The sequence below is a fragment of the Streptoalloteichus hindustanus genome (assembly GCF_900129375.1).
GTDB lineage: Bacteria > Actinomycetota > Actinomycetes > Mycobacteriales > Pseudonocardiaceae > Streptoalloteichus > Streptoalloteichus hindustanus.
Genome location: NZ_FQVN01000002.1, coordinates 111644 through 169314, shown reverse-complemented (window position 1 = coordinate 169314; position 57671 = coordinate 111644). Strand labels below are relative to the sequence as shown.

The 57671-nt window shown below is 71.9% G+C and carries 54 protein-coding genes and 1 tRNA gene (2 of these 55 running past the window's edge); 25 read left to right on the top strand and 30 right to left on the bottom strand.

Annotation, left to right across the window (positions count from 1 at the left end):
* The 15 genes from ggt to pyrR form a co-directional block, all read right to left on the bottom strand.
* Positions 1-868, bottom strand: partial view of a gamma-glutamyltransferase gene (gene ggt, locus BUE43_RS06340; protein ID WP_073480463.1) — the 5' end (the start) only. It extends 929 nt beyond the left edge of the window; 868 of the gene's 1797 nt are visible here — the first part of the coding sequence; it begins with the start codon at positions 866-868; its stop codon lies off the left edge, out of view.
* A 640-nt stretch (positions 869-1508) separates the two neighbouring features.
* Complete coding sequence (locus BUE43_RS06335; protein WP_159447699.1) at positions 1509-3542, bottom strand: primosomal protein N'; 2034 nt, start codon at positions 3540-3542, stop codon at positions 1509-1511.
* Positions 3543-3734: 192 nt separating this feature from the next.
* Entirely contained in the window at positions 3735-4493 is a 759-nt protein-coding gene (locus BUE43_RS06330; protein ID WP_073480461.1) for a class I SAM-dependent methyltransferase, read from the bottom strand.
* A 3-nt stretch (positions 4494-4496) separates the two neighbouring features.
* Positions 4497-5699: a methionine adenosyltransferase gene (gene metK / locus BUE43_RS06325; RefSeq protein ID WP_073480460.1), complete on the bottom strand. Its 1203-nt coding sequence runs from the start codon at positions 5697-5699 to the stop codon at positions 4497-4499.
* Between the two features lie 66 nt (positions 5700-5765).
* Positions 5766-7001, bottom strand: a complete 1236-nt coding sequence (gene coaBC / locus BUE43_RS06320) for a bifunctional phosphopantothenoylcysteine decarboxylase/phosphopantothenate--cysteine ligase CoaBC (RefSeq protein WP_073480459.1) — start codon at positions 6999-7001, stop codon at positions 5766-5768.
* Positions 6998-7288, bottom strand: coding sequence for a DNA-directed RNA polymerase subunit omega (gene rpoZ, locus BUE43_RS06315; RefSeq protein WP_200797396.1), 291 nt, complete (start codon positions 7286-7288; stop codon positions 6998-7000). The genes coaBC and rpoZ overlap by 4 nt, the downstream gene beginning before the upstream one ends.
* 83 nt (positions 7289-7371) lie before the next feature.
* The gene (gene gmk / locus BUE43_RS06310; RefSeq protein ID WP_073480457.1) at positions 7372-7986 is read right to left on the bottom strand and encodes a guanylate kinase; all 615 of its coding nucleotides are present in this window, start codon (positions 7984-7986) and stop codon (positions 7372-7374) included.
* On the bottom strand, positions 7983-8300 hold the full coding sequence (gene mihF, locus BUE43_RS06305; RefSeq protein WP_073480456.1) for an integration host factor, actinobacterial type: 318 nt from the start codon (positions 8298-8300) through the stop codon (positions 7983-7985). Before mihF ends, gmk begins: the two co-directional genes overlap by 4 nt.
* 563 nt (positions 8301-8863) lie before the next feature.
* Positions 8864-9715 (bottom strand): orotidine-5'-phosphate decarboxylase, encoded by an 852-nt coding sequence (gene pyrF, locus BUE43_RS06300; protein ID WP_143173991.1) that lies wholly within the window; start codon positions 9713-9715, stop codon positions 8864-8866.
* On the bottom strand, positions 9709-13014 hold the full coding sequence (carB, locus tag BUE43_RS06295) for a carbamoyl-phosphate synthase large subunit (protein WP_073480455.1): 3306 nt from the start codon (positions 13012-13014) through the stop codon (positions 9709-9711). The genes pyrF and carB overlap by 7 nt, the downstream gene beginning before the upstream one ends.
* Positions 13014-14162: a glutamine-hydrolyzing carbamoyl-phosphate synthase small subunit gene (carA, locus tag BUE43_RS06290; protein ID WP_073480454.1), complete on the bottom strand. Its 1149-nt coding sequence runs from the start codon at positions 14160-14162 to the stop codon at positions 13014-13016. The genes carB and carA overlap by 1 nt, the downstream gene beginning before the upstream one ends.
* Positions 14159-14674 (bottom strand): PH-like domain-containing protein, encoded by a 516-nt coding sequence (locus BUE43_RS06285; RefSeq protein ID WP_073480453.1) that lies wholly within the window; start codon positions 14672-14674, stop codon positions 14159-14161. The genes carA and BUE43_RS06285 overlap by 4 nt, the downstream gene beginning before the upstream one ends.
* Positions 14674-16005 carry a dihydroorotase gene (locus BUE43_RS06280; protein ID WP_073480452.1) on the bottom strand — a complete coding sequence of 444 codons (1332 nt, stop codon included), beginning with the start codon at positions 16003-16005 and terminating at the stop codon, positions 14674-14676. The genes BUE43_RS06285 and BUE43_RS06280 overlap by 1 nt, the downstream gene beginning before the upstream one ends.
* The gene (locus BUE43_RS06275) at positions 16002-16952 is read right to left on the bottom strand and encodes an aspartate carbamoyltransferase catalytic subunit (protein WP_073480451.1); all 951 of its coding nucleotides are present in this window, start codon (positions 16950-16952) and stop codon (positions 16002-16004) included. Before BUE43_RS06275 ends, BUE43_RS06280 begins: the two co-directional genes overlap by 4 nt.
* Positions 16949-17548 (bottom strand): bifunctional pyr operon transcriptional regulator/uracil phosphoribosyltransferase PyrR, encoded by a 600-nt coding sequence (gene pyrR, locus BUE43_RS06270; protein WP_073480450.1) that lies wholly within the window; start codon positions 17546-17548, stop codon positions 16949-16951. The genes BUE43_RS06275 and pyrR overlap by 4 nt, the downstream gene beginning before the upstream one ends.
* Before the next feature lie 259 nt (positions 17549-17807).
* Here pyrR and bldD point away from each other — a divergent pair, with 259 nt between their 5' ends.
* Positions 17808-18296, top strand: a complete 489-nt coding sequence (bldD, locus tag BUE43_RS06265) for a transcriptional regulator BldD (RefSeq protein ID WP_073480449.1) — start codon at positions 17808-17810, stop codon at positions 18294-18296.
* A gap of 395 nt (positions 18297-18691) precedes the next feature.
* On the opposite strand, the gene nusB is transcribed toward bldD, so the two are convergent.
* From nusB to BUE43_RS06240, 5 genes are all read right to left on the bottom strand, one after another.
* Complete coding sequence (nusB, locus tag BUE43_RS06260) at positions 18692-19120, bottom strand: transcription antitermination factor NusB (RefSeq protein ID WP_073480448.1); 429 nt, start codon at positions 19118-19120, stop codon at positions 18692-18694.
* Between the two features lies 1 nt (position 19121).
* Positions 19122-19685 carry an elongation factor P gene (efp, locus tag BUE43_RS06255; protein WP_073480447.1) on the bottom strand — a complete coding sequence of 188 codons (564 nt, stop codon included), beginning with the start codon at positions 19683-19685 and terminating at the stop codon, positions 19122-19124.
* Between the two features lie 198 nt (positions 19686-19883).
* Positions 19884-20993, bottom strand: coding sequence for a M24 family metallopeptidase (locus BUE43_RS06250; protein ID WP_073480446.1), 1110 nt, complete (start codon positions 20991-20993; stop codon positions 19884-19886).
* Between the two features lie 252 nt (positions 20994-21245).
* A complete protein-coding gene (gene uvrB / locus BUE43_RS06245) occupies positions 21246-23399 on the bottom strand; it encodes an excinuclease ABC subunit UvrB (protein WP_327083422.1) in 2154 nt (717 codons plus the stop codon).
* A gap of 68 nt (positions 23400-23467) precedes the next feature.
* The gene (locus BUE43_RS06240) at positions 23468-24751 is read right to left on the bottom strand and encodes a DUF5685 family protein (RefSeq protein ID WP_073480445.1); all 1284 of its coding nucleotides are present in this window, start codon (positions 24749-24751) and stop codon (positions 23468-23470) included.
* Between the two features lie 167 nt (positions 24752-24918).
* Here BUE43_RS06240 and BUE43_RS06235 point away from each other — a divergent pair, with 167 nt between their 5' ends.
* Both BUE43_RS06235 and BUE43_RS06230 read left to right on the top strand, forming a co-directional pair.
* Positions 24919-25449: a ribonuclease FAU-1 family protein gene (locus BUE43_RS06235; protein WP_073480931.1), complete on the top strand. Its 531-nt coding sequence runs from the start codon at positions 24919-24921 to the stop codon at positions 25447-25449.
* Between the two features lie 254 nt (positions 25450-25703).
* Entirely contained in the window at positions 25704-26222 is a 519-nt protein-coding gene (locus tag BUE43_RS06230; protein ID WP_073480444.1) for a ribonuclease FAU-1 family protein, read from the top strand.
* A gap of 51 nt (positions 26223-26273) precedes the next feature.
* On the opposite strand, the gene coaE is transcribed toward BUE43_RS06230, so the two are convergent.
* Positions 26274-27476 (bottom strand): dephospho-CoA kinase, encoded by a 1203-nt coding sequence (coaE, locus tag BUE43_RS06225; RefSeq protein WP_073480443.1) that lies wholly within the window; start codon positions 27474-27476, stop codon positions 26274-26276.
* A 173-nt stretch (positions 27477-27649) separates the two neighbouring features.
* On the opposite strand from coaE, the gene BUE43_RS06220 reads away from it, so the two are divergent.
* Positions 27650-27856, top strand: a complete 207-nt coding sequence (locus tag BUE43_RS06220) for a hypothetical protein (protein ID WP_073480442.1) — start codon at positions 27650-27652, stop codon at positions 27854-27856.
* A gap of 493 nt (positions 27857-28349) precedes the next feature.
* Here BUE43_RS06220 and rpsA read toward each other — a convergent pair whose 3' ends face one another.
* Positions 28350-29804, bottom strand: a complete 1455-nt coding sequence (rpsA, locus tag BUE43_RS06215; protein ID WP_073480441.1) for a 30S ribosomal protein S1 — start codon at positions 29802-29804, stop codon at positions 28350-28352.
* A 514-nt stretch (positions 29805-30318) separates the two neighbouring features.
* Here rpsA and BUE43_RS06210 point away from each other — a divergent pair.
* Both BUE43_RS06210 and BUE43_RS06205 read left to right on the top strand, forming a co-directional pair.
* On the top strand, positions 30319-31098 hold the full coding sequence (locus tag BUE43_RS06210; protein WP_327083421.1) for a class I SAM-dependent methyltransferase: 780 nt from the start codon (positions 30319-30321) through the stop codon (positions 31096-31098).
* Positions 31099-31174: 76 nt separating this feature from the next.
* The gene (locus tag BUE43_RS06205) at positions 31175-32101 is read left to right on the top strand and encodes a GNAT family N-acetyltransferase (protein WP_143173990.1); all 927 of its coding nucleotides are present in this window, start codon (positions 31175-31177) and stop codon (positions 32099-32101) included.
* A gap of 60 nt (positions 32102-32161) precedes the next feature.
* Here the strand turns inward: BUE43_RS06205 and BUE43_RS06200 are convergent, their stop codons facing one another.
* Complete coding sequence (locus BUE43_RS06200; RefSeq protein WP_073480440.1) at positions 32162-33241, bottom strand: hypothetical protein; 1080 nt, start codon at positions 33239-33241, stop codon at positions 32162-32164.
* Between the two features lie 222 nt (positions 33242-33463).
* On the opposite strand from BUE43_RS06200, the gene BUE43_RS06195 reads away from it, so the two are divergent.
* From BUE43_RS06195 to BUE43_RS06185, 3 genes are read left to right on the top strand one after another with little or no spacing between them, the layout of a single operon-like run.
* Positions 33464-34177 carry an ATP-binding cassette domain-containing protein gene (locus BUE43_RS06195; protein ID WP_073480439.1) on the top strand — a complete coding sequence of 238 codons (714 nt, stop codon included), beginning with the start codon at positions 33464-33466 and terminating at the stop codon, positions 34175-34177.
* Positions 34174-36273 (top strand): YhgE/Pip domain-containing protein, encoded by a 2100-nt coding sequence (locus BUE43_RS06190; RefSeq protein WP_073480438.1) that lies wholly within the window; start codon positions 34174-34176, stop codon positions 36271-36273. The genes BUE43_RS06195 and BUE43_RS06190 overlap by 4 nt, the downstream gene beginning before the upstream one ends.
* Complete coding sequence (locus BUE43_RS06185; protein WP_073480437.1) at positions 36270-36896, top strand: TetR/AcrR family transcriptional regulator; 627 nt, start codon at positions 36270-36272, stop codon at positions 36894-36896. Before BUE43_RS06190 ends, BUE43_RS06185 begins: the two co-directional genes overlap by 4 nt.
* 202 nt (positions 36897-37098) lie before the next feature.
* On the opposite strand, the gene BUE43_RS06180 is transcribed toward BUE43_RS06185, so the two are convergent.
* The 3 genes from BUE43_RS06180 to polA form a co-directional block, all read right to left on the bottom strand.
* Positions 37099-37731 (bottom strand): Rossmann-fold NAD(P)-binding domain-containing protein, encoded by a 633-nt coding sequence (locus BUE43_RS06180; RefSeq protein ID WP_073480436.1) that lies wholly within the window; start codon positions 37729-37731, stop codon positions 37099-37101.
* Complete coding sequence (locus tag BUE43_RS06175) at positions 37728-38345, bottom strand: AAA family ATPase (RefSeq protein WP_073480435.1); 618 nt, start codon at positions 38343-38345, stop codon at positions 37728-37730. The genes BUE43_RS06180 and BUE43_RS06175 overlap by 4 nt, the downstream gene beginning before the upstream one ends.
* Before the next feature lie 470 nt (positions 38346-38815).
* Complete coding sequence (polA, locus tag BUE43_RS06170) at positions 38816-41548, bottom strand: DNA polymerase I (RefSeq protein WP_407697094.1); 2733 nt, start codon at positions 41546-41548, stop codon at positions 38816-38818.
* Positions 41549-41841: 293 nt separating this feature from the next.
* Here polA and BUE43_RS06165 point away from each other — a divergent pair, with 293 nt between their 5' ends.
* Entirely contained in the window at positions 41842-42267 is a 426-nt protein-coding gene (locus BUE43_RS06165; RefSeq protein WP_407697093.1) for a PaaI family thioesterase, read from the top strand.
* A gap of 160 nt (positions 42268-42427) precedes the next feature.
* Here BUE43_RS06165 and BUE43_RS06160 read toward each other — a convergent pair whose 3' ends face one another.
* Together BUE43_RS06160 and BUE43_RS06155 are read right to left on the bottom strand one after the other, a co-directional pair.
* Positions 42428-43021, bottom strand: a complete 594-nt coding sequence (locus BUE43_RS06160) for an ANTAR domain-containing response regulator (protein ID WP_073480434.1) — start codon at positions 43019-43021, stop codon at positions 42428-42430.
* A 111-nt stretch (positions 43022-43132) separates the two neighbouring features.
* Positions 43133-44104: an NADPH:quinone reductase gene (locus BUE43_RS06155; protein WP_200797395.1), complete on the bottom strand. Its 972-nt coding sequence runs from the start codon at positions 44102-44104 to the stop codon at positions 43133-43135.
* Between the two features lie 31 nt (positions 44105-44135).
* On the opposite strand from BUE43_RS06155, the gene BUE43_RS06150 reads away from it, so the two are divergent.
* The 8 genes from BUE43_RS06150 to BUE43_RS06115 all read left to right on the top strand — a co-directional run bounded on the left by BUE43_RS06150 (position 44136) and on the right by BUE43_RS06115 (position 51855).
* Positions 44136-44209 (top strand) — tRNA-Leu (locus tag BUE43_RS06150).
* Between the two features lie 356 nt (positions 44210-44565).
* On the top strand, positions 44566-45132 hold the full coding sequence (locus tag BUE43_RS06145) for an excalibur calcium-binding domain-containing protein (protein ID WP_073480433.1): 567 nt from the start codon (positions 44566-44568) through the stop codon (positions 45130-45132).
* Positions 45133-45203: 71 nt separating this feature from the next.
* Positions 45204-45845, top strand: a complete 642-nt coding sequence (locus tag BUE43_RS06140; RefSeq protein ID WP_073480432.1) for a response regulator — start codon at positions 45204-45206, stop codon at positions 45843-45845.
* 165 nt (positions 45846-46010) lie between these two features.
* Complete coding sequence (locus BUE43_RS06135) at positions 46011-47180, top strand: acyltransferase family protein (RefSeq protein WP_073480431.1); 1170 nt, start codon at positions 46011-46013, stop codon at positions 47178-47180.
* 109 nt (positions 47181-47289) lie between these two features.
* Positions 47290-48468 carry a sensor histidine kinase gene (locus tag BUE43_RS06130; protein WP_073480430.1) on the top strand — a complete coding sequence of 393 codons (1179 nt, stop codon included), beginning with the start codon at positions 47290-47292 and terminating at the stop codon, positions 48466-48468.
* 90 nt (positions 48469-48558) lie between these two features.
* Positions 48559-49305, top strand: a complete 747-nt coding sequence (locus BUE43_RS06125) for a hypothetical protein (RefSeq protein WP_143173989.1) — start codon at positions 48559-48561, stop codon at positions 49303-49305.
* 13 nt (positions 49306-49318) lie between these two features.
* Entirely contained in the window at positions 49319-50206 is an 888-nt protein-coding gene (locus tag BUE43_RS06120; RefSeq protein WP_073480428.1) for an ABC transporter ATP-binding protein, read from the top strand.
* On the top strand, positions 50203-51855 hold the full coding sequence (locus BUE43_RS06115; protein ID WP_200797394.1) for a hypothetical protein: 1653 nt from the start codon (positions 50203-50205) through the stop codon (positions 51853-51855). Before BUE43_RS06120 ends, BUE43_RS06115 begins: the two co-directional genes overlap by 4 nt.
* Here the strand turns inward: BUE43_RS06115 and BUE43_RS06110 are convergent.
* Complete coding sequence (locus BUE43_RS06110; protein WP_083959491.1) at positions 51766-52851, bottom strand: helix-turn-helix transcriptional regulator; 1086 nt, start codon at positions 52849-52851, stop codon at positions 51766-51768. The genes BUE43_RS06115 and BUE43_RS06110 overlap by 90 nt on opposite strands.
* Positions 52852-53046: 195 nt before the next feature.
* Here BUE43_RS06110 and BUE43_RS06105 point away from each other — a divergent pair, with 195 nt between their 5' ends.
* From BUE43_RS06105 to BUE43_RS06090, 5 genes are all read left to right on the top strand, one after another.
* Positions 53047-53403, top strand: a complete 357-nt coding sequence (locus tag BUE43_RS06105) for a hypothetical protein (RefSeq protein WP_073480427.1) — start codon at positions 53047-53049, stop codon at positions 53401-53403.
* Positions 53404-53608: 205 nt separating this feature from the next.
* On the top strand, positions 53609-53770 hold the full coding sequence (locus tag BUE43_RS34075) for a hypothetical protein (protein WP_159447698.1): 162 nt from the start codon (positions 53609-53611) through the stop codon (positions 53768-53770).
* Between the two features lie 278 nt (positions 53771-54048).
* Positions 54049-54552 (top strand): hypothetical protein, encoded by a 504-nt coding sequence (locus tag BUE43_RS06100; RefSeq protein WP_073480426.1) that lies wholly within the window; start codon positions 54049-54051, stop codon positions 54550-54552.
* Positions 54553-54564: 12 nt separating this feature from the next.
* On the top strand, positions 54565-55317 hold the full coding sequence (locus BUE43_RS06095; RefSeq protein WP_073480425.1) for an Imm52 family immunity protein: 753 nt from the start codon (positions 54565-54567) through the stop codon (positions 55315-55317).
* Positions 55318-55515: 198 nt separating this feature from the next.
* On the top strand, positions 55516-55971 hold the full coding sequence (locus BUE43_RS06090) for a protein-tyrosine phosphatase family protein (RefSeq protein WP_234995621.1): 456 nt from the start codon (positions 55516-55518) through the stop codon (positions 55969-55971).
* Between the two features lie 19 nt (positions 55972-55990).
* On the opposite strand, the gene BUE43_RS06085 is transcribed toward BUE43_RS06090, so the two are convergent.
* Positions 55991-56413, bottom strand: coding sequence for a YybH family protein (locus tag BUE43_RS06085; RefSeq protein ID WP_073480923.1), 423 nt, complete (start codon positions 56411-56413; stop codon positions 55991-55993).
* A 3-nt stretch (positions 56414-56416) separates the two neighbouring features.
* On the opposite strand from BUE43_RS06085, the gene BUE43_RS06080 reads away from it, so the two are divergent.
* Complete coding sequence (locus BUE43_RS06080; protein WP_073480424.1) at positions 56417-56827, top strand: winged helix-turn-helix transcriptional regulator; 411 nt, start codon at positions 56417-56419, stop codon at positions 56825-56827.
* 264 nt (positions 56828-57091) lie between these two features.
* Positions 57092-57671: the 5' end (the start) of a M20/M25/M40 family metallo-hydrolase gene (locus tag BUE43_RS06075; protein WP_073480423.1), read on the top strand. 788 nt of this gene lie beyond the right edge of the window; 580 of the gene's 1368 nt are visible here — the first part of the coding sequence; its start codon is at positions 57092-57094; the stop codon falls past the right edge of the window.

Below are 57671 nucleotides of genomic sequence, written 5' to 3'. Positions count from 1 at the left end.
CCAGCCCGCGGTAGCTCACCCTGCTCGGCGCCCGCGTCAGCACGGAGTAGGAGTGCAGGTCGGCCTCGGTCATCCGCCCCGGGCGCACGGTGCGGCCGGACGCGGGGTCGACCGGCGGGTGCTGCACGGTGCGCACCACGTCGCGGCCGATCTCCCCGTGGTAGAGCACGTCCGGTCCGCGCTCGGCGAGCAACCGGTAGGTGCGGGCGAGGTCGGGGTTGCGCAGCACGGTGCCCACCTCCGGCGGCTTGCCGCCGGGCAGGAACAGGTCGCGGGTGGCCGGGAACGCGGCGAACCGCGCGGCGTTCTCCCGCACCAGCGACTGGAAGTACTCGTCGACGACGAACCCGCGCTCGGCGATCCGCACCGCGGGGCGGAGCACGTCCGGCAGCCGGCGGGTGCCGAACCGCTCCAGCGCGGTCCGCCAGGTCATCGGGGTTCCCGGAACACCGACGGACAACCCGCTGGTGACCGCCTCCTCGAAGGGGATCGGCCGCCCGTTCTCCAGGAACAGGTCCTGGTCCACCGCCGCCGGCGCGGTCTCCCGTCCGTCCAATGTGGACACTCTGCCGGTGCGCGCGTCGTAGTAGACGAGGAACCCGCCGCCGCCGAAGCCGCTGGAGAAGGGTTCGGTGACGCCCAGCGCGGCGGCGACGGCCACCGCGGCGTCGGCCGCGTTGCCCCCCTGCCGGAGGACCTCGATGCCGGCGGCGGTCGCGTCCGCGTCCACACTGGACACCGCGCCACCGTAGCCGACCGCCTCGGCCCGCTTGGCCAGCGTCTCGGGGGTGGCGCCCAACGCCGGCACCACGGCCGGAACGGTGGCGACGAGCAACGCCGCGAGCAGGGGAGCCCACTTCCGCAGCATCGGAACCTCCGGTGAACGATCGAACACGTTCCGCCACTCTGCCGGCACACGTCCGTCGCAGACAACCCGGAAGTCCACAAGGTGTGACTGCGGAAAACCGCAGTCACCTCGAACCACCCCGGATGCCCTGGGCGCCAAAGGCCTCCGGAACGCCCACCCACCTCGGAGAGATCTCGGAAGGAGTTGCCGCGCCTGCCCGACTGGGACCACACGAGCAGTGCTCGGCGGAACGTGCTCTCGGAGCGACCATCTCCCACCAAGTGAGACACCGAAGAACGAGCCCCAGAACGGAGGCTCCTCGGCCGATCACCTGCCCTGCGCCCAGAAACCGCGCAGATCCCCCGCCGCCGCTGGACAGCCCCCACCCGTCCCGGGGGGCGAGCCCCGCTCCAGCCTATCCGCCGAGCGAAGCGCCGCGAAAGCCCGCGCCCCCGGCCTGTGGACAACTCGACCAGCCCTCACCCGCCTGTCGGGTCTTCTCACTCCATGGCACAGCGGCCACCACGAGGCTGTGGACAACTGTTTGCCTCAGCACGACTTCGGTGCTATGCCGCAAAACCATCCCTGCGCACAAAGCGACGAGCACAACCCCAGACCACGCGAGGCAGTCAGTTCCCCGCAGTACTCGGAGCATGAGCACTCAGAGCATGTCGAGCGGGTCGAGACGCACCCGGACCGCCTCGGCCTCCTTGCGCGCGGTGCGCACCGCCTGCGCCTCGGCCAGCGCAGCGGCCAACGCACGCCCGTCCGGCCGCGGCACCCGCACCAACACGCGCTCGCGCTCCGCGACCCCCTCCTCGTCGACCTCACCGAGCGGCACCGGCCCGAGGATCTCGGCGGACTCGGGCAGCCGCGCCCCATCCACCAGGTCGGCGACCGCGGCCGGGGAACCGTCGACCGTGGCCATCCGCACCGCCGGCGGGAAGCCGAGCTCGGTCCGCCCCGCCAGCTCGGCGGCGGCGTGCCACGCCGGGTCCCAGCGCACGAGGGCCTGCACCGGCGTGAGCCCGGACTCCGCGACCACCACGACCCGACCGCCCCGCCCCGCCGGCCGGACCAGCGCGGCGGCGGTGAGCCAGCGGCGCAGCGCCTCCTCCGCCGCCCGCAGGTCGGGACGGGCCAGCAACACCCGACCGTCGAGCAGCAGCGCGGCGCCGTAGCCGTCCTCGGCGACCGGTTCCGCGCCCGGCGTGGCGACGACCAGCGCGGGCTGGGCCGGCACGGTGGCCAACACCTCTCCCGCGCCGGACGTGCGCACCGCGACGCCCGGGAACGCCCGGCCCAGCTCCTCCGCCGTGCGCCGCGCCCCGATCGCCGTGGCCCGCAACCGCCGCGAACCGCAGGACGGACAGCGGAACGCCGCCTCGGTCGCGCCGCACCACCGGCAAGCCGCGGGGCGCGCCGCCTCCCCCCGCCCACCGGCCGGGCCGGGCAGCGCCAGCGGCCCCGCGCAGCGACGACAGCGCGCCGGCTCCCGGCAGGAGGCGCAGGCCAGCCCGGGCACGTAGCCCCGCCGCGGCACCTGGACCAGCACCGGAGCGCCGGCGGACAACGCCCCCCGCGCCGCCTCGAAGGCCACCGACGGCAACCGCGCCGCGCGCGCGGCGGGATCCCTCGCGAGCTGGGTGTCGTCCTCCCCGATGGCGGTCACCCGGGGCGCGGCCGCCCGCACCGCGTCCCTCGGGGCGACGATCTCGTGCGCCCAGTGGGAGTCGACCAGCAGTTGCGCCTCCGCCGTCCTGGCGAAGCCCGCCACGAGCAGCGCCGCTCCGCTCAGGTGCGCGCGCTGCGCGAGCACGTCGCGCGCGTGCGCGTAGGGCGAACGCTGCTCCGCGTGCAGGTCGTCGCCGTCGTCCCAGACCACCAGCAGCCCGGGGTCGGCGACCGGGGCGAACGCCGTCGCCCGGGTTCCGACCACGACCCGCGCGGACCCCCGCAGCACCGCCAACCAGCGCCGGTACCGCTCGGCGGGGCCGAGATCCGCGGACAGCGCGACCACGTCGTCCGCGCCCACCAGCTCGACGCACGCGGCGTGCACCCTGGCGAGGTCGCGGTGGTCGGGCACGACGACCACCGCGCCCCGACCGGCCGCGGCGGCCGTGGCCGCGGCCTCGGCGAGCCGGCGGGGCCAGTCCTCCCCCGGCAGCGCCTGCCACACCGCGTGCGCCGGGCGGCCGGCGTGCACGGCGTCCAGGAAGATCCGCCCACGGGGGTAGCGGTCCCAGCCAAGCGCCGCCGGCCGCTCCGGGACCGGCGCGGGGTCCCTCGGCGGCTCGGCCTCGGCCCGCGCGTGCCGGGGCGGGATCGCCAGCCGCAGGACGTCGACGAGCATGCCCGCGTAGCGGTCGGCGACCGCCCTGGCCAACGCGGCCGTCGCGGGCGGTAGCACTGGTTCCGACGAGACCACGCGGTCCAGGTACGCCAGCCGGCCGGGGTGCGCGGACTCCTCGACGCGCTCCAGCACGTACCCGTCCACGACCTTGCCGGCGAACCGCACCCGCACCCGGCAGCCGGGCGTCACGTCGTCGTCGAGCCGGTCGGGCACCAGGTAGTCGAAGGGCCGGTCCAGGTGGGCCAGCGGCACGTCGACGACCACCCGCGCGACCGGCGACCGGGCTGCGGGCTGCGACTCCCCCCGCCGGGCACGCCCCCCTGACTTCCCCGCTCGTGTCATCACCGCTGGTCTACCAGACCCCACCGACCTCGACGCCCGCCTGCGACCACTGCGCCGTCAGTGTGACGAAACCCCGCCGCCACCATCACCCTCAGAGACCTCCGAACCAGCCCGAGACGCCGAACCAGAAGACATTTCCCCGGGCCACCCCACCGCAGGTCAGCTTCCAGTTCACCCAAGCGCTGAGTGCGGTCAGCGTTCGCGGCGGTAGACGCGGTAGCTGACGGTGCGTACCTGGGGAATCGGCTGGTCCGCATCCAGCCCGCTCCCAGCGAGCACCGCCGCGCCGATGTCCGGCAAAGCCCCGAGATCCTGGCCGGGAAGCCAGCGATGGGTGGTGTGCACGGCGTCGGCCACCGCCTGCCGTGGCGTCACCGCAACCGCTCCGCTCACCTCGACGAGCTCGGGCGAGCCCAGCCCGAGGCGCAGGAACGCGCTGTCGAGCTCCTCGGGACCGTCCAGGTCGGCCCGAACCGGCTCCAGACGCAACCCACGCGCCTCGGCCGCGTCGTGGACCGCGCCGACGAGCTCCCGGAGCGGGCCGTCGTAGAGCCGCCAACCCAACGACAGTGCCAGCACGCCGGCCGGCCGCAGCACCCGGACGCACTCGGCCGCGGCGGCGCGCCAGTCGGCGAGGTGGAGCAACACCCGCGCGAGGTGGACGCCGGAGCAGGAGCCGGACCGGACCGGCAGACGGCTGGCGTCACCACGGAGGAAGGGAGCGTTGGGAGCACCGGCCTGCCGGGCGTCGGTCAGGTCGAGCAGCAGCAGCGGCACCCCGCGCCGGGCCAGCTCGGCCGCGAGGCGGCCGCTGCCCGCCCCGACGTCCAGAACCGGACCGAGGACCGAGTTGGGAACCGGACCGCCGCCGCGGAACAGCCCGGCCAACGTGCCGTAGAGCTGTTCCGCGGCGGCGGAGGAGAGGTCTGGCGCCGGCTCGCCCAGCGTCACCGGTCAGAGCCCGGCGGCGGCCTTGAGGGCGTCGACGCGGTCGGTCCGCTCCCACGGCAGGTCCAGGTCCGGCCGGCCGAAGTGGCCGTACGCGGCCGTCTGCGCGTAGATCGGCCGGAGCAGGTCCAGGTCCCGGATGATCGCCGCCGGACGCAGGTCGAACACCTCCGAGACGGCCGCCTGGATCTTCGCCGGGTCCACGGTCTCGGTCCCGAACGTCTCCACGAACAACCCCACCGGCGCGGCCTTGCCGATCGCGTACGCGACCTGCACCTCCAGCCGCGACGCCAGGCCGGCGGCCACGGCGTTCTTCGCCACCCACCGCATGGCGTAGGCGGCCGAGCGGTCCACCTTCGACGGGTCCTTGCCGGAGAACGCGCCACCGCCGTGCCGGGCCATGCCGCCGTAGGTGTCCACAATGATCTTGCGGCCGGTCAGGCCGGCGTCACCCATCGGACCACCGATCACGAACCGGCCCGTCGGGTTCACCAGCAGGCGCACGTCCTCGGTGTCCAACCCCAGCTCGGCGACCTCCGGGGCCACCACGTGCTCCCGGATGTCCACCCCGAGCATCTTCTCCAGGTCGATGTCCGCCGCGTGCTGCGTCGACACCACCACCGTGTCCAGCCGCACCGGCTGGTCCCCGGCGTACTCGATCGTCACCTGCGTCTTGCCGTCCGGGCGCAGGTACGGCAGCACGCCGTCCTTCCGCACCCGGGTCAACCGACGCGACAACCGGTGCGACAACGCGATCGGCAACGGCATCAGCTCGGGGGTGTCGGTGCACGCGTAGCCGAACATCAGGCCCTGGTCGCCGGCACCCTGCTTGGCGATCTCGTCCTCGGACTCGCCCACCCGGCTCTCGTAGGCGGTGTCCACGCCCTGGGCGATGTCCGGCGACTGCGCGCCGATCGCCACATTCACACCACAGGAGTTCCCGTCGAAACCCTTGGCCGAGGAGTCGTAACCAATACCGAGGATGACTTCACGCACGATCGAGGGAATGTCGGCGTACGCCTCAGTGGTCACCTCGCCGACCACGTGCACCTGGCCCGTGGTCACCAGCGTCTCCACCGCCACCCGCGAGCGGGGGTCCTTGCGCAGGAGCTCGTCCAGCACCGAGTCACTGATCGCGTCACAGATCTTGTCCGGGTGACCCTCGGTCACGGACTCACTGGTGAACAGCCTACGGCTCTGCTTGGTCACGGTTCTCCCCACACCTGCGGGCTTCGGAAACTACGGCCAGACTACTGGTGGGATACCACCACTGGCTCATTCGGACAGTATGTGGACGATTTCGTCCCAGACGTGCGAAGCGAAGTGCGCCTTGGAGCCGTGCGGGATCGTCCGCTCGGATCCACCCGCGGCGAGCAGCCATCCGGCGTTGTCCTCGACCTCGAAGGCCCGGCCGTCCCCCACGGCGTTGAGAACCAGCAGGTCACACCCCTTGCGGGCGAGTTTGGCCCTGCCGTGGGCGAGCACGTCGCCACCCGCGTCGCCGGTCTCGGCGGCGAAGCCGACGACGAGCTGGCCCGGCCGCCGGTCCCGCACCAGTTCGACGAGCACGTCGGGGTTGCGGGTCAGCGCGACCGGCTCCGGGTCGCCGTCCGTTTTCTTGATCTTGTGTTCGACCGTCTCGCGCGGCCGGAAGTCGGCCACCGCGGCGGCCATCACCACGATGTCGGCGTCCTTGGCCGCGGCGTGCACGGCGTCCCGCAGCTCCAGCGCCGTGCCCACGCGCACGACCTCCACGCCGGCGGGCTCGGCCAGGCCGGTCGTGTTCGCGCCGACCAGCGTCACCTCGGCGCCCCGCTGGGCGGCGACGCTGGCCAGGGCGTAGCCCTGCCGGCCGGAGGAGCGGTTGCCCAGGAAGCGGACCGGGTCCAGCGGCTCCCTGGTCCCGCCCGCGGACACCACGACCCGGCGGCCGGCGAGGTCGCGCGGCAGCGCGTCGGGCCGGGCCAGCAGCAGCCGGGCGAGCTCGACGATCTCGGCGGGCTCCGGCAGCCGGCCCCTGCCGGTGTCGGCGCCGGTCAGCCGGCCGCTGGCCGGCTCGGCCACCACGACACCCCGGCTCCGCAGCAGCGCCACGTTGTCCCTCGTGGCCGGGTGCTCCCACATCTCGGTGTGCATGGCCGGCACGAGCAGCACCGGGCACCGGGCGGTGAGCAGGGTGTTCGTCAGCAGGTCGTCGGCGAGGCCGTGCGCGGCCTTCGCGAGCAGGTCCGCGGTGGTGGGCACGACGAGCACGAGGTCGGCGGTCTGGCCCAGGCGCACGTGCGGCACCTCGGGAACGTCCGCGAACACGCCGGTGCGCACCGGCTGACCGGACAGCGCCTCGAAGGTGGCGGCGCCGACGAACCGCAGGGCGGCCTCGGTGGGCGCGACACGCACCTCGTGGCCGGACTCGGTGAGCCGGCGGAGCACCTCGCACGCCTTGTACGCGGCGATGCCGCCGCCCACGCCCAGTACGACGCGTGGACGGCGGCCGTCGACCTGGTGTGTCACTCGCCCTCGGTGTGCTCGAGCAGGCCGGTGTGGATCTCGCGCAGCGCGATCGACAGCGGCTTCTCCCTCGGCCCCGGCTCCACCAGCGGGCCGACGTACTCCAGCAGGCCCTCACCGAGCTGCGCGTAGTAGTCGTTGATCTGGCGTGCCCGCTTGGCGGCGTAGATGACCAGCGCGTACTTCGAGCTGACCTTCTCCAGAAGGTCGTCGATCGGCGGGTTGGTGATGCCCTCCGGCGCGGTCAGCGCCGGCGCGGCCAGGGCGCTCAGCTCGGTGGGGGTGGTCACTCGCATGCTCCTGCGGTCAGGGGTTGGGTTGGTGCGGCCGGGCTCACCAGCAGCGTGCCGCCGAGGCTACCCGGCTGTCGGCGTCACGAACGCGAGTGGGGACTGAGCCCCGGGCCAACTACCAAGGTTAGCAACTCGGCGGCGGCGTTCCGCACGTCGGTGTTGACCACGGTGGCGTCGAACTCCCCGACGGCGTCCAACTCCTCCCTGGCCGCGGCCAGTCGGCGGCGCACCACCTCGGGGTCCTCGGTGCCCCGGCCGGTCAGCCGGTCCACCAGCACGTCCCACGACGGCGGCAGCAGCATCACGAGCTGGGCGTCGGGCATGGTCGCGCGCACCTGGCGGGCGCCCTGCACCTCGATCTCCAACAGGGCCGGGCGGCCCTCGGCCAGCGCGCGCTCCACCGGACCGCGCGGGGTGCCGTAGCGGTTGCCCGCGTACTCCGCGTGCTCCAGCAGCTCGCCGGCGCCGGCCATGCGGTGGAACTCCGCGTGGTCGGTGAAGTGGTAGTGCACGCCGTCGACCTCGCCGGGTCGGGGCGTCCGCGTGGTCACCGAGACGCTGAAGAAGATCTCGGGGCGCAGCCGGCGCAGCTCGGCGAGCACGCTCGACTTGCCGACGCCGGAGGGTCCGGAAACCACGGTGAGCCGAGGTCGACCGACGGTCGACCCCGGCTCACCGCTGGGCGTGGTGCTCACTCGCCGCCGAACTCGGCGAGCAGGGCCTTGCGCTGGCGGTCGCCCAGACCGCGCAGGCGGCGGCTCGGGGCGATCTCCAGACGCTCCATGATCTGCGCGGCGCGGACCTTGCCGACGCCGGGCAGAGCCTCCAGCAGCGCGGAGACCTTCATCTTGCCCAGAACCTCGTCGCTGTCCGCGGCAGCCAGCACCTCCTTCAGGTTGGTGCCGCCGCGCTTGAGGCGCTCCTTGAGCTCGGCGCGGGCGCGACGGGCTGCAGCCGCCTTCTCCAACGCTGCGGCCCGCTGCTCCTCGGTCAGCTGGGGAAGGGCCACGATCTCCTCCGTGGTGTGGGTTCTTCTAGATCGGTGCCGCGACCGTACCGACCGCTTCTGACCGGGCACAACGTGGGGCGGGTGTGTCAACGCGACGCTTGCGGTGACCTTTGCCGCACCCACGCCGACCGCGTGGTCTCGGCGGTGGACGGCGCTCGGCCCTCGGTGGGCCGACCGCAATTACTACCAACTCCGACCGACGGCCGCACACACGAGGGCCAGTGTCGTCACCAGCGGCGATGTGCTAAAAGCCGCGCCACACAAGGGTTTTCGCGCGAGCCGAGGGCGACCCGCGCGGGTTGGTGAACGGTTTGTGAATCGATTAAGCCCAGGGTCGGAGGGGTGCCGAAACATGATCAACAACACGTTTTGCCGCCCTCACCGCCGCCGACGGCGAGGGGCCGCCCCGCACCAGCGGGGCGGCCCCGGGAACCGCGAATGTGACCTTTGTTCCGCTCCGAACAAGCAACTCCGAGCACTCACGGGCAATCACGAGCGGGTAAAGCGCCGCCAGGGCGGTTGATCGTGAGTGGACAAGGACGCGAAATCCGCGGGCTCCGCGCTCAGGACAGCGCGGCGGCCAACTCCTCGGCCAGGCGTCGCGCCTGATCCCGCAGCTGGCCCACCTCCGGCCCGTGCCGCAGCACGTCCCGCGACGTCGTGGGCAGGACCTGCGACAACACCGGGCCGAACACCCGGCGCAGGTCCTCGGCCGTGCCGCCCTGCGCGCCCAGCCCGGGCGCCAGGACCGGCCCCCGCAGCCGCGACAGGTCCAGCCCGGCGGCGGGGTCGACGGTCGCGCCGACCACCACCCCCACCGAGCCCAGCTCCCCGCCGACCTCCGCCAGCTCGGCCGCGTTGCGCTCACCGGCCGCGTCGACCACGGCCTGCGCCACGGTGCGCCCGTCCGCGCCCACCGCCCGCTGCACCGAGCCGCCCTCCGGGTTGGAGGTCATCGCCAGCACGAACACCCCGCGCCCGTTGGCCGCTGCCGCGGACAGAGCGGGGTCGAGCGCCCCGAAGCCGAGGTAGGGCGAGACGGTGACCGCGTCGGCGGCCAGCGGCGAACCCTCGGTGAGGTAGGCCGCCGCGTAGGCGTCCATGGTCGAGCCGATGTCGCCGCGCTTGGCGTCGAGCAGCACCAGCGCTCCCGCCTCGCGGGACTCCGCCACGACCCGCTCCAGCACCGCGACCCCGGCCGAGCCGTGCGCCTCGAAGAACGCCGACTGCGGCTTGAGCACCGCCACGTCCCCGGCCAGCGCCTCGACCGCGGTCATGGCGAAGCGCGTCAGGCCGGCGACGTCCTCGGTCAACCCCCACGCCCGCAACAGGCCGGGGTGCGGGTCGATCCCCGCGCACAGCGGACCGCGCTCGGCGACGGCCGCGGCCAGCCGCGCGCCGAACGGGGTCACCACGCGGACTCCCGCAGGGCCTGCTGGAGCGCCTGCAGCGGACGCACGTCGATGTCGTCGCGGATCATGGCTTCGATGCCCTGGACCGCGGCCGCGGCGCCCTGGACGGTGGTGATGCAGGGGATGTCCCTGGCCACCGCCGCGGTGCGGATCTCGTAGCCGTCCACCCTCGGGCCGCTGTTGCCGTAGGGGGTGTTGATGACCATGTGGACGTCGCCGTCCAGGATCTGCTCGACGATGTTCCCAGCACCCTCGTAGTGCTTGCGCACCACGGTGCAGGGGATGCCGTTGCGGCGCAGCACCTCAGCGGTGCCCGTCGTCGCCATCACCTCGAAGCCCAGGTCGGCCAGCCGCTTGACCGGGAACACCAGGGCGCGCTTGTCCCGGTTGGCCAACGACACGAAGACCTTGCCGCTGGTGGGCAACGACCCGTAGGAGGCGGTCTGGGACTTGGCGAAGGCCTGGCCGAAGGCCACGTCGATACCCATGACCTCGCCGGTGGACTTCATCTCCGGCCCCAACAGCGAGTCCACACCGTGGCCTTCGCGGGTGCGGAACCGGTGGAACGGCAGCACGGCTTCCTTGACCGCCACCGGCGCCTCGGCCGGCAGCACACCGCCGTCGCCGCGGGGCGGGAGCATGCCCTCCTCGCGGAGTTCCTTGACGGTGGCGCCGAGCATGATCCGGGCGGCGGCCTTGGCCAGCGGCACCGCGGTCGCCTTCGACACGAACGGCACCGTCCGCGAAGCGCGGGGGTTGGCCTCCAGCACGTACAGCACGTCGTCCTTGAGCGCGTACTGGACGTTGAGCAAACCGCGCACGCCGATGCCCTTGGCGATGGCTTCGGTGGAGCGCCGCACGACCTCCAGGACTTCCTGGCCCAGCGTGATCGGCGGCAGGGCGCAGGAGGAGTCGCCGGAGTGGATGCCGGCTTCCTCGATGTGCTCCATCACGCCGCCGAGGAACACGTCGTGGCCGTCGCAGAGCGCGTCGACGTCGATCTCGATGGCGTCGTCGAGGAACCGGTCGACCAGCACCGGGTGCTCGGGGGTGATCTCGGTGGCGCGGGCGATGTAGGCGGCCAGGGTCTGCTCGTCGTAGACGATCTCCATGCCGCGCCCGCCCAGCACGTAGGACGGGCGGACCAGCACCGGGTAGCCGATCTCCTCGGCGATGCCCTTGGCCTCGGCGAAGGAGGTCGCGGTGCCGTACTTCGGCGCCGGCAACCCCGCCTCGGTCAGCACCGCGCCGAACGCGCCCCGGTCCTCGGCCAGGTCGATGGCGTGCGGCGGGGTGCCCACGATCGGCACACCGGCCTCGGCCAGCCGCTGCGCCAGACCCAGCGGGGTCTGCCCACCCAGCTGCACGATCACCCCGGCCACCGTGCCCGAGCGCTGCTCGGCGTGCACGACCTCCAGGACGTCCTCGAAGGTCAGCGGCTCGAAGTAGAGCCGGTCGGAGGTGTCGTAGTCGGTGGAGACCGTCTCCGGGTTGCAGTTGACCATCACCGTCTCGTAGCCCGCGGCGCGCAGGGCCATGGCGGCGTGGACGCAGGAGTAGTCGAACTCGATGCCCTGCCCGATCCGGTTCGGCCCCGACCCCAGGATGATCACCTTGGGCCGCTCGCGCTGCTCGCCCACCTCGGACTCGGCGTCCGGGTCGAGTTCGTAGGCCGAGTAGTGGTAGGGGGTGCGGGCGGCGAACTCCGCCGCGCAGGTGTCCACCGTCTTGAACACCGGCCGCAGGCCCAGCTTGTGCCGCAGGGCGCGCACGCCCTCCTCGCCGGCCAGCTCCGGGCGCAGGGCGGCGAGCTGCCGGTCGCTCAGGCCGGCCCGCTTGGCGTGGCGCAGCAGCGGGGCGTCCAGCACCGGCGCGGCCAGGATCTCCGCGCGCAGCTCCACCAGCGAGGCGATCTGGTCCACGAACCACGGATCAATCCCCGAGGCCTGCGACACCTGGTCGACGGTGGCGCCCAGGCGCAGCGCCCGCTCCACCGTGTAGAGGCGGCCGTCGTGGCCCTCGCGCAGCTCGTCCAACGTCGAGGCCAGGGTGCAGCCCTCGGGGTCGGGGGTGGTCCAGAACCCGGCGCGCTTGGTCTCCATCGACCGCAGGGCCTTGCCCAGCGCCTCGGTGAAGTTGCGGCCCACCGCCATCGCCTCACCGACGCTCTTCATCGTCGTGGTGAGGGTGGGGTCGGCGCCGGGGAACTTCTCGAACGCGAACCGCGGGACCTTCACCACCACGTAGTCCAGCGTCGGCTCGAAACTCGCCGGCGTCTCACCCGTGATGTCGTTGCGGATCTCGTCCAGGGTGTAGCCGATGGCCAGCCGCGCGGCGATCTTGGCGATCGGGAACCCGGTGGCCTTCGACGCCAGCGCCGAGGACCGCGAGACCCGCGGGTTCATCTCGATCACGACCATCCGCCCGTCCCGGGGGTTGATCGCGAACTGGATGTTGCACCCACCGGTGTCCACACCCACCGCGCGCAGCACGTCGATGCCCACGTCGCGCATGCGCTGGTACTCGCGGTCGGTCAGCGTCATCGCCGGGGCCACGGTCACCGAGTCGCCGGTGTGCACGCCCATCGGGTCGATGTTCTCGATGGAGCAGATCACCACGACGTTGTCGTGGTGGTCGCGCATCAGCTCAAGCTCGTACTCCTTCCAGCCGAGCACGCTCTCCTCGATCAACACCTCCGTCACCGGGCTCTCGGCCAGACCGGTGGAGGCGATGCGCTCCAACTCCTCCGGCGTGTGCGCCATGCCCGAGCCCAGACCACCCATGGTGAAGCTGGGCCGGATGACCACCGGCAGGCCGAGCTCGGCGACGGTCTCGCGGACCTCGTCCATCGACCGACACACCCGCGAGCGGGGGACCTCGGCGCCGACGGAGCGGACGATGTCCTTGAACAGCTGCCGGTCCTCACCCCGCTGGATCGCGTCGATGTCGGCGCCGATCAGCTCCACCCCGTACTTGGCCAGCACACCCCGCTCGTGCAGGGCGACCGCGGTGTTCAGCGCGGTCTGACCACCCAGGGTTGCCAGGATCGCGTCCGGGCGTTCCTTGGCGATCACCTTCTCCACGAACTCCGGGGTGATCGGCTCGATGTAGGTGGCGTCGGCGAACTCCGGGTCGGTCATGATCGTGGCCGGGTTGGAGTTCACCAGGCTGACCCGCAGGCCCTCCTCGCGCAGCACGCGGCAGGCCTGGGTGCCGGAGTAGTCGAACTCGCACGCCTGGCCGATCACGATCGGCCCGGAGCCGATGACCAGGACGTGCTGGATGTCGGTGCGGCGGGGCATCAGAGACCAGCCCCCTTCGAGGCGTGGGCCGACGTGGCGGCCATGAGGTTGCAGAAGTCGTCGAACAACGGGGCGGCGTCGTGCGGGCCCGCGGCCGCCTCCGGGTGGTACTGCACGCTGAACGCGGGCACGTCGAGGGCGCGCAGGCCCTCCACCGTCCCGTCGTTCGGGCAGTAGTGGCTCACCATCGCCGCGCCGAACGGGGTGTCGAACCGCTCACCCGGCTCGCCCTCGATCGCGAAGCCGTGGTTCTGCGCGGTGATCGCCACCCGACCGGTCTCCACGTCGATCACGGGGATGTTGATGCCCCGGTGCCCGTAGCGCATCTTGTAGGTGCCGCGCCCCAGGGCACGCCCGAGGATCTGGTTGCCGAAACAGATCCCGAACAACGGAACCCGCCGCTCCAGAACCTGCCTGGTCAGCGCGACCGCGTGGTCAGCGGTCGCGGGGTCACCGGGGCCGTTGGACAGGAACACCCCGTCCGGCTCGACCGCGAGCAGGTCGTCGAGGGTGGAGGTCAGAGGCAGGACGTGCACCTCGATACCCCGGGCGGCCATCATCCGCGGGGTGTTGGCCTTGATGCCCAGGTCGAGGGCGGCCACCCGGAACCGACGCTCACCCTGAGCGGGCACCACGTAGGGCTGCGCGGTGGTGACGTCGCCGGCCAGGTCAGCACCGGCCATCTCCGGCGCCGCGAGCACCTGCGCCCGCATCGCCGCCACGTCGGAGACCGCGTCGCCGGAGAAGACCCCGGCGCGCATCGCGCCCCGCTCCCGGATGTGCCGCGTCAGGGTGCGGGTGTCCACCCCGGCGATACCCACCACGCCCTGCGCCGCCAGCTCCGCGTCCAGGGAGCGGCGCGACCGCCAGTTCGACGGCACTCGCGCGGGGTCACGCACCACATAGCCGGCGACCCAGATCCGCCCGGACTCGTCGTCCTCGTCGTTCCAGCCGGTGTTCCCGATCTGCGGCGCGGTCTGCACCACGATCTGCCGGTGGTACGACGGGTCGGTCAACGTCTCCTGGTAGCCGGTCATCCCGGTGGAGAAAACCACCTCGCCCAGCGAACAACCACGCGCGCCATAAGCGTGGCCACGAAAGACCCGCCCGTCCTCCAGAACGAGAACGGCGGGAGTGTTGTCGATCATCGGGTGTTCTCCCGGTTGGGGTGGGCCAGCGCGTTCAGCGCGCTGACCCACTCGGAGTAGGAAGCCTTGTCGTCGCCGCGGAAGCCGGTGTCCAGGAGGTGCTCGCCGAGCTGCCAGGTCACGACCAGCAGCCCGTCGGGGCCCATCACCTTTCCGGCCAGCGCGCGGTCGGTGCGCGCCTCGCGCAACGACTCGGCGGGGATCCACAGGGGGGAAGCGCCGTTCCGCTCGACCAGCAGGCCGGCGTCGGTCAGGCGCAGGGAGGCCGCGGCGCGGTGCCCGACGTCGCCCACGGCGACCCGGTCCTGCCAGTCACCGGCGGTCGTCGTGCCGACGTAGACGCCGGTCGCCGCGGTGAGCAGCTCCGGGCCGGGCAGGGCCTCGGGCGCCGGGGGGAAGGCGGGCAGCACCGCGGCCTGTCGTCGCGCGCGGTTGCGCCAGCCCCACCACATCCCGGCGGCGCACAACACGAAGAAGGCGAGCACCAGCAGGCTCAGCAGGAGGCGTTCCATCAGTGCCGCACCTTCCCGTCCCACGAAGTCGGCCGCCCGTGGAACACGGTGCCCACCACCCGTGCGGGCAGCTCCATGCCCTCGTACGGGGTGTTGGCGGCGATGCTGGCCAGCTCGGCGCCGCGCACGGTCCAGCGCGCGTCCGGGTCGACCAGCACGAGGTTGGCCGGTTCGCCGACGGCGATCGGCCGGCCCTGGTCGGGCAGCCCGGCGATCTCGGCGGGCCGCTCGCTCATGACGCGGGCGACGCCGCGCCAGTCCAGCAGCCCGGTCTCCACCATGGTGCGGACCACGATGGACAGCGCGGTCTGCAGGCCGAGCATGCCCGGCCGGGCCGCCGCCCACTCGCAGTCCTTGTCCTGCACGGCGTGCGGCGCGTGGTCGGTGGCCACGCAGTCGATCACGCCCTCGGCGAGCGCCCTGCGCAGGGCCTCCGCGTCGCCGCCCGTGCGCAGCGGCGGGTTGACCTTGTTGACCGGGTCGTAGTCGGTCAGCCGCTCGTCGGTGAGCAGCAGGTGGTGCGGGGTGACCTCGGCCGAGACGACCGCCTCCGCCATCCGCCCCGCGACGCCGGCCGGCCGGTTCCTCGCCCAGCGCAGCACGTCGGCGGTGCCGGCGGTGGAGACGTGGCAGACGTGCAGCCGCGCGCCCACGTGCTGGGCGAGCAGGCAGTCGCGGGCCACGATCGACTCCTCGGCCACGGCCGGCCAGCCGGTGAGGCCGAGCCGCGCGGCGACCTCGCCCTCGTGCGCCTGGGCGCCGACGGTGAGCCGGGGCTCCTCGGCGTGCTGGGCGACCACGCCGCCCAGCGCCCTGGTGTACTCCAGGGCCCGTCGCATGATCAGCGGGTCGAACACGCACAGCCCGTCGTCGCTGAACATCCGCACGCCAGCGGCCGAGCGCGCCATGGTGCCCAGCTCGGCGAGCTTCTCGCCCCGCAACCCGACGGTGACCGCGCCGACCGGGTGCACGTCGACCAGGCCGACCTCGCGGCCCCGGCGCCACACGTGCTCCACGACCACGGCGTTGTCGGCGACCGGGTCAGTGTTGGCCATGGCGAAGACGGCGGTGTACCCGCCGAGCGCGGCGGCGGCGGAGCCGGTGGCGATGGTCTCGGTGTCCTCGCGACCCGGCTCCCGCAGGTGGGTGTGCAGGTCCACGAAGCCCGGCAGGGCGACCAGCCCGTCGGCGGCCAGCACCTCGGCGCCGGTCGCGTCGGCGGCCGACACGTCGGCCCCCATCGCGGCGACGACGCCGTCGCGCACCAGCAGGTCGATCGGCGCCCCCTCGCCGTACGGCCTCGCTCCCTTGATCAGCAGTGGGGACGTCACACGGTCTCCTTGGTCCTGGTCTCCTCGGCTCCTGCGGCGAGCAGGTGGTACAGCACCGCCATCCGCACGTGAACGCCGTTGCTCACCTGCTGCGTGATGGCGGCGCGCGGCGAGTCGGCGACCGCCGAGGCGATCTCCATGCCGCGCAGCATCGGCCCGGGGTGCAGCACGACCGCGTGCTCGGGCAGCATCCGCAGCCGGGCCTCGTTCAGGCCGTAGGCGATCGAGTACTCGCGGGCCGACGGGAAGAAACCGCCGTGCATGCGCTCGGCCTGCACGCGCAGCATCATCACCGCGTCCAGCGCGGGCAGCTCCGGGTCCAGCTCGTAGCTGACCGGCACGTTCCAGTCGTCCACCCCGGCCGGCAGCAGCGTCGGCGGGGCGACGAGCACCACCTCGGCGCCCAGGGTGCGCAGCAGGTGCACGTTCGAGCGGGCCACCCGGCTGTGCAGCACGTCGCCGACGATGCCGACGCGGCGGCCGGCCAGCTCGCCGAGCCGCTCCCGCAGGGTGGCGGCGTCGAGCAGGGCCTGGGTGGGGTGCTCGTGCATCCCGTCGCCGGCGTTGACCACGGCGGTGCCGTTGTCGGACAGCCAGTGGGCCAACCGCTGGGCCGCGCCGGACGCCGGGTGCCGCACGACGACGCAGTCCGCGCCGGCCGCGGCCAGGGTGAGCGCGGTGTCCCGCAGCGACTCGCCCTTGCCGACCGACGAGCCGCCCGCCGAGACGTTGATCACGTCGGCGCTCATCCACTTGCCGGCGACCTCGAACGAGACGCGGGTGCGGGTCGAGCTCTCGTAGAACATCGTGACGACGGTGCGACCGCGCAGGGTCGGCAGCTTGCGCACCTCGCGGCCGAGCAGGGTGGCCTTGAGCTTGGCCGCGGTGTCCAGCAGCTCGGTGGCCGCGTCCGCGTCCAGGTCGAGCGTGCTCAGCAGGTGCCTCACGCCTCCTCCTTCGCGGGGCGGCGCAGGACGACGCGGTCGTCGCCGTCGATCTCCGACAGCAGCACCGCCACCTCCTCGGTGCGGGCGGTCGGGATGTTCTTGCCGACGTAGTCGGCGCGGATCGGCAGCTCCCGGTGGCCGCGGTCGACCAGCACCGCGAGCTGGACCGCGCGCGGGCGGCCGAGGTCGCGCAGGGCGTCGAGGGCGGCGCGGACCGTGCGGCCGGAGAACAGCACGTCGTCGACGAGGACGACCAGGCAGTCGTCGATGCCGCCGTCGGGGAGCCGGGTGGACTCCAGCGGGCGGGCCGGCCGACGGCGGAGGTCGTCGCGGTAGAGCGTGATGTCGACCGCGCCGGTGGGCACCTGGACGCCGGAGAACTCGGCGATGCGCGTGGCCAGGCGACGGGCCAGCGGGGTGCCGCGGGTCGGGATGCCGAGCAGGACGACGGCGGGCTCCTGCCGCCCGGCGTCGAGCGCGGTCTTCTCGATGACCTGGTGGGCCATTCGGGCGACGGTGCGTGCGACGTCACCGGCCGAGAGCAGCTCGTGCTCGGCGGCCGGTTCCGTCGCGCCGCCGCGAGGGCGTGGCGCCACGGAGGGACCTCCTTCCCCGCCTCACTGGACGGGTCCTTAAAGGACGTCGGACGTCGACCCGGCCGGGTCGACTACCTCACGGTATCAGCCACCCTCCGTCAACCTTCCGGGTGGTGTACCGCTACTCGCCCGGCTGCCGCAGCGTGATCAGCTTGACCTGGTGACGACAGCGAGCAACCATTACTCTGCGTATTGATCTGGGCTTCCCCGCGGCACTCGAATACCGGCTGACGGGGCGAACGAAACGGAGAACCGCCACATGGGCGACTACGCCAAGGCGCTGGGCGCCAAGCTCCGCGCTATCCGGCAGCAGCAGGGCCTCTCGCTGCACGGCGTCGAGCAGAAGTCCGGCGGCCGGTGGAAGGCCGTAGTGGTCGGCTCGTACGAGCGCGGCGACCGTGCCGTCACGGTGCAGAAGCTGGCGGAGCTGGCCGATTTCTACGGGGTGCCGGTGGCGGAGCTGCTGCCCGAGGGGCGGGTGCCGTCCGGGGCCGAGCCGGCCACCAAGGTCGTCATCAACCTGGAACGACTGCAGCAGCTTCCCGCGGAGAAGGTGGGCCCGCTGGCCCGCTACGCGGCCACCATCCAGAGCCAGCGCGGCGACTACAACGGCAAGGTGCTGTCCATCCGGACCGAGGACCTGCGCTCGCTGGCCATCATCTACGACATGACCCCCGGCGAGCTCACCGAGCAGCTCATCGACTGGGGCGTGCTGCCGCCGGAGGCGCGGCCGGCCAAGGAGGACTGAGCCGGCAGGGGCCGGCGGGCCCCTGGCCGACGACGAACGGGCTCGGGTGCGACCCCCTCGCGGGGGCCGCGCCCGAGCCCGTTCGCGTGTCCGCGCCCGCCACCGGCCGGCACCGCCGCGGCGCGGCCGGCAGCCCGTCCCGCACCCTCGGATCCCGGCTGCACTGCGCTCACATAATTGCCGCAGCAACAAAAAATGTGGCCCGCCACAGCACCCGCACTGCGCCGAACGAGCGACAAGCCCGCTAGTGCGTTCGAGTGATTTTGCCTACCCAGCACGGGCCAGCGAGGGCCCGGTCCACCAACCGTTTCCCAACCCGGGGGCAACCCGCCGCAGACACGCCAGCACGCCCCGTCCGAACCGGACGGGGCGTGCTGGTGGTGGTGGCTGAGCGCCTAGTCGGAGTCCAGCGAGGCGCGGAGGTGGTCGGCGATGCCGGCGATGCGGCCCAGCACGCCGTTGACGAACCGCGGCGAGTCGTCCGTGGACAACTGCTTGGCCAGCTCCACGGCCTCGTCGATCGCCACCGCGTCCGGCACGTCGCCGGCCCACAGCAGCTCGAACAGCCCCAGCCGCAGCACCGCGCGGTCCACCGCGGGCATCCGCGGCAGCGTCCAGCCCTCGGCGTGCTCGGAGATGAGCTGGTCGATCCGGGACCGGTGCGCGGTCACGCCCTCGACCAGGGTGACCGTGTAGTCGTTGATCGGCGGCACCTCGGGCGACCCGATCCGCTCGGACAGCAGCGTGACCGGGTCGACCCCACGCAGGTCGGCCTCGTAGAGGACGTCCACCGCGCGCTTGCGCGCCTTGCTTCGAGCTCCCACGTCAGCTGTTCACACGGCCCAGGTAGCGCCCGTCGCGGGTGTCCACCTTGACCTTCTCGCCGGTGCTCACGAACAGCGGCACCTGGATCTCGGCGCCGGTCTCCAGGGTGGCCGGCTTGGTGCCGCCGGTCGCCCGGTCGCCCTGCAGGCCGGGGTCGGTGTGCTGGATGACCAGCTCGACCGAGGCCGGCAGCTCGACGTACAGCGGGGCGCCCTCGTGCGTGGCGACCATCGCCGTGGTGTTCTCCAGCATGTAGTTCGCGGCGTCGCCGACCGTCTCCCGCGGCACGTGGATCTGGTCGTACGTGTCGCTGTCCATGAAGACGAAGTCGGTGCCCTCCTTGTACAGGAAGGTCATCTCCCGCCGGTCCACGGTGGCGGTCTCGACCTTCGTGCCCGCGTTGAAGGTCTTGTCCACCACCTTGCCCGACAGCACGTGCTTCAGCTTGGTGCGCACGAAGGCGCCGCCCTTGCCCGGCTTGACGTGCTGGAACTCGACGACGGACCAGAGCTGGCCGTCGAGGTTGAGCACCAAACCGTTCTTCAGGTCGTTGGTGGTGGCCACGGTGGTGGTTTCTCCTGTGTGCTGCTGCCTGGCGCCGGCCCGACGTCGGACCGGCGCGTGGACTCGACCGTCGCGCCGCGCCCGCGGACCACCCGCACCGTGTTCCGTGCGGGTCCCCGCGCCCTGCGTCCCGCGGGCCACCCACCGGGAGCTCCCGGTGGCGGGCCGCCGCGGCACCGGCCGACGGTCAACCGCGATTCAGATGACCACGAGGTCCTTCGTGGTCAGGGTGAGGAGCTCGGGGCCGCTCTCGCGCACCACGAGCGTGTCCTCGATGCGGACCCCACCGCGCCCGGCCAGGTACACACCGGGCTCGACGGTGACCGCCATACCGGCGAAAAGTGTACCTTCACCGGCCTTGGACAGGGTCGGAGCCTCGTGGATCTGCAGGCCGACCCCGTGCCCGAGACCGTGCAGGAAGTGCTCGCCGTGCCCGGCGCGCTCGATGACCTCCCTGGCGGCGGCGTCGACGTCCCGGAACGCCGTGCCGATCCGCAGCGCCGCGCGGCCCGCGGCCTGCGACTCGGCCACCAGCTCGTACAGCTCGCGCTGCCAGTCGGCCGGCGGGCCCAGCACCACGGTGCGGGTCATGTCCGAGTGGTACCCGTCGACGAGCGCGCCGAAGTCCATCTTCACGAAGTCGCCGGCGCGCAGGACCGCGTCGGTCGGCCGGTGGTGCGGGACCGCGGAGTTCGCGCCGGTGGCCACGATGGTCTCGAACGACGGGCCGGCGGCGCCGTGGTCGAGCATCCGGGTGTCCAGCTCCCTGGCGACCTCCTTCTCGGTGCGCCCCGGCCGCAGGCCGTCGTGCTCGATGAGGTCGGCCAACGCGCGGTCGGCGGCCGCGCAGGCCATCCGCAGCGCCTCGACCTCCTCGTCGTCCTTGACCAGCCGCAGGTCCTCGACGACGCCCGGCGCGCGCACCAGCTCCACGCCCTCAGCGGCCTTGGCCAGCGTGTCGAGGCCGTCGACGGTCACCTTGTGGCTCTCGAAGCCCACCCGCCCGAAGTGCGCGGCGTCGCGGCCGGCCCGCGCGGCGAGCGCCAGGTCGCAGGGCCGCTCGATGACGCGCTCCAGGTCCGGCACCTGGTTCTCCGCCTGCGTCAGGTAGCGCCCGTCGGTGCAGAAGGCGGTGCGCCGCTCCGCGCCGGACTCGTCGGACGCGTGCACCAGCAGCGCGGCGTTGGAACCGGTGAAACCGGTGAGGTAGCGGATGTTGAGCAGGTCGGTCACCAACACGGCGTCCAACTCCCGCTCCCGGAGCTGGACCCGCAACGCGGCACGACGACGAGCATGTGACTCGGGCATGACCGTCAGCCTAGCCAGTTGGCGATCGACCTCAAGGAGCCTTTCCACCGGGAAACCCCGCCGCACCCGCACCGCCTCGTGCCGTCGGAACGTCACGGGCTCCCCGTACCGTCAGCCCCGCCTGAGCAGGGACGTCCGCGCGGCCCAACGAAGACGTCGGGACCGTGCGCGCACCACGGCGTCGCACGGCCCCGAACCTCGGCTCTCCCGATCGCTCGACCCCGGTCGATCGTCCTCGATGCTCGACCTCGGTTACTTGACGCCCGCGGCGTCCATCCCGCGCAGCTCCTTCTTGAGGTCGGCGATCTCGTCGCGGAGCCGGGCCGCCAGCTCGAACTGGAGCTCCCTGGCGGCGTTCATCATCTGGTCGGTGAGCTGCTGGACCAGGTCCGCGAGCTCGGCCCGCGCCATGCCCTTGACGTTCCGCTCGGCCAGCACGCCCGAGCTGCCCCGCGGCGCGCCCGGCTCGCCGGCCGCCTTCTTGCCGCGGGTCGCGGCCCGCCCGGACCCGCCGACCTCGACCTTCTCGGTGTCCTCCGCCTCGGAGTAGACCTGGTCGAGGATGTCGCTGATCCGCTTGCGCAGCGGCTGCGGGTCGATGCCGCGTTCCTCGTTGTAGGCGATCTGCTTCGCGCGACGGCGGTTGGTCTCGTCGATGGCGTGCCGCATCGAGTCAGTGATCTTGTCGGCGTACATGTGGACCTCGCCGGAGACGTTGCGCGCCGCCCGGCCGATGGTCTGGATCAACGAGGTGCCGCTGCGCAGGAAGCCCTCCTTGTCGGCGTCCAGGATCGACACCAGGGACACCTCGGGCAGGTCCAGTCCCTCGCGCAGCAGGTTGATGCCGATGAGGACGTCGAACTCGCCCAGCCGCAGCTGGCGCAGCAGCTCGACCCTGCGCAGCGTGTCGACCTCGGAGTGCAGGTAGCGCACCCGGATGCCGAGTTCGAGGAGGTAGTCGGTCAGGTCCTCGGCCATCTTCTTGGTCAGCGTGGTGACCAGCACCCGCTCGTCCCGCTCGGCCCGCACCCGGATCTCGTGCACCAGGTCGTCGATCTGGCCCTCGGTCGGCTTCACCACGACCTCGGGGTCGACCAGCCCGGTCGGCCGGATGACCTGCTCGACGAACTCGCCGCCGGCCTGGGTCATCTCGTACGGCCCCGGCGTCGCCGACAGGTACACCGTCTGGCCGATGCGGTCCTGGAACTCCTCCCAGGTCAGCGGGCGGTTGTCCAACGCGCTGGGCAGCCGGAAGCCGTGCTCGACCAGCGTGCGCTTCCGCGACGCGTCGCCCTCGTACATGCCGCCGACCTGGGGCACCGTCACGTGCGACTCGTCAACGACGAGCAGGAAGTCCTCGGGGAAGTAGTCGAGCAGCGTCGCGGGAGCGGTGCCCGGCGCCCGATCGTCGATGTGCCGGGAGTAGTTCTCGATGCCCGAGCAGAACCCGACCTGGCGCATCATCTCGATGTCGTAGGTCGTGCGCATGCGCAGCCGCTGCGCCTCCAGGAGCTTGCCCTGCTTCTCCAGCCGGGCGAGCTGGTCGGCCAGCTCCTGCTCGATGCCCCGGATGGCGCGCTCCATCCGCTCGGGACCGGCCACGTAGTGAGTGGCCGGGAAGATGCGCAGCTCGTCAACCTCGCGCACGATGTCGCCGGTCAGGGGGTGCAGGTAGTAGAGGCGGTCGATCTCGTCGCCGAAGAACTCGACCCGGACCGCCAGCTCCTCGTAGGCCGGGATGATCTCGACCGTGTCGCCCCGCACCCGGAACGTGCCGCGGGCGAACGCCAGGTCGTTCCGGGTGTACTGGACGTCGACCAGGGCCCGCAGCAGCAGGTCGCGCTCGATCTCCACGCCCTTCTGGACGTGGATCGACCGGTCCAGGTACTCCTGCGGCGTGCCCAGGCCGTAGATGCAGGACACCGAGGCCACCACGATCACGTCCCGCCGGGTGAGCAGGCTCATCGTGGCCGAGTGCCGCAGCCGCTCGACGTCCTCGTTGATCGAGGAGTCCTTCTCGATGTAGGTGTCGGTCTGCGGGACGTACGCCTCGGGCTGGTAGTAGTCGTAGTAGCTGACGAAGTACTCAACCGCGTTGTCGGGGAAGAACCCGCGGAGCTCGTTGGCGAGCTGCGCGGCCAGCGTCTTGTTCGGCGCCATCACCAGGGTCGGCCGCTGGAGCCGCTCGACCAGCCACGCGGTCGTGGCCGACTTGCCGGTACCGGTCGCGCCGAGCAGGACGACGTCCCGCTCCCCCGCCCGGACCCGCCGTTCGAGCTCGGCGATGGCCTGTGGCTGGTCACCGGCCGGTTGGTAGTCGCTGACCACCCGGAACCGGCCGTCCGCGCGCGGAATCTCGCTGATCGGACGGAACTCGGAGCGGGCCTTCACCAGTGCGTCGGACACGTCTTCGAGAGTAGGCCGGTCGGCCGACAAACTCGGGCGAACGTGGCAAACGTGTCCGGACCCCGCCCTCAGCAGTCACAGGGACAACAGCAGCAGTCGCATTGGCCGCAGTCGCACGTGCCGCAGTCACAGCCGTTGCCGCACGACACCCGCCACTTGCCCGTCCACGCTCCGGGAAAGGGGTCGCGGAGGCACTGCTGGCACGTGCCGCACTCGTAGAGCAGCGCGAAACAACCCACCACGAGGCCCCGGGTGGTGGGAGGCTTGGTGAGCTTCGGCCAACGCCAGCACAGGCACCTGCGCTCAGGTTCATCGCGCAGCGCGTGCCGGGGCGACTTCGGTGGCGCGGGCGGTGCCGGCGGAGGCGGGCCGTCCGGACCCGGTGGCTGCTCCGAGAGCCCCTCAGTCGCCCGCCTCTGGTCATCAGGGCGGTCGTGCACGGGGCACGTCGAGTCGTGCTGGCCGGGCTGGCCGGGCTGGCCGGGCTGGCCAGGCGGGCCCACCTGAGCGAAGACGCGACGAACGGCGTGCTGGAGCTCGTGGACGAGCAGGGCGTGCACGAGCTCGTCGTCGATGAACTCGGCGTCCTTCAGCGCCAGCGCGACACCGGTCACCGCGTCGTCGCACAGCCGCCGAGCCTCGGCGAGGTCCGTGCCCGTGGCGAGCAGCGGGTTCCACGCGCCGAGGCGCTCGTCCTCCGCCAGGTCCTCGACGGCGTCCAGCAGGTGCGCGACCCGGCCGAACAGCCGCCCGGCCTCGGCCAGCGCGTCCTGGTTCCCCGGACGCCCGGCCACCACCGCCGTGTGCGCGAACGCCGCGGCCGTCGCCGTCTCGGTCGGCTCGGTCACGTCGAGCACCGAGGTGCCGAGACGCGCGCCCCGCTCCACGTCCTGCTGCCGCCGCACGGCGTCCACCAGCACGGCGGTGTCGAAACCGACCGCGCGACCGGTCCTGGCTCCCTGCTCCGCCCAGCGCCGGGCGACCACGCGCGCGGACCCGGCGACGGGTCGGCGGGCGAACAGGCCGTCGCCGTCCGCGACGTGGTCGTCGACCTTCGCCGAGGCCAGCACCAGCGACACCGCCGCCGCCAGCCGGGCGCCCTCGCCCCGCGCGACGTCCGCGCCCCGCATGCCGCGCAGCGCGCACGGCCCGGCGGAGCGCCGGCGGCCCCGCTGGCCGGCCTGCGCCTCGACCAGCGCCGACACCACGAGCCCGTCGTAGTTGGTGACCAGCCGGGCGAGCTGCCCGTGGTCGTCCCGCAGCGCCAGGCACAGCCCGCACAGGTGCGCGAGCCACGCCGTTCGCAACGAGTCGGAAAGTCGGTTCCGGCAGGGCCGGATGATGCCGAACACGGTCCCCCTCCCCCACGCCGACGACCGCGACGCCGACGTGGCGGAGATCCTAGCCACCGTGATCACTCGTCCGGGCTATCTCGACCGGTCGGGCCGCGGCGGGAGTGCGTAGGGTTCGGCCCGTGACGCTCAGCGCTGCCGACGAGGACACCGGGGCCGGCGACGACATGGCCAGCCACATCCACCCGCCCAAGGTCGAGGTCTTCGACGTCGCGGCGATGACCAACACGGACCCGAAGGGTGTGGTCCGGCGGGTCGACGAGTACCGCGTGGAGCCGTTCGGGCTGTACATGGCGCGCCGGATCGTCGACCACCCGCGCATGGACTACGTGGAGTCCTGGTTGCTGCCCCGGCTGGGCCTGCGCGTCACCGACTGGCGTTGGCTGCCGGGCCAGGAACGCGACCAGGACTACTACGTCGACATCGTCGACATCGCGGTGAGCGGCGCGCGCTGGACGAGCACCGACCACTACCTCGACCTCATCGTCCGGACCGGGCGCGAGCTGGAGGTGCTGGACTCCGACGAGATGCTGGCCGCGGTCGGCGCGGGGCTGCTCGACCCGGACACCGCCCGACGGGCGATGGAGCGGACCTACCGCACGGTGGAGGGGATCGCCCGCTGCGGCTACGACCTGCCCACCTGGTTGGCCGAGCACGGCGTCACCCTGCGCTGGCGCAGCCAGCGACGGCGCGGCTGATCCGATCGGTGGCGGGCTTCCGCGGGTGGGCGCGTCCACCCGCGCCGCACCCGCGCCAGATCGCCCCGCTCGCCCCGTTCGCCCCGCCGAACGTCCAACCGGCGCTCAGCCACACGGAGCAGCGGGCGTCAACCGCCGATCAGGTTCGACCGGGTGGCCGCGACCCGATCGATACGGCACCGCCGGGAAGCCGTGATGTAACGAATCGACCCGAGTGGTCACCCCTCGCACACTCACCGCTACGCTCAGGCCGCGTGGGCGCGGTCATCACTCCGCAGTTGGTCGACATCGTGGACACCCTGACGGCGGAACGCAGTTACTCCTCGGGCAGCAGTCGCCACCTCAGGACCTGCCAGGTGGAACCGTGGGGCCTCCGCATGGAGTACCCCACCCCGGAGGATCCGTTCGCGGACTCCGAGGTCACCTGGTTGCTCCCCGAGACGGGGCTGCGACTGACCCACCAGCGGCCGCGGTCCAGACACGCCAGGGGTGGCCCGACGGTGCTGACCGCCGTGCGCGTGCAACGGGACTCGCGCACCTGGCGGACGACCGACCTGCTGCTCGGGCTGGCCGTGCCCGGCGGAACCTCGGCGCGGATCGTCCGCTCCGAGGAGTTCGCCGCCGCGATCGCCGGCCAGGTCCTGCGGCCCGGTGACGCCGACCTCGCGTTGCGCACCATCCACCGCACGCTGGAGGAGATCAGCCGGCACCGGCACGACCTCGGCGCCTGGCTCCTCGCGCACGGCATCTACGAGCCCTGGCCCCCGATGTGAGCGCCTGCCCGTGGTGTCCGGCGAAGGCCGCCGGCCACCCGGGCAGGTTCGTCACGTCGGGTCGGGCGCCCACCCCGCGCGGGCGGCCCACTCCTCGGCACGCGCCGACGCCGCCACGAACCACGGGTCCTTGGCGTCTCCGTACTCGGGGATGGTGCGGTTGCCGTGCTCCTCGGCGAGACGCCGCTTGAGCCGCTCGTACTCCTCGCGCGCGGCGTGGTCCGCCCGGAGCCAGGCCGGGAACAGCAGCGCGTAACGCCACCCGGGCGAGCCCACCACCCGCAGGTGCACGTTGGCCCACCGGCCGGGGTCCGCGCTGGCGTGCGTGCGCTTGCGCCAGTGCTCGGGGTCGGGATCGACGTCGACGTGCGGCGTGTCCCGGTCGAAGGCGGGCAGGCCCGGGAAACCGGCGTCGGCGAACGGCTCGGCCAGCGCGTCGGCGTCCGCCAGGGAGGCGACCGTGACCTGGATGTCGATCACGTCCTTCGCCGCCAGTCCGGGCACCGCGGTGGAACCGATGTGGTCGACCCGCAGCGCGCGGTCCCCGGCCGCGACCCGCAGCCGGGCGAGCAGACGCTCCGCCTGCGCGGGCCAACTCGGGTCGGGGGGCACGACGCGGGGAGCGCCGCGCTCCGGGCACCGTCGGAGCCGGACGTTCTCCTCGTAGGGCCGCAGGCGCCGCGCCCACAGCGCGTCCACCTGGGCGTGAACCCGCGCGGGCTCTCCGGAGTTGTCCAGCCAGACGTCCGCCACGGCCCTGCGCTGCTCGTCGTCGGCCTGGGCGGCGATCCGCGCCCGCGCGTCCGCCTCCGCCATGCCCCGGGCGGTGACCAAGCGGCGCACCCGCTCCTCCACCGGCGCGTCCACGACGACCGCCAGGTGGAACCCCGCCGCCATCCGGTTCTCGACGAGCAACGGGACGTCGTAGACCACGACGGCGTCGGCGGGCGCGGCGGCCATCAGCTCACCGGTCCGCCGCCCGACCCGGGGGTGCACGATCGCGTTGAGCCGCTGGCGCGCGGCCTCGTCGGCGAAGACGACCGCGGCCAGCGCGGCGCGGTCCAGGGAGCCGTCCGGGGCGAGCACCCGCTCACCGAACTCCGCCACGACCTCCGCGAGCCCCTCGGTCCCGGGCGCGACGACCTCCCGGGCGATGCGGTCGGCGTCGACCACCACCGCCCCGAGCTCGGCGAACCGCGCGGCCACCGTCGACTTGCCCGACCCGATACCCCCGGTGAGACCCACACGCAGCACCGGACGAGTCTGGCAGGCCGCGCCAACGGGCTTTCCGCCCCTCGTCACGCCGGGGTTCACTCGGGCGGGTCACATTGGTCCCTTCGGTCGCTTGACACGCCGGACCCCTTCGCGAGGTCCGCCCCGGCCACCCCGTACGGTTAGAGAAGATCGACTTGGGGTTGGAGGGGGCCATGCGGCGGGAAACACACGAGGGCGGTCGGCACCGGTTGGGCGACCCTGGTCTGGTGCACTGCGCCACCCATCCCGAGGTGGCGGCGGCACTGGCCCGACGGCGGGTCTGGTGGAACGTCCTCCGCGCGCCCCAGCACCTCCTGCTGGGCCGGCGCACGCGCCCGGCTCCGGCGGCGCCGCACTGGGCGTCCACCCAGGCCGCCTGACCTCCTCTGGCGGAGGATTCGCCGGCCGCAGACCCACCACGCTGTTCCGCGCCTCTGGCCTTGACCCGTCGGCCGGCCGCGCACCGAACAATCCTGTTCCGGCAGCTCTGGCACACTCACGTGCCCTTGCCTTCGCGCCCGGGCGTCGAGCCTGTCCCGTCCGACTGAGCAGCGGCACCTGACTCTCCGTGCCGCTCACGTCCCCGGGACAGCCCCCACCCGCCCTGGGGGGCGAGCCCCGCTCCAGCCTATCCGGGCACCACAGGGCGCCACCAACCCAACACGGAAAGCTGTGGACAACCCGTCGGCGTTGTCCACAGCTCCGCCGTCAGCGCTTGACAAGAAGACGCGCTCCGACCACCACGAACGTGCCGACCACGGTGACCGAACGCAGCGGAACGACCCCGGACAACCCGTGCCTTCATGCGGAAGGGCCCCGCACTCGGATCGAGTGCGGGGCCCTTCGGCGTCAGCCGTGGACGGCTAGTGACGATCAGGCGCCACCGGAGAGCCGCTCACGCAGCGCGGCGAGCTGCTCGTCGCTGGCCAGCGTGCCGCTGGAGTCGCCACCAGAGGTGTAGTTCTGGTCGGTGGCGGCCTCCGCCTCGGCCTCGGCGGCCTTGGCGACCTGCTTCATGTGCTGCTCGTAGCGGGTGTGGGCCTCGGCGTACTGCCGCTCCCACTCCTCGCGCTGCTTCTCGTAGCCCTCTTCCCACTCCTGGGTCTCCGGGTTGAAGCCCTCGGGGTAGATGTAGTTGCCCTGGTCGTCGTACTCGGCGGCCATGCCGTACTGGGTCGGGTCGAACTCCGAGTCCGGGGTGAAGCCCTCGTTGGCCTGCTTGAGCGACAGCGAGATCCGGCGGCGGTCCAGGTCGATGTCGATGACCTTGACCATGACCTCGTCGCCCACCTGGACGACCTGCTCCGGGATCTCGACGTGGCGCTCGGCCAGCTCCGAGATGTGCACCAGACCCTCGATGCCCTCGTCCACCCGGACGAACGCGCCGAACGGCACCAGCTTGGTGACCTTGCCCGGCACGATCTGGCCGATCGCGTGGGTCCGGGCGAACTGGCGCCACGGGTCCTCCTGCGTCGCCTTGAGCGACAGCGAGACCCGCTCGCGCTCCATGTCGACGTCGAGGACCTCGACGGTGACCTCCTGGCCGACCTCGACAACCTCGCTCGGGTGGTCGATGTGCTTCCAGGACAGCTCGGAGACGTGCACCAGACCGTCCACGCCGCCGAGGTCGACGAACGCGCCGAAGTTGACGATCGAGGAGACGACGCCCTTGCGGACCTGCCCCTTCTGGAGCTGGTTGAGGAACTCGCTGCGGACCTCGGACTGGGTCTGCTCCAGCCAGGCGCGGCGGGACAGGACCACGTTGTTGCGGTTCTTGTCCAGCTCGATGATCTTCGCCTCGAGCTCGCGGCCCACGTACGGCTGCAGGTCGCGCACCCGGCGCATCTCCACCAGCGAGGCGGGGAGGAAGCCGCGCAGGCCGATGTCGAGGATCAGGCCGCCCTTGACGACCTCGATGACGGTGCCCTTGACCGGCTCGTCCTTCTCCTTGAGGGCCTCGATGGTGCCCCAGGCGCGCTCGTACTGAGCGCGCTTCTTCGACAGGATCAGGCGGCCTTCCTTGTCCTCCTTCTGGAGGACGAGGGCCTCGACGTGGTCACCGACGGTGACGACCTCAGCCGGGTCGACGTCGTGCTTGATCGACAACTCGCGCGAGGGGATGACGCCCTCGGTCTTGTAGCCGATGTCGAGCAGCACCTCGTCACGGTCGACCTTGACGATGGTGCCCTCGACGATGTCGCCATCGTTGAAGTACTTGATGGTCTGGTCGACGGCGGCGAGGAAGTCCTCCTCCGTCCCGACGTCGTTCACGGCGACCTGCTGCTTGGCGGAGTTGGCAGCCGGGACGGTGGTGGTGTCGGTGGACATTAGGTGGGTTGCTCCGGTTACGGATAGGGGTCGTTGGCGTTCTGCCACGCGGCGGGTCGGCTCGACGGCGTCGGCCGACGGGACCGCCTGGCGGCGGACCCCCCGGTGGCAGCACCGTCAACACCGTCGATCACCACCTGATTCCGGCCCCGGCAACCCGGAAGTGACTGGGGCGCGGTCGCAGGCAGCGCAGACCCACTGCGCGCACGGTATCGTACGCGGCTTGGCGATCGCAGGGCAAACCCTCCCCCGGATGACACCTGGCCACCCGGCCGTGGCGGGCCGGAACGCCTGGGCGAACGCCGGACGAGAACACCGAAAACCACCCGGAAGGAGCATGGTGGGCGGCGAGGCGAACCACCACCAGTCGAGGGACGCGGCGGGTTCTCCCGGATCTCCGGGGTCCCCAGGATCGCAGGGACCCCTGGGATCCTCCCTTCCCCTCGGCGACGGCCCCCTGGACGCGTCGCAACGGCACGCCTCGGCCGAGGCCGCCCTGGGCACCGCGGGGGTGGTGAAGCGCACGGTGGACGCCGCGGAGTCCCGCATGGCCAGCCGGGCGTGGTGGGACGCGGACGCCGACGACTACCAGGCCGAGCACGGGGCCTTCCTCGGCGCCGCCGACTTCGTCTGGTGCCCGGAGGGGGTCCGCGAGGCCGAGGCCGGCCTGCTCGGCCCGGTGACCGGCGCGCGCGTGCTGGAGGTGGGCTGCGGCTCGGCGTCGTGCTCCCGCTGGCTGGCGGCGCGGGGCGCCCTGCCGGTGGCACTGGACCTGTCCGCGGGCATGCTGCGCCACGCGCGCGCCGCGTCGGACGAGACCGGGGTCGCGGTGCCGCTGGTGCAGGCCAGCGCCGACCAGCTTCCCTTCGCCGACGGCTCCTTCGACCTGGCGTGCTCGGCGTTCGGCGCGGTCCCGTTCGTCGCCGACGCCGGCGCGGTGTTCCGCGAGGTCGCCAGGGTGCTGCGCCCCGGGGGGCGCTGGGTGTTCGCCGTCACCCACCCGATGCGGTGGATCTTCCCCGACGACCCGGGGCCGTCCGGCCTCACCGTGGTGAATTCCTACTTCGACCGCACGCCCTACGTGGAGGTCGACGAGACGGGGCGCGCCACGTACGTGGAGCACCACCGCACGCTGGGCGATTACGTCCGACAGCTGCACGGGGCGGGGTTCGCGCTGCTCGACCTGGTCGAGCCCGAGTGGCCCGAGGGGCACGACCGGGAGTGGGGTCAGTGGAGCCCCCTGCGCGGCCGGCTGTTCCCCGGCACGGCGATCTTCGTCTGCCGCCGGTCGTGACCGGCGGCGGGCCCGAAGCGGTGCCGACGCGGTGACGCGGTGACACGGTGACGACCACACCACGAGGAGATCTCCGGTGACGATGGGCCATGACCTGCTGACGGCGCAGGCCGAGCGGTTCGCCGGACTGGACCCGCTGCTGCCCAGGGTCCGCGCCGTGCCCGAGGGCGACGTGCTGACCGCGGCGCTGCCGGACGGCGGCCGGGTCGCCGGGCTGCTCCTGCGGTCCCGCAACGGCCCCGGCACGCTCCCCTCGCTCTGGTCGGCCAGGGAGGTCCACGAACTCGTCCCCCTGGTGGGCGACGCCGGTTCGGCCGGGGTGGAGGTGCTGCTCCGGGCGTGGCGGCACCGCTTCGAGCGGGTCGGGCTGCCCGACGCGGACTCGGCCTGCGTGGTGGTGTGGCCGAGCCGGGACGCGCCCGTCGCCCGCGTGATGCTGGACCACGGGCTGGTGCCGTTGTCGGTGCTGGCGGTGCGCGTCGAGCCGGCGTTGCCGCCGCAGGCGGGCGGCGAGGTCCGGATCCGCCGCGCCACCCCCGCCGACCTCGACGCCGTCCACGAGCTGGCCATGGCCGAGCTGCGGTACTCCGCGCTGGTCGGTGGGGCGGTGGTGCGGCAGGACGCGGCGGCGTTGAAGCGCGCCGCGCTGCGGGCGCGGTTGCTGGGTCGCGACCCGGTGTGGGTGGCCGAGCGGGACGGCGTCGTGCTGGCCGTGGCCGAGTGCGCGTGGAGCGACCCGGACCCGTCGAGCTGGGCGGTCCGGCTGCCGCCGGGCCGCTGGGGCTACGTCAACTGCGTGTCGGTCCTGCCGGGCGCGCGGGGCGGGGGGATCGGGCGCCGGCTGATGTCGGTGGTCCACGCCGAGTTCGCCAGGGCGGGCGCGACGGGCAGCTACCTCTACTACCACTCCCCGAACCCGCTGTCGTCGGCGTTCTGGCCGCGCCAGGGTTACCGCCCCCTCTGGACGGTGTGGGAGGTCCGCCCCGCGAGCGCCCTGCGCTGACGCGCCGCGCCGTGGGCGGACCTCCCCCTCGGCTCGCTCCCCTCGGCTCCGTCGGCTCGCTCAGCCCCGGCCGCAGTGCCGGCACCGGCCGCGTCGGCGGGCGCGGTAGCCGAGGGCGGCCACGGTGAGCGCGACGCCCCAGATCGGCCAGACCAGCTCCGGCGCGGTCGTCGCCCAGCCCCCGCCCGGGAGGGTCCCGGCGATCGCGAGCCGGACGTACATCAGGCCCGCCGAGGTGACGATGACCGCGACCACGATCGCCGGCACCACCGCGGCCGCCACCGGGACCCGACGGCCGCGCAGCCCCGGGATCCAGCGCGGGAAGACCTCGCCCCACGGCCGCACCAGGCCGACGGTGAGCACCGCGCCGCCGACGGCGATGGTGGCGAGCCCGGCGCCCGCCCACCACAGGCCGCTGGCCTGCCCGGCCCGCAGGATGTCCTCGTCGATCCCGAGCGGGATGCCGAGCAGCCACGCGTAACGGGTGAGGGCGTAGAAGACGGGGAGGGCGACGGACACGGCCACGGCCCAGTTCGTCCGGCGTCGCACCTTGGCGAGGTCGGCCGCGCCGGTGTCCTCGCCCCGGCCGCAGTCGCCGCACGCGCCCCGGGTCCGACGCCCGTAGGCCAGGGCGGTGGCGGCCCACAGGAACCCGCCGACCACGCAGACGATCTGGTTGAGCACCGGCCACGGCACCGCCGCGGAGTAGCTGACAGGCGGCCAGCCGAAGGGCAGGCCCACCAGGAACAGCGGCGTGTAGGCCACCGCCATGAGCACGCGGTAGTCCGAGACGAGGATGAGCAGGACCAGCGCCATCACCCAGGAGAAGGCCATGGCGACGACGCGGACGCCGTTCTGGCCGCGTCCCCTGGCCATCACCACGGCCAGGACCGCGCCGACCAGGCCGAGCGCGGCGATCACCGGGCCGCCGATCTCGGCCCGCGCCGCGACGAAGACCGACAGGTCCGCCTTGGGGTCGTTGGCCCGCCCGAACGGGAAGCCGGCGCCACCCAGGCCCCAGTACAGCCCGAGCAGCCCGTAGACCAGGGACCAGACCGCGGCCGCGTAGCCGGCCCACGAGGGCCACCTCCGCCGCTCCGACACCGGCACCCTGGCCGTCCCCGTCGGGATGACGTCCATCACGCTCCCCCTCCCCCCGGTTCGTGACCGGGAATTCGGCTTCGGAGATCACCTTCACCGGCCAACGGGGGCGAAACCTCCCACTGACGGGCTATCGCACTCCCCCGAAAGAGGGAGCGGACCCGCGCCGCGGCCGTTTTCAAGATCACAAAGTCCCGGTTTGCCCCGGGCCCAGGTCCTGACGCACTATTTGAACTGACTGGTCAGTACAAAGGAGGCGGTGTGGAGATCCAGGCCCAGCGGGTGGGCGTCGACGGCGCGCAGGGAACGCTGCTGCGCCCAACCTCGCTGGCGGTGCGGTCCGGCGAGGTCGCGCTGGTGAGCGGCGAACCGGGACAGGGGCACACGGCGTTGGCGCTGGCCCTGTCCGGTCGGATGCGCCCCAGCTCCGGCACGGTGCTGCTCAACGGCAAGGAGGACCCGCGCCGCCTCCGGCGCAAGGTCGCCGTGGTCGACGCCCCCGGGGTGTCCGCGCCCGAGGACGCGTTGGACCTGGCCTTCGTGGTGCGGGAGGAGATGGGTCTGGGCGGCCACCGCGCCTCCCGGCGCTCCGTCGCCACCTGGCTCGCCGAGCGCGACCTCAGCCAGTACGCGCACAGCCGCTTCGACGCCGTCCCGCCGGACGTCCGCATCCGCCTGCTGGTGGAGCTGGCCGCCCTGCGCCGGGGCGTCCGGGCGCTCGTCCTGGACTGCCCCGACCGCCACGGCACCGACCCGCTGGCGTGGTGGTCGCTCGCCCGGCGTCAGGCCGAGCAGGGCCTCGCCGTGGTCGTGCTGTGCGCGCCGCCGGCCGCCGCGCTGCTGAAGGTCCCCAGCGCCCGGCTCGGCCAGCACGAGCAGCCGGCGCCGATCGCCGTCCGCGCGCCCGAGGGCGACCAGCCCGCCGGCGCCGCCCCCCTCTCCCCCACGATGACGCTGCCCATGGAGAAGTCGTGACCCCGTTCCGCCTCGCGGCCGCCGAGCTGCGCCGGATCACCGCAGGGAAGCTCCCCAAGCTCGCGGTGCTGGCCCTGGTGCTGGTGCCGCTCATGTACGGCTCGCTGTACCTCTACGCCAACTGGGACCCGTACGCGAACCTCGGCGAGGTGCCGGCCGCCATCGTGGTCGACGACCGCGGCGCCACCAAGGACGACAAGCCCATGCGCGCCGGCGAGGACGTGGCCAAGGAGCTGGTCGACGGCAGGAAGTTCGACTGGCACCGCACCGACCGCGCCGACGCCGAGGACGGGGTGCGCAACGGCCGCTACACGTTCTCGCTGACCTTCCCCGCCGACTTCTCCGAGGCCCTGACCTCCGCCGGTGACTTCCGGCCCAAGCAGGGCACGATCATCGTCACCACCAACGACGCGAACAACTACCTCGTCGGCACGATCGCCAACAAGGTCACCGACGAGATCCGCCGGGCGGTCACCGCCAAGGTCGGCAAGGAGGCCGCCGACAAGTTCCTCCTGGGCTTCAACACCATCGCCCAGAAGATGCGGGAGGCCGCCGACGGCTCGGCCAGGCTGGCCGACGGCAACGCCCAGGTCGACGCGAACCTGCGCAGGCTGAACACCGAGGGCCAGCGCAAGCTGCTCAACGGCCTCGACGAGATGTACGGCAAGACCAAGGACATGCCCGCACAGTCCAAGCAGCTCGACGACGGCATGAAGCAGGTCGCCGGCGGGCTCGGCCAGCTGCAGGACAAGACCAGGGACATGCCCGCCAAGACCAGGAAGCTCGCCGACGGAGCCACCCAGGTCGCCGAGGGGGCCAACCAGCTCTCCGACGGAGCCCGGAAGGTCGCGGCCGGCAACGCGGAGCTCGCCGCCAAGGCGAGCGAGGTCGGCCGGGCCGCGCAGCAGGTCACCGACCACCTGAACAACGACGACGTCCACAAGCTGGCCCGTCAGGCGTGCGCCGAGCACCCCGGCCTGCCCGGCTGCGACCTGGTCGGCAAGGCCAACACGCGGCTGAACGAGCTCAACGGCCAGCTCCAGGGCAAGGTCGCCGACGTCAACCGGCTGTCCGACGGCGCCAAGCAGGTCGCCGACGGGGCCAAGCGGATGTCGGACGGCGCCAAGCAGGTCGCCGACGGCAACAACCAGCTCGCGGCCAGCTCCACCGAGCTCGTCAACGGCATCGGCCGGCTGTCCGACGGCGCCAGGCAGCTCTCCGACGGGACCGGCCGGCTCGCCGCCAGCGCGCCCCAGCTCGTCGACGGCGTGACCCGGCTCCGGGACGGCGAGCGCGAGGTCGTCACCAACACCGACAAGCTCATCAACGAGGGCACCGCGAAGGCCAGGGACGGCGCCCAGGAGCTGGCCACCAAGATCGGCGAGGGCGCCGGCAAGGTGCCCAACCCGGACGACCCGACCAGGAAGGCCACCGCCGAGACGATCAGCGACCCGGTCGCGATCAACAAGCTGAGCGAGGCGGACGCCGGCAAGTACGGCGCCGGGCTGGCCCCGTTCTTCCTCGGGCTGTCGCTGTGGATCGGCGCGTTCGTGCTGTTCCTGCTGATCAAGCCGCTGAACGCGCGGGCGCTGGCCGCCGGCCAGCCGGCGCTGCGGATCGCGCTGGGCGGCTGGCTGCCGGCGGCGCTGCTCGGCGCCGCGCAGGTGACGCTGCTGTACACGATCGTCACCACGCTGATCGGGGTGAGCCCGGCGCACCCGGTGGCCACCTTCGGCCTGCTGCTGCTGACCTCGCTGGCGTTCACCGCGCTGCTGCACGGCCTGAACTCGTTCCTCGGCTCGGTCGGCAAGTTCGTCGCCCTCGTGCTGCTGGTGCTCCAGCTCACCACGGCCGGCGGCACGTTCCCGTGGCAGACGACCCCGGCCCCGCTGCACCCGCTGCACATGGTGCTCCCGCTGTCCTACGTGGTCGACGGCTTGCGTCACCTGATCTATGGCGGTTCGCTGTCCGGTATGGGCGTGGATGTCGCGGTGATCGTCGGGTGGCTCGTCGCCGGCCTGGCCCTGTCCGCGCTGGCGGCCCGCCAGCAGAAGGTGTGGACACCGAAGAAGCTCAAGCCGGAGCTGGTGCTGTGAGCGTTCCCAGGGGCGGCCGGACCGGGGCGTCCCGGTCCGGCCGCACGGAGGCGACCAAGCAGAAGCTGTTCGACGCGGCGTTGCGGCTGGTCGGGGAGCGGGGCGCGGCCGGGGTGACGGTGGACGAGATCGCCGCCGAGGCCGGCGTGGCCAAGGGCACCGTCTACTACAACTTCGGCAGCAAGGACGCGCTGGTCGAGGCGTTGCTCCGGCACGGGGTCGACCTGTTGTCCGAGCGGCTGCGCCGGGCCTCGGCGCTGACCGACCCGTCGGCGGCGTTGGAGGCGACCGTCGACGAGGCGCTCGGCTTCTTCGCCGAGTACCCGTCGTTCGCGCAACTCCTGGTCAGCGAGATGTGGCGGACGCCGGGCGCGTGGCGGGAGACCCTGGAGCTGCTGCGGGACGACATCGCGTTGATCCTGCGCGGCGTGTTGGACCGGTTGGCCGAGTCCGGCCGGCTCCCGGCGGGCGTGCAGCCCGCGACGGCGGCGGCCGCGTTGTTCGGCACCCTGCTGGTGGTGGCGCTGGACTGGCACGTCTTCCACCCGGAGCGCACCAAGGAGGACGTGCGCGAGTCGGTGATCGTGCTGATCCGGGGCGTCGCCGGCCAGTCCGGTCGCTGAGCCGACCCCCGGTCGCGGAGACCACCCGGTCGCGGAGCACCCGGTCGCGGAAACCCACCCGGCCCGGCGCCACGAGTTCCGTGGCGCCGGGCCGGCTCGCGTTTCCGGGTCGAGTGTCGAGTGCACGGTCCGCGTTTCGCGTCGTGTGTCCGGTCCGCGTCTCCGGGCTGAGTGCCCGGCCGGCCTGTCGCGCTTCCGGTGCTCAGCGTCGCCAGGGGCCCGGTTCGCCGATCTGGTGCGAGTCGGGCGGTTCTCCGGCCAGCGCCCGACGCACGACCGCCAGCACGCCGTCCGAGATCTCGGCGTGGGTCAACCAGCGGCTCACACCGGCACCGTGCCCGAGTCCGAGCACCGCGTGATGGGTGGGGTGGCTTCGCGGGACGGATTCCCGCGTCGACGGCTCGTCGCTTCCCCGCACCACGACAACCGGAGCACCCTCGGCCAGCAAGGGTGCGACGGCGTGCAGCACCGCCGTCCGGTGGCTCCCGGGCACCGAAGCCACCAGCAGGTCCGCCGGCCCACCGAGCGCCTCGCCGGCCGCCGTGGCCAGCGCGTCCGGCTCCGCCCAGTCGGCGTGCACCCACCGGGCCCGCGCCGGGTCCTGGCGTCGTCCCGTCGAGGCCGTCGGGGCCATCGGGACCTGGCCGGGCAGCCCCAGCGCCGCCCTGGCCGCGGCGCCGGGACGGGGTGGCTCGGTGGACGTCTCGGGCTCGGCGCGGATCTCCCTGTGCCGACGAGCCGGAGTGACGACGTGCCAGCCGTCGGCGAGCAGCCCGGCGACGCAGCCGGCGAGCATGCCCGTCCCGCCCAGCACGAGCGCGCGCCGCCGGCTCACTCGTCATCACCCCGCTGGGCCACCGCGTTCAGCGGGCCGGCGAGCCAGGTCTCGACCTGCCGCTGCCCCCGCAGCCGGACGATCACGAGTTGGCCCACGTCGGGGTGCGTCAACAGCGCGCGCACCTGGTCCCCCACCTCGCGGTAGGTCCGCCACGACCACCGCACGACGTTCTCCGGGTCGGTGAACATGTTGCGCAGCGGCGGCTCGACGTTGCCGTTCCACAACTGCTCCCCGCGCACGCGTCGCGACACCGTGCGCCAGATGACCCGGCTCATCACGAGGGACTTCGGGTGGTCCAGCCACACCATGGTGTCCGCGCGCTCGGCCAGCAGCCGGCGGACCTTCCCGTACTGCCACTCCACCGCCCACTGCCGCCGCGCGCTGAACTCCTCGACGTCGGCGACGAACTCCGGCCTCGGCGTCCAGTTCGGACCGTGGTGCAACGCGTCCAGCTCGTAGGCCGGCAGGCCGAGCCGCCGCGCGATCGCGGCCACCAGGGTGGTCTTGCCGGCGCCCGAGGGGCCGGCGACGAGCACCCGCCGCGGCCGGTGCGGAAGCGGGTCGGTGGGGCCCAGCGGGTTGCCGGGTGGGGACGGGGCCGGGGAGAGCATCCATCCCACGCTAGACGAGCGGTTCACTTCCCCCGCACGACAACACGCGCGACAGCCGCCCACGCCGCATGCCCTCGGGCGGCCACCACAGCACGGAGTGATCAACAGGGGCCGCACGTCGCTCTCGCACCGAACAACGACCTGGCCCGGCATTCCGGGCGCCCTACTCGGGACAGCCCCCACCCGCCCTGGGGGGCGAGCCCTGCTCCAGCCTATCGATCAGCCACTCGGCCCCACAACAGACCAACCCCGACCTGTGGACAAGTCAGAGGGGTTGTGGACAGCCATTTGACAACAGCGGAATTTTCCTTCCCGGGAGAACCCGCCGGCGAGGAGATCACCCACGGTAGGCCACCCCGGCAGCACCACCACACAATCGGTGGTGCTGCCGGGGTACACCCGTTCAGGCCAAGAGAAGGCGTTCGCCTGGCCGCCCACGGCTCCCGGCTCTCCGGGCGCGACGACCGGAGTCAGTGCGCCGCGTCGTCCCACGAGCGGCCGACGCCCACCGAGACCTCCAGCGGCACCGAGAGCTGGTAGGCGCCACCCATCTGCGCCCGCACCAGCTCCTCCACCGCCGCGCGCTCGCCCTCGGCGACCTCCAGCACGAGCTCGTCGTGCACCTGGAGCAGCATCCGCGACCGCAGCCCCGACTCGACCAGCGCCCGGTGCGTGCCGAGCATCGCGACCTTGATGATGTCGGCCGCGCTGCCCTGGATCGGGGCGTTGAGCGCCATCCGCTCGGCCATCTCGCGCCGCTGCCGGTTGTCGCTGGTCAGGTCGGGCAGGTAGCGCCGACGCCCGAGGATGGTCTCGGTGTAGCCCTCCCTGCGGGCCCGCTCCACCACCGCGTTGAGGTAGTCGCGCACCCCGCCGAACCGCGCGAAGTACTCGTCCATCAGCTCCCGCGCCTCCTCGGTGGAGATGCGGAGCTGGCTGGACAGGCCGTAGGCGGACAGGCCGTAGGCCAGTCCGTAGTTCATCGCCTTGACCTTGGCGCGCTGCGAGGGGGTGACCGCGTCCGGGGCGACCGAGAACACGCGGGCCGCGGTGGCGGCGTGGAAGTCGGCGCCGGACTGGAACGCCTCGATCAACGCCTCGTCCTCGGACAGATGCGCCATGATCCGCATCTCGATCTGGCTGTAGTCGGCGGTCATCAGCTCGGCGTAGCCGGCGCCGACGACGAACGCCTCTCGGATCCGACGGCCCTCGTCCGTGCGGATCGGGATGTTCTGCAGGTTCGGGTCGGTGGAGGACAGCCGGCCGGTGGCGGCGATGGTCTGGTTGAACGTGGTGTGGATGCGGCCGTCGTCGGCCACCGACTTGAGCAGGCCGTCCACCGTGGTCTTGAGCTTGCTCGCGTCCCGGTGGTCGAGCAGGTGCTGGAGGAACGGGTGCTGCGTGGTGGCGTAGAGGTTCTGCAGCGCCTCGGCGTCGGTGGTGTAGCCGGTCTTGGTGCGCTTGGTCCTGGGCATGCCCAGCTCGTCGAACAGCACCACCTGGAGCTGCTTCGGCGAGCCGAGGTTGATCTCCTTGCCGATCACCGAGTAGGCGTCCTGCGCCGCCTGCTTCACCTTGCCGGCGAAGTGCGCCTCCAGCTCGGCGAGCTGCTCACCGTCGACGGCGATGCCCACCGCCTCCAGGTCGGCCAGCACGCCCAGCAGCGGCAGCTCCAGCTCCGCCAGCAGCCGGTCGCCGCCGATCCGGACCAGCTCGGCGTCCAGCGCGTCGGCCAGGTCGGCGACCGCGCGGGCGCGCAGGATCTCGTTGCGCGCGGTGTTCTCGGCGTCCTCGTCCTCGCCGAGCAGGGAGAGCTGCCCGTCGGCGGCCTCCTCCTCGGCGCGCAGCTCCCGCTGGAGGTAGCGCAGCACCAGGTCGGCCAGCTCGAACGACCGCTGGCCCGGCCGGGCCAGGTAGGCGGCCAGCGCGGTGTCGGTGGCCAGACCGGCCAGCCGCCAGCCGCGGCAGCGCAGCGCGTGCGAGGGGCCCTTGACGTCGTGCGCCGCCTTGGGCCGGCCCTCGTCGGCCAGCCACCGCGCGAGCGCGGCGTCGTCCTCGGGCGTCAGCGCGGCCACGTCGAGGTAGCCGCCCTCGCCGTCGGCCGCGGCCAGGGCGATGCCGTCCAGGTCGCCGCTGCCCCGCCCCCAGCTGCCCCGGAAGGCCATTCCGGTGCGCCCGGAGGCCGTGTGGGCGTCGAGCCAGGCGGCCAGCGCCCCGGGCTCGATCCGCCCGCCGCGCACCTCGAAGCCCTCCTCGGCCTCCGGCTCGACGCTGTTGAGGGTGGCGAACAGCCGGTCCCGCAGCACCCGGAACTCCAGGTCGTCGAACAGCCGGTGCACCGCGTCTCGGTCCCACGGCCGCAGCGCCAGCTCCGTCGGCTCCACGCCGAGCGGGACGTCCCGGACCAGCTCGGTGAGCTGCCGGTTGAGCAGCACCGAGGACAGGTTGGCGCGCAGCGCGTCGCCGGTCTTGCCGCGCACCTGGTCGACCCGGTCGACCAGCCCGGCCAGCGAGCCGAACTCGCGGATCCACTTGGCCGCGGTCTTCTCCCCCACGCCGGGGATGCCGGGCAGGTTGTCCGAGGGGTCGCCGCGCAGGGCCGCGAAGTCGGGGTACTGCGTCGGCGTGAGCTGGTACTTCTCCTCCACCGCCGCCGGCGTGAACCGGTTGAGGTCGGAGACGCCCTTGCGCGGGTAAAGCACGGTCACGTTCTCGGTGACGAGCTGCAGGGAGTCGCGGTCGCCGGTGCAGATGAGCACGGCGAAGCCCTCGGCCTCGGCCTTGCTGGTCAGCGTCGCGATGAGGTCGTCGGCCTCGTAGCCCTGCAGCGACAGCGCGGGGATGCCCAGCGCGCCGAGCACGTCCTGGATGATCGCGACCTGACCGCGGAACTCGTCCGGGGTGGCGCTGCGGTTGGCCTTGTAGTCGGCGTAGGCCTCGGTGCGGAAGGTCTGCCGGGAGACGTCGAAGGCCACCGCCACGTGGGTGGGCTGCTCGTCCCGGAGCAGGTTGATCAGCATCGAGGTGAAGCCGTAGACCGCGTTGGTGGTCTGCCCGGTCGTGGTGCGGAAGTTCTCCGCGGGCAGCGCGTAGAACGCGCGGTAGGCCAGCGAGTGACCGTCCAGCAGCAGCAGCCGGCGCCCCTCGCCGGCGGGCGTGGTGGTCTCGGCTGTGGAGGGGGAGCGGACCTCGGTGCTGTTCACGCCGCGAGTCTAGGGCGGCCCGCCGACACCCCCGGTCGGGTGACCGCCGGTGGCCGGCGGGGGCATGAGGCTTTTCACCCTCCCGTGGCCACCCGGCGCGAGCAGGGAGTTTCCCCACCGTTCCCGGTGGCCGTCCCGCGTCGCCCTCGTACTCTCCTTGTTCACACGCCCCAAACGCCCCGCTCGATCTCCATGGGGGTCTCCCAGCGGCCGGCGCGGCGTGAGCCACACTCTGTTCTCCTCTGCCTCGGCAACGCGACAGGGTGGAGGCCCGCACAGACCAGGAGAGCCCCGTGGAGACCGTGAACGACCCCGCCGACTCCCCCGCCGTCGACTTCGGTGACGAGCAGCTCACCGAACGGATGGGAATCCAGATCACCTCGTGGGACCCGGACCGGGTGGTCGGCACCATGCCGGTGAAGGGCAACCGCCAGCCGTACGGCCTGCTGCACGGGGGCGCGAACGCGGTGCTGGCCGAGACGCTCGGCTCGGTCGCGGCGGCCCTGCACGGCGCGCCGGAGCGGATCGCCGTCGGCCTCGAACTGTCCTGCACCCACCACCGGGCGGCCAGGGAGGGGACCGTCACCGGTGTCTGCACCCCGTTGCACCGGGGCCGCACCACGGCCACCTACGAGATCGTCATCACCGACGAGGACGGGAAGCGCACCTGCAGCGCGCGCCTGACCTGCGTGCTGAGGGAGCGCCCGCCCGGCGAGTGACCCCGAGCCGCTGCGCGGTGTCGTCGTCCGACGGGAAGCCACGTCGGTTGACGGCACCGCGCCGCGAACACTCCGCAATACGCGAAGTTCGTTGTTCCACAAAACGTGGAAAATCGCGCCGTAGTCGTGCTGAGTTATTCCACGCCGCGCGCGAGGAAAATCAGTTGAGGTTCTCCAGCACGGCCTGCGCCACCGCGCGCATCGTCGTGCGCCGGTCCATCGCGGTCCGCTGGATCCACCGGAACGCCTCCGGCTCCGCCAGGCCCTGCTTGTCCATCAGCACGCCCTTGGCGCGCTCGACGAGCTTGCGCGTCTCCAGCCGCTCGGTGAGGTCCGCGACCTCGCCCTCCAGCGCCTGCAGCTCGGAGAACCGGGAGACCGCCAGCTCGATCGCCGGCACCAGGTCCCGCTTGGCGAACGGCTTGACCAGGTAGGCCATGGCGCCCGCGTCCCTCGCCCGCTCCACCAGGTCCCGCTGGCTGAACGCGGTGAGGATGACGACCGGCGCGATCCGCTCCCCCGCGATCCGGGACGCCGCCTCGATGCCGTCCATCTTCGGCATCTTGACGTCCATGATCACCAGGTCCGGCCGCAGCTCGCCGGCCAGCCGGACGGCCTCCTCGCCGTCCCCGGCCTCCCCGGCGACCTCGTAGCCCTCCTCGCGGAGCATCTCCACCAGGTCGAGGCGGATCAACGCCTCGTCCTCGGCGACGAGCACTCGACGCGGCCGGGCCTCGGCAGCCGACTGGGTCACCGGGGTCCTCCTGCGGGGTCACGACGAACATCGGGCTGAAAACGCAAACCGCAGCCTACCCCGCCCGACACACGCCCTGACCACCGGCTTCTGCGTGATCGATGCGACACCTCACGGCACGAGAACCACCTTGCCGCGCGCTTGACCCGACTCCAGAAGCCGATGCGCCCGCGCCGCATCGGCCATCGGGAGCACGTGCGCCACCGACGCCTCCAGCCGCCCCTCGGCCAGAAGCCGGTTCACCTCCCGCGCCGCCCGCGCCTGCTCCTCGTGACTGGCATGACTGAGCGTGAAACCCACGATCGACACGTCCCGGAGATAGAGGTCGAACGCCGGCACCGGGTCCTCCTCCCGCCGCGCCGTCACCACCACCCGCCCGCGACTCGCCATGCTCGTCACCGCCTCCGCCAACGGGATCGCGCCCGTGGCATCCCAGTGCACATCCACGCCCACCGGGCTCGACCACTGCTCACGGGTGTCGACCACCTCTGCGGCACCCCACCGCCGCAACCTCGCCAACGCCTCGTCCGACCTGGCCGTCGCGACGACGTGCGCTCCCCGCTCCACCGCGACCTGCACGACCGCCGACCCCACCGCGCCGCTCGCGCCGTGGACGAACACGCGCTCCCCCGCGCTGAGCCCCACCCGTTCCAGACCGATCAGCGCCGTCGTGGCTCCGTGCAACACCGCCACCGCGCCCACCGGCTCGACTCCCTCCGGCAGACGGTGGAGACGATCCGCCGACACCGCCACCCGCTCCGCCGTCGGCCCCTGGCGCCCCGCGTAACCCAGCGTCGACGCCCACACCCGCTCGCCCTCGCGCAGCCCGCCCGCGGCGCGCTCCACCACGCCCACGACGTCCCGTCCGATGACGAACGGCCGCGGCAGCTCCGTGCGGTACTTCCCCGAGCGGACGAACGTGTCCACCCAGTTCACCGCCACCGCCTCGGTCCGCACCACGGCCTCACCCGCTCCCGGCTCCGGCTCCGGCAGCTCGCCGTACCGGATCGCCTCCGCCGGCCCAGGCTCCTCGATGTACGCAGCCCACACGAAGTCGATCTCACCACCCCCCTTCGCCAACACGCACCCTGATCGCGTAAAGTCAACGGGGTCGGCCCCTGTAGCCCAATCGGCAGAGGCAGCGGACTCAAAATCCGTCCAGTGTGCGTTCGAGTCGCACCAGGGGCACTCCCAATGAACAGCCAAATCGGCCCCTGACCAGGCGCAGTCTGGTCAGGGGCCGATCTTGTTGCATCGGTCGGCGTTCGGCCGCCGCGGCCATGAGGGGGTGTGGCGCGCCCGCGTGTGCCCGTGTGCCCGCACCGAGGGCAGGCACTCGCACGAGACTTGTTGACCGAGACACCGTGTAGGCATCCGGCAGTGCTGTCGCGGCGGCGGGTTGATGGCGGGGTAACGGATGGTGAGGTAGTTGACGATGTGACGAGTGGGCATCAGCGGTTGTTCGCGGTCGAAGGGTTGGTGCGGGCGTGGGCTTACGGTCGTGGTGGCGGGACAGGAAGCCGAAGTGGCCGTGGATCACCGGGGTGGTCGTGCTGCTGTTGCTCGTCGGCGTGTTGTCGCGCGACCCGAAGAGCGGCACGCAGGAGCAATCGTCCACTGTGGCCGCTGCACCTGTCACCACGTCTTCGGTCGTCACGTCCACGGGCGTTGCCATCCCCACCGATCTCGTGGGCAAGAATCCGAAGGACGCGAAGGCGCAGCTCGCCGAACTGGGGTTTCGCAATGTTGTTGTGGAGTCGGTGGACGGGCGTGCTGTCGTTGTGGAGTCGAACTGGCGCGTCGTGACGGTGGACGGCGCCGGTTCGTCAGCGCCCACGTCGGCCAAGATCACGCTTCGGGTCGAGAAGCCGGCACCGCCGACGACAACCACCCAACCGCCCCTCACCACTCGCGCCCCCGAGCCGGCGCCGCCGCAGGAGCCGGCTCCTGAGCCGAAGCCGCAGCAGCCCGATCCGCCCGCGCAGAAGCAGGTCTACTACGCGAGCTGCGACCAGGTTCGGGCGGCTGGTGCGGCTCCGCTCCACCGGGGGCAGCCCGGATATCGGTCCGGTTTGGACAGAGACAACGACGGGGTCGCCTGCGAGAAGTAACGTTGCCGCACGGAGATCCACAGGTGGTGACGGGGTCGGGCGGTGCGGTTGGCGTGCCAGAATGACCGGTCGTGACCATTCGGGTGCTCATCGCGGATGACCAGGAGATGGTCCGTCGGGGGATGCGGCGGATTCTGGAGAGCCAGCCGGACATGGCGGTGGTTGGCGAGGCGGCGGACGGCGTGGCCGCGGTCGAGCAGGCCCGGTTGCTGCGTCCGGACGTGGCGCTCGTGGACATCCGGATGCCCCGCATGGACGGCTTGGAGGTGACCCGGCTGCTGACCGGCGCCGCGGTGCCGGTCCGGGTCGTGGTCGTGACGACCTTCGACCTCGACGAGTACGTCTACCCGGCGTTGCGGTACGGCGCTTCGGGTTTCCTGCTCAAGCGGTCGGGGCCGACGTTGCTGGTGGAGGCGGTCCGGGCGGCGGTGGTCGGGGACAGCCTGGTCAGCCCGTCGATCACGGTGCGACTGCTCCGGCACATCACGGGGAACCGGAGCGACCGGGGCCAGGTGGCCGAGCCGTTGACCGCGCGGGAGACCGAGATCGCGGCGAGGGTGGCCGAAGGCAAGACCAACGCGGACATCGCCGCGGAGCTGTTCATCTCTCCGGGCACCGTCAAGACCCACGTGGCGAGCATCCAGCGCAAGCTGGGCGTGCGGAACCGGGTGGGCGTGGCGGTGCGGGCCTGGGAGATGGGGTACGTGACCTGATCCCAGGTCGAAGCCTGTTGTGGCCTCCGCGGGAGTTTCTGGCTCCGAGTGGGAAGAGCGGGGAGTCCTGCCTGGTTGGGAGAACCGGGCGCAGTGCTGTCGAATCGAGTGGCCCGACGACGGTGCCTTGCCCGTGTGGTTGTTCACACCGGGGAAAGGTTCGACATGCAGACAGCACGACAGGTTCGGAACCTGCCGTCACTGACCGGGCTGCGGTTCGCCGCCATGCTCCCGGTCTTCCTGGTCCACGTCGCGTTGGAGGGGGTGTTCTCGGCCGACTCGGCGAACTGGGGCTTCCTGAACGGGCTTGGCACGAGCGGTTACGTCGCGGTCTCGTCCTTCTTCGTCCTCAGCGGTTTCGTGATCACGTGGTCCTTCGACCAGCGGGACACGTTGCGCGGGTTCTACCGGCGCCGGTTGGCCCGCGTCCTGCCGAACCACGTCGTGGTCTTCGGCATCGCGTTGGTCCTGATGGCGGCGTTCCGCATGGCCGTCGGCCTGCCCAACGCGCTGGCCCAGCTCCTGCTGGTGCAGGCCTGGATCCCGGACTACTCCTACCTCGACTTCGGCAACAGCGTGTCGTGGTCGCTGTCGGTCGACGTGGTGTTCTACGGGCTGTTCCCGGCCATCATCCTGGTGGCTCGCAAGATTCGTCCGCGGCACCTGTGGTACTGGGCCGGCGTGGCGGTGCTCGGGGTGGTCCTGGTCTCCACCGTCGCCATGTTCCTGCTGCCCGCGGAACCGGTCCGCCCGTTGGGCGAGATCTCGGAGAGCCAGTACTGGCTCATCCACTTCCTGCCGGTCTCGCGCCTGTTCGAGTGCCTGCTCGGTGTCGTGATGGCGCGAATCGTCCAAAACGGACAGTGGATCGGGCTCCGTCCACTGTGGGCGTTCGCCTTGCTGCTCGCCGCCTACGCCATCACGTTCCTGGTTCCCTACCCGTACCGGCTGACGTCGGTGACGGTGGCCCCGCTCGGGTTGCTGATCGCCTCGCTGGCGGTGGCGGACGTCGAGGGGAGGCGGACGCTCCTCAGCTACCGCTTCCTGGTCCGGCTCGGTGAGCTGTCGTACGCCTTCTACCTGCTGCACAACCTCGTGGTGCGGTTCGGCCACCTCGCGTTCGGCGGCGAGGAGGTGGACGGCGAGACGGTGGGCCGGACATGGAGCACGCCGGTGGCCCTGGCGCTGATCGTGGCCGCGTTCGCGCTGTCCCTGGGCGCCGCCTGGTTGCTGCACACCTTCGTCGAGAAGCCCGCTGTGCGCCGTTGGTCGAAGGCGGGGCCGAGGCCGCCGGCGGAACCGGCGGTGGCTCCGGCGGGCGCCACGGCGAGCTGAGCCCCGAGGGGCCACGGCGCCGGGAGATCTGCCGAAGGGGAGATGCGCCACATCTCCTCGTGCGCTACCCGGCGTCGTGGCCCCGGAACGCTACCTAGGCTGCTGGTTCATGCGGAACGAGCCCGGGCCGACGACGAGTCGGCGGCGTTTCTGGTGTGGTCTGGTGGTCGCGACGCTGTTGGCGCCGGCCCTCGCCGGGCCGCCGAGCACGCTCGTCGCGGCGGTCGCGGCGGCGGTGACGACGGTGATCGCGATGCTGCGCTGGCCGACCGGCAGGATCTCGCTCGCTTGGGCGGCGGTGGGGGCGGCCGTCGTCTCACTGGTCGCCGACCTCGTCTACTTCGGACCGCACGGCCTGGTCCTGTTGTGGTTGCCCTTCGAGGTGGCCGCTCTCCTGGTGCTGGTCGGCCGGGTGATCCGGCGGGTGCCGGACAGGCGGGTCGTCGCCGTCGGGATCGCGGTCTCGGTCGCGGTCCTGCTGACGCCGTTGCGGTTCGCGTCGCGCGCGCCCGCCACGACGACGACGGCGGCGGCCTTCCTGGTTCTGCTGATGGCCCTGCCACTGGCCGGCGCGCTCGGCGTCGGCCTGTACCTGAGGTCGTTGGACAACCGGCGGATCCGCGCGGTCGAGATCGCGCGCCGGGACCAGCGGCTGGAGGTGGCCAGGGATCTGCACGACTTCGTCGCCCACGAGGTGACCGGGATCGTGATCGAGGCGCAGGCCGCCCGGGTGGGCGACTACGACCCGAGGGAGGCCCAGGACCTGTTGCGCCGCATCGAGGACGCCGGCCTGCGCGCCCTGGCGTCGATGGACCGGACCGTGCAGACGTTGCGCGACCCCGAGAGTGGTTCGCTCGCGGAACCGCCACCGACCAAGGTGTACGGACTCGGCGACCTGCCGGAACTCGTCGAGCGCTTCGCCGGAACCGGGACGATGCGGGCGAAACTGGACATGCCGGACACGGTTGTCGGCGCGCTCCAACGAGATGCGGACAGCACCGCCTACACGCTCGTGCTGGAGGCGTTGACCAACGTACGGCGGCACGCGCCCGACACCAGAGAGGTCGCTGTCACCGTCGCGCCGGTGTCCGATGAGGTGGAGGTGATCGTGACGAATGACGGCGGGCAGGGCGGCGCTCTCCTGGGCACCGACCGGGCCGGGGGCGGGACCGGGCTGGCTGGCCTGCACGAACGCGTCACGGCCCTCGGCGGAACGATGGCGGCCGGACCGCACGAGCGGGGCTGGCGCGTGTCGGCAAGGTTGCCGGTGGAGACGCCTCGCCCCTGAGCGCCGAATCTCTGCCGAACGGGAGATGTGGTCGCTCCGGGAGAAGTCCACGCTGGACGGTGTCAACCCACAGCGGTCTCGGAGGAACTGGTGGCGTCTCGCAGGAAAGCGGTCGGCGTGGCGGTGGCTCTCACCGCCGTCGCCGTGGCCGGTCTCACCGGGTGCGACAGCAAGGAAAGCCGCGCGGACAACCGGAGCTTCGACTTCGCCGGCCCCAAGCTGACCATCGACGTGCGGGAGGCCGGCCTCCGCATCGAGAGCGGCCCGGCCGGCAAGGTCGCGGTGGACCGCGTGCTCAGCGGGAAGGCCACGGCCGAGGGGGCGGCCCAGCTGTCGATGTCGGGCACGACGCTGACCATGGCGGTCGAGTGCCGGGGCCTGGTCACGAGCTGTGGCGCGCAGCACACCGTCCGGGTTCCGCAGGGCGTCGCGGTCGAGATCAGGGGATCGGGCAGCTCGGTGACCGCGGTCGGCCTCACGGGCAGCATCAGCGCGGAGCTGCACAACGACGGGTCGCTCCAGGTGGAGGACCCGACCGGCGAGCTGAACCTGAACAGCGGTGGCGGCGGGATCATCGTCCACCGCGCGCGTTCCTCCGTGGTCACGGCGAAGGCGTCCGCCGACGCGAACGTCGACATCTCGTTCGCCGCACCGCCGACGCGGGTCGAGGTGCAGGCGGGCGGCTACGCCAACGTCACGTTGCCCGCCAGCCGGGAGACCTACCGCATCGATCCGCCAACCGCCGCCGGCGCGGGCATCGCCAACAACCCGGCCAGCCAGCGCGTGGTCGCGGTGCGGGCCGGCGAGGGCCGCGCGTCCGTCAAGCTGGCCGGGTAAGGGCGGACGCGACATGCTCGAACTGATCGAGGTCACCAAGGTCTACCGGGGCGGGAAGCGGGCCGTCGACGGGATGTCGTTGCGGCTGGGGACCGGGATGGTCGGTCTGCTCGGCCCGAACGGGGCGGGGAAGTCGTCCCTGATGCGGATCATGGCGACGGTCACCCGGCCCACCAGTGGCCGGGTTCTCTTCGAGGGCACCGACGTCGTGGCGCGGCCGAACGCGCTGCGCCGCGTTCTCGGTTACCTGCCGCAGGACTTCGGGGTCTACCCGAACCTGACCGCCCGCGAGTTCCTGTCCTACCTCGCCGCGGCCAAGGGGATCTCGGCGCGCTCGGCTCGTGCCCGGATCGACGAGCTGCTCACGCTGGTCAACCTCACCGAGGCCGCGAAGCGCCCGCTGGGCAAGTACTCCGGCGGCATGCTGCGGCGGGTGGGCATCGCGCAGGCCCTGCTGGCCGACCCGCGCGTGATCATCGTCGACGAGCCGACCGCGGGTCTGGACCCGGAGGAGCGGGTGCGGTTCCGCAACCTGCTCAGCGAACTCGCCGCCGACCGCGTCGTGTTGCTGTCCACGCACATCGTCTCCGACGTGGAGTCGGTGGCCGCCGACATCGCGATCGTGGCGCAGGGCCGGCTGCGCCGCCGGGGCACGCCGGAGGACCTGCTGCGCGAGATCGACGGACAGGTCTGGGAGATGCTCGTCCCTTCGGCCCACGTCAACGCGGTCCAGTCCCGGTTCGTGGTGAGCCGCATGGTGCGCACGCCCTCCGGGGTGCGGATGCGGGTGCTGTCGGCGGTGCCGCCGGTACCGGACGCGGTGCCGGTCACGCCGGACCTGGAGGACGTCTACCTCGACGTGCTCCAGCGTTCCTCGGCCGGGACGGCGGTGGCGCGGTGACGAGCACTGTCCACATCAGACCGGTGCGCGTCAGGACGGTGAGCGTCAGGGCGGTGGGCGGGCTCGCTCTTGGCGACTTCCGCGACCGGGTCCGGCGTCCGGCGTACGTAGTGATCCTGCTGGCCGCCGTGGCCCTGGGCTACTTCGCCACGCCGGGAGTCGACGCCCACTGGGTCATCATGCAGGTCGGCGAGTACCGAGGCGTCTACAACAGCGCCTACGTCGGAATGGTGACCGCGCTCGCCAGCGCCCTGTGGCTCACGCTCGGCGGTTTCTACGTGGTGCGCAACGCGATCGCGAGGGACGAGAGCACGCGGGTGGGGCTCGCGCTCGCCGCGACCCCGCTGCGCACGCCCGTCTACCTGGCGGCCAAGTTCCTCAGCAACGTCATGGTGCTCGGCTCCATGGTCGGCGCGCTGGCCGTGACGGCGTTGGTGATGCAGCTCGCGCGGGGCGAGTCCACAGTGGTCGATCCGGTCGCGTTGCTCTCGCCGTTCGTGCTCATCGCGATGCCGCTGGTCACCGCGACGGCCGGCGCCGCCCTGTTCTTCGAGCTGGTTCCCGGGCTGCGCACGGGTGTCGGCAACATCGTCTGGTTCTTCTGCTGGTCGGTGTTCGCGCTCCTGGGCCAGTCGCCGAAGTTCCCGCTCGGCGGAATCGGGGTGCACGCGGTCGTGCGGTCGCTGGTGTCCGAGATGGAGGCCCAGGGGCTCGACCTGACCAGCGGCGACTTCAGCCTGGGCCTGACCTACCTGGAAGACCCACTGAAGACGTTCGTGTGGAACGGTTTCACGCCGAGCGCGGACTTCGTGGTCAGCCGGCTGGGGCTGGTCGGGCTCGCGGTGGTCCTGGCCCTGCTGCCCGCCCTGTGGTTCGGCCGGTTCGACCCCGCCCGAACCCTCCGGATCTGGCCGGGCACGCCCGCGCCGGGCGACGCGCCCGCCACCGAGGCCGCGCCCGCCTCCCTCGTGCGGCTGGAGCACTCCCCTGACTACGTGGCGGACGCTCCCCGGCTGCCGCGGTCCGCCGTCGTCGCCGGCGGTTCCTTCGCCCGTCTGCTGTGGGGAGAGCTGCGCATTCTCGTGCAGGGTGTGCGCCCGTGGTGGTGGGGCGGCGCGGTGTTCATCGCCGCGACCAGCACTCTCGCCCCCGCCACCAACATCACGCGGGTCATGCTGCCCGTCGCCTGGCTCTGGCCGGTTCTGATCTGGTCCCGCCTGGGCACCCAACGGCACGAGCACGGTGTTTCCGCGCTGCTCGGCGCGTATCCGACGGCGCGTCAGCGACTCATCGCGGAGTGGCTGTCGGGGTTCGCGCTCACCGCGGCGGTCGGGATCGTTCCGCTGCTGAAGATGATGTCGATCTCGGACTGGGCCGGCGTGGCCGCGTGGACGGCGGGCGCGGTCTTCATCCCCTCGCTCGCGCTGCTGCTCGGCTCGCTGAGCCGCACTCACCGCCTCTTCCAGGCCGTTTACCTGCCAGTGTGGTACGGCGCGGTCAACGGCCTGCCCGTCCTCGACTTCATGGGCGTCATCCGCGTCGACGGCGAGCCCGCCGGGCTACCGCTCGCGGTGGTCGTCGGACTCGCCGCGGTGATGGTCGCCGCGGTGTTCCTGGCCGACGCTCTCGGCCGGCGCGTCCGGGACTGACCCGCGTCGGCTGAGGGGACTCGACCGCTCGTAGCGGCCCAGCATGGCGCGCAGCGTCCGCACCATCTGCTCGCGAAGTTCCGTTGGGGCGAGGACTTCGACGTCGTCGCCGAGCTTCAACAACTCGGACAGGGTGTGCTCGGCGGACTCGACGGGGATCGTGACCCGGGTCCAGCCGGCCGAATCCGGCTCGGACGCGGTCTCGTGGGCGGACCGCGCGAGGGCCGGCTCCAGGAAGTGCGGCAGACGCGCCAGCGCTCGGGGAGAGAGCCGAAGAGTCGCCTCGCCGTTGTGGCGTCGGGCGTCGAACTGTTCCAAGTAGACACGCCAGTGGCCGACGAGGTCGAAGTCCGGCGCGCGGTCGAAGGTTTCGGCGCCGACCTCGACGTCCAGGACCCGTGAGACGCGGTAGGTGCGCATCGTCCCGGCATGACACGCGACGAGATACCAGTGGCCCGCCTTGAGAACCAGGCCGTACGGCTCCACCGTCCGCGACACCGTGTGCGGTTCGGCCCAGCGCTCGTATCGCATCCGGATGACGCGCTGGTTCCACACCGCGTCGGCGACGACGGTGAGGTGCGGCGTGCGATCCCCGTCCCTGTACCAGGACGGCGCATCGAGGTGGAAACGCTCCGAGATCCGTTCCGCACGCTCACGCAGTTCTCCCGGCAGGGCGGCCAAAAGCTTGAGTTGAGTGGCGGAAACCGCCGTGCCCAGCCCGAGATCTGCGGCCACCGCGGGCAACGCGGTCAGGAACAGGGACTCCGCCTCGCCCGCGGTGAGTCCGGTCAGTTGGGTGCGATAGCCGTCGAGAAGCTGGTATCCCCCATCATGACCGGGCTCACCGTACAGCGGAACACCGGCCGCACTGAGGGAATCCATGTCGCGGTACACGGTGCGCACCGACACCTCAAGCTCCTCAGCCAGCTCCTTCGCCGTCATACGCCCACGGCTCTGGAGCAGCAGCAGAGTGGAGACCAGTCGGCTCGCGCGCATGGCCCCGAGTCTGTCCCACTCCACTGACATCGGACATCGGTGACACACCGCGCTTCCCCGCCCCGAGGACAGGAACTCGCTCGGCAGGCAACGAGGAAACGATGGCCTCGGCCCCTTCCGTCGGCTACCGCTCCCTCCCACTCCCGAACGGTACTGTCGCGATCTTGACCTACTTCTCCAGGATTGGGCGAAGCGGTGAACGAACTGACGGAGGCAGCGCGGCTTCTCATTGGCGAGGTGACGGACACTCGACGCGAGCAGGAGATCCTGAGCGACAGGATCGCATTCGTCGAGCTTCTGACCTTCGCCGGTCCCGACGAGATCGTCGCGATGCTGAACGACGTCACCGAGAAGGACTGCCTCTTCCCCGTGTGGGCACGCAATCTGGCCTACCGCCTGGCCTGCCTCCAACGACCCGACGACCCGGACCTCCTCAGGGAAGCCGCGGCCGACCTGTACAACTTCGGCCCCGACTGGGACGACATCTCACAGGCGATGACGGCGGAAGCCGACCGCATCGACCCCCAAGGAAAGATCCAACAGGACCAGTGACAACGACCTCGTCACCCGACCACCCGCAGCGGTCGGGCTCGTGGGGGAAGCCGCGAGGTCAGGGGAGGCCGCAGGGCTGACGCCCGCGACCTCCCACTGTCTCCGAGATTCGAAAGGGGCAGCGGGCGGATCTTCTCCACACCTGGCGCGGAACGCGGCAAAGTGGTGGCGCAGGGCAGGCGCGAAGCACTTGGATCACCAGACTGTGGAGACACCCGACGCACAGGGCGACAGCGAAACCGAGTTCTTCAGCACGACGATCACCGACGTGATCGACGTGTTCCGGGTGGGCCTCAGGGCGCTGCTGGATCGCGGCGCGATCTCCGAGCGGCACGTGTTACGCGTTTGCCCGCCTGCTTTCTGGTGATGGCCAGTTCGACACCGTCCAAGCCGTGGAGGTGGACGTGGAGACAGGTCAGCCAGGAGACCTGGTCGAGATTCCCTGGGAAGACACCGTCGTTTCTTCTCTACAGACGAGACAGCGGTGGGGACTGCGAGATCGTGAGCGAGGCCGTCGCAGCAGAGCGCCCCAGACGCTCCACATGAGATCCGCCACCGGTGGGGAGACGCGGAGGTCGAGTGGCGGCCAGCTTCCACCGCGCCACCCACTTCCCCAAACCACGACTCGACCCGTAGGACAGGAAAATGCGTTTCCCCATCGAAGGAAGCATCGACGACTTCTTCAGCATGAAGATCAGCGATATGATCAACATGTTTCGGGCGGGCCTCAGGGCGCTGACACCGATCGCGGACAGGGCGCTTCTCGGCTGGCGTGACATCGAGGTGCACGACGACTGGGACCACCTCGCGAATTGCCTTTATGAAGTGTTCGTCTCCCGACCGGTCGCGATGGATGCCCGTGCCCCCAGGGAGGCGAAGCAGCTACCCCGCTACGAGTTTCGGCCCGACTCGTACCACGACCACAGTTGGATTGTCGTTTCCACATCGAGCGGCGAGCAGTACGCCTTTGTGCGACTGCTCCCCGGTGACGGCGAGTTCGACAAGGTCGAGGCCGTCGAGGTCGATCCGAAGACTGGCCGGCCGGGAGATGCGGTGACGCTTCCGCTGAGCGGACAGGAGTTCCTTCTCGTCAGGAGGTACGACGACGGGGACAGCGAGATCGTCACCGAGGTCGCGCCGATCGAGTGATCGGGCTGTTCCGTGCGGCCTCTCCCACTCTTGTTTGGAGAACTGACGCACAACTACTTCTACCTGGGAGCCTACTGGGGGCCGAGACAAGAGGGCGTCGACGAGTGCGCCGGACGGCTGGCCCGCTTTCTCAGACAGTTGGAGCCCATCGACCCGATCCTCTCCTCCTGGCGGAGGGTGGGCAGGTCCAAGGCGGCGGCGACGCCGCTACAGCACACCCCCAAGGCACTGCGCCCTGTGGTGGAGTCCGGGCGGAACCGCAGTGGAGGCCAGGTGTTCGAGCACCTTGGCTTCGTCTTCAGTGTCTGGAACGGCGACCGAGAACGATCGGTGCAGCTTCGCTCCTCATGCGGTTCCTACGCTGCCGCCATGCTGAACACCGTCGTTGTGAGTCTCCCGGATCTGGACACCGAAAGAGATATTTCCGCGTCTCTCTACGACCCGAGCAAGCTCAGCGGCGTGTTGGAAGCCGTGGCCGACACGTGGGACCCCGACTGGGGAATTGTGACCTCCTCGTCGATGCGGGAGGACCAGAGCGAAAACAGGGAGCAACACATACCTTATGTCGGCGCGATGACCTATTTGTCGTTGGCCAGACCTCTGCCGGATGTTCTGCCCGAGGGTGTGAGCGTGGAACAGGTCGCGGGTGGGCATCTGCTCACGATTGGCGAGGACGTCACCGCTGTCACCAGCGAGAAGGCGCTCGCCCTACGTGATGTGCTCGCCTCGGCGGGCAGCCTGTACCCGACGCTGACGGACGACTGAGACGGACGACTGAGAACGCCTGGCGAGCGGTAGGTGCCCTTCCGGTGAGAAGGGCACCCACCGACGTTCTGACTTGGCCGGTTCGACGTGTCGCTCCAGTCGAATGACATGAACAACGAGACAGAAGGAGGCACCCTGTCCACCCTGCGACCCACTCTTCACACGGTGCGGCATTCGGGTGCGGGTCGGTTGAGCACCATGGCTCGTCCTCGGGGTGGTGACTGGCTCGATGACGAGATGGCCGGGTTGAGATCCGCCGGGGTTGGCGTTCTCGTCTGTGCCCTCACCTCCGAGGAGCTCGCAGACCTGGACCTGACCGAGGAGCCGCGAGCGGCGCGTGAAGCCGGGCTGCGGTTCGTCTCCGTCCCGATTCCCGACCGGTCCGTTCCCGATCTGCCTGCCGTCGTGTCCACTCTGCGCGAGCTCGCCCGGTGGTTCCAGGACGGGGCACACGTCGTCACGCACTGCCGCTTCGGAATTGGTCGGGCATCGCTGCTGGCCGCGGCAGTGCTGGTTCTGAACGGTGTCGAGCCTGGGGAAGCGTGGCGGCAGGTCGAACAGGCGCGTGGGCACAGCGTGCCCGACACTCCGGAACAACGGGAGTGGCCGAGCCGGCTGCTGCGCTGGGGGCAGGGCGACATCCTCGCTGCGTGAACCCTTTGCGGGTTGGTCCTTAGTGGACAGTGGCGGGCGCTGTGCTGGTGCCGAACGGGTTGTCGATGACGTAGCGCCACTTTCCGTCCGGTCCTCGGCGGGCGACGTCGGTCGCGGTGCCCTCGATGTGCACGTGTTGGCCGTCGGGGTCGGTGCCGTCGATGACCCAGTCCACGATGAGGAGGGCGATGTCGTCGGCGACGTAGGTGTGTCTGGGGTGGACGGTGATGGGCAGGCCCAGGGTGAGGAACCGCTCGTTGGCCTCCTGGCGCTCCGCGCCGGTGACGGTGCGTCCCTGGCGGGCCACGAAGACCGCTTCTCGCTCGTAGACGAGGTCGAGCAGGTCGCCGCGTCCGGTGTTGAAGGCCGCGGCGAACACGGCCGGGTGTTGGGCGGGGTCGGTCGTCAGAGGCACACTGGGCTGGTGGTCAGGGGAGGTCATGCCGTGAGCGAAGACGGTCGCGACGACGGTCACCAAACGGAAACTCACGGCTGGGACCCGGAGCTGGTGCCGGACGGTCGGGGGCGGACGCGACGTCCGGAGGCGGAGTGCCCGGTCGAGGTGGCGCTGGCGGCCGTCGCCGGGCGGTGGACCACGCTCGTGGTGCGGGAGTTGTCGCACGGGCCGTGGTCGTTCGGTGAGCTCCGGGAACGCCTGCCCGACCTCAGTGCCAAGATCCTCACCGAGCGGCTGCGCGAGCTGGAGGCGCGCGGGTTGGTCGTCCGCGAGCAGCTCGCGGGGTTTCCCGTGCGGACGCGCTACGCGCTGAGCCCGGCTGGCGCGCTGCTCCGCCCTCTCCTCATCCAGCTCTACGCGACCGGGGCGGCCCTGCTCGAAGCCAGGACGACGGCATAGCCGCGGTCAGGACGGGCGGACCGGTCGTTGTGGCGGAAAGTTCGGGTCGAACGGGTTCGGGGGGTCGACATCCCCAATATGCTCGCGGTCGTGACTCCCCCAGGGTTCGACCGCAGGGGTTTCCTCCGGGCCGCCGGCGCGGGTCTCACCGCGCCCGCCCTCCTTCCGGAGCCGCAGATGACACCACAGGCAGCCGAGTCACCTCAGTCACCTGAGCCACCCGGGTCACCGAACCCGCCGCGCCACGACCCGCGGGACATCGACGTGGTGTCCCTGGCCCGGACCATGATCCGGTTCGACACCTCGCACCACGGCCAGGGCGGTGTGACGCTGCCGCACGCCCGCGTGCTCCAGGCCGTCTGGGAGGCGCACGGTGTCAGCACTTCCCTTGTGCCGACGCCGAAAGCGGACAACGTCCACCTCATCGCCCGCATCAGGGGCACCGGAGCCAAAGCCCCGCTGCTGCTGCTCTGCCACTCCGACGTCGTGCCGGTGGAGCGCGAGAACTGGCGTCGGGACCCGTTCGCCGCCGAGATCGTGGACGGCGAGCTGTGGGGTCGGGGCGCGATCGACATGAAGGGCACGAACGCGGCGTTCATGGCCGCGTTGTTGCGGCTCGTCCGCGAGGGCGCGCGGTTCGACCGGGACGTGGTCTTCCTGTCGGACGCCGACGAGGAGGGCGGCCCGCACGGGACTCCCTGGCTGGTCAAGCAGAAGCCGGAGCTGCTGGAGGTGGGCACGGTGCTCACCGAGGGCGGTTGGCAACTGGCCCAACGGGATGGCCGCACGCCGATGCTGCTGTCCATGACCTGCCTCGACCGGGTTCCCATGGTGGTCCGGCTCA

Bases quoted from the DNA above. Each gene is read 5' to 3' on its own strand.
- BUE43_RS06335 (WP_159447699.1), bottom strand. From the start codon at position 3,542: ATGACACGAGCGGGGAAGTCAGGGGGGCGTGCCCGGCGGGGGGAGTCG.
- carB (WP_073480455.1), bottom strand. From the start codon at position 13,014: ATGCCCCGCCGCACCGACATCCAGCACGTCCTGGTCATCGGCTCCGGG.
- carA (WP_073480454.1), bottom strand. From the start codon at position 14,162: ATGATCGACAACACTCCCGCCGTTCTCGTTCTGGAGGACGGGCGGGTC.
- BUE43_RS06285 (WP_073480453.1), bottom strand. From the start codon at position 14,674: ATGGAACGCCTCCTGCTGAGCCTGCTGGTGCTCGCCTTCTTCGTGTTG.
- bldD (WP_073480449.1), top strand. From the start codon at position 17,808: ATGGGCGACTACGCCAAGGCGCTGGGCGCCAAGCTCCGCGCTATCCGG.
- BUE43_RS06250 (WP_073480446.1), bottom strand. From the start codon at position 20,993: ATGCCCGAGTCACATGCTCGTCGTCGTGCCGCGTTGCGGGTCCAGCTC.
- BUE43_RS06235 (WP_073480931.1), top strand. From the start codon at position 24,919: ATGGCCAGCCACATCCACCCGCCCAAGGTCGAGGTCTTCGACGTCGCG.
- BUE43_RS06220 (WP_073480442.1), top strand. From the start codon at position 27,650: ATGCGGCGGGAAACACACGAGGGCGGTCGGCACCGGTTGGGCGACCCT.
- rpsA (WP_073480441.1), bottom strand. From the start codon at position 29,804: ATGTCCACCGACACCACCACCGTCCCGGCTGCCAACTCCGCCAAGCAG.
- BUE43_RS06200 (WP_073480440.1), bottom strand. From the start codon at position 33,241: ATGGACGTCATCCCGACGGGGACGGCCAGGGTGCCGGTGTCGGAGCGG.
- BUE43_RS06175 (WP_073480435.1), bottom strand. From the start codon at position 38,345: ATGCTCTCCCCGGCCCCGTCCCCACCCGGCAACCCGCTGGGCCCCACC.
- BUE43_RS06135 (WP_073480431.1), top strand. From the start codon at position 46,011: ATGCAGACAGCACGACAGGTTCGGAACCTGCCGTCACTGACCGGGCTG.
- BUE43_RS06130 (WP_073480430.1), top strand. From the start codon at position 47,290: ATGCGGAACGAGCCCGGGCCGACGACGAGTCGGCGGCGTTTCTGGTGT.
- BUE43_RS06120 (WP_073480428.1), top strand. From the start codon at position 49,319: ATGCTCGAACTGATCGAGGTCACCAAGGTCTACCGGGGCGGGAAGCGG.
- BUE43_RS06110 (WP_083959491.1), bottom strand. From the start codon at position 52,851: ATGCGCGCGAGCCGACTGGTCTCCACTCTGCTGCTGCTCCAGAGCCGT.
- BUE43_RS06100 (WP_073480426.1), top strand. From the start codon at position 54,049: ATGCGTTTCCCCATCGAAGGAAGCATCGACGACTTCTTCAGCATGAAG.
- BUE43_RS06090 (WP_234995621.1), top strand. From the start codon at position 55,516: ATGGCTCGTCCTCGGGGTGGTGACTGGCTCGATGACGAGATGGCCGGG.
- BUE43_RS06085 (WP_073480923.1), bottom strand. From the start codon at position 56,413: ATGACCTCCCCTGACCACCAGCCCAGTGTGCCTCTGACGACCGACCCC.